This is a genomic window from Streptomyces sp. NPDC056835 (assembly GCF_042789485.1).
GTDB lineage: Bacteria > Actinomycetota > Actinomycetes > Streptomycetales > Streptomycetaceae > Streptomyces.
Genome location: NZ_JBHUBB010000021.1, coordinates 1 through 56,441, shown reverse-complemented (window position 1 = coordinate 56,441; position 56,441 = coordinate 1). Strand labels below are relative to the sequence as shown.

Annotated in this window: 52 protein-coding genes, 1 tRNA gene, 2 pseudogenes and 1 riboswitch (1 of these 56 running past the window's edge); of the genes and pseudogenes, 36 read left to right on the top strand and 19 right to left on the bottom strand. The window is 68.8% G+C overall.

Annotated elements, in window-relative coordinates:
• From glmU to ACFRMN_RS23765, 3 genes are all read right to left on the bottom strand, one after another.
• Positions 1–886: the 5' portion of a bifunctional UDP-N-acetylglucosamine diphosphorylase/glucosamine-1-phosphate N-acetyltransferase GlmU gene (gene glmU / locus ACFRMN_RS23775; RefSeq protein WP_383022617.1), read on the bottom strand. It extends 572 nt beyond the left edge of the window; only the first 886 of its 1,458 coding nucleotides appear in the window; its start codon is at positions 884–886; its stop codon lies off the left edge, out of view.
• A 109-nt stretch (positions 887–995) separates the two neighbouring features.
• A tRNA-Gln gene (locus ACFRMN_RS23770) sits at positions 996–1,067 on the bottom strand.
• A 29-nt stretch (positions 1,068–1,096) separates the two neighbouring features.
• Positions 1,097–1,954: a hypothetical protein gene (locus ACFRMN_RS23765; RefSeq protein WP_383022615.1), complete on the bottom strand. Its 858-nt coding sequence runs from the start codon at positions 1,952–1,954 to the stop codon at positions 1,097–1,099.
• Between the two features lie 155 nt (positions 1,955–2,109).
• On the opposite strand from ACFRMN_RS23765, the gene ACFRMN_RS23760 reads away from it, so the two are divergent.
• Positions 2,110–3,450, top strand: coding sequence for a sensor histidine kinase (locus ACFRMN_RS23760; RefSeq protein WP_383022614.1), 1,341 nt, complete (start codon positions 2,110–2,112; stop codon positions 3,448–3,450).
• A 126-nt stretch (positions 3,451–3,576) separates the two neighbouring features.
• On the opposite strand, the gene ACFRMN_RS23755 is transcribed toward ACFRMN_RS23760, so the two are convergent.
• Together ACFRMN_RS23755 and ACFRMN_RS23750 are read right to left on the bottom strand one after the other, a co-directional pair.
• Positions 3,577–4,065 (bottom strand): SUKH-3 domain-containing protein, encoded by a 489-nt coding sequence (locus tag ACFRMN_RS23755; RefSeq protein ID WP_383022612.1) that lies wholly within the window; start codon positions 4,063–4,065, stop codon positions 3,577–3,579.
• Positions 4,066–4,067: 2 nt separating this feature from the next.
• Positions 4,068–4,568, bottom strand: a complete 501-nt coding sequence (locus ACFRMN_RS23750; RefSeq protein WP_383022611.1) for a YwqJ-related putative deaminase — start codon at positions 4,566–4,568, stop codon at positions 4,068–4,070.
• 452 nt (positions 4,569–5,020) lie between these two features.
• Here ACFRMN_RS23750 and ACFRMN_RS23745 point away from each other — a divergent pair, with 452 nt between their 5' ends.
• From ACFRMN_RS23745 to ACFRMN_RS23735, 3 genes are all read left to right on the top strand, one after another.
• Positions 5,021–5,998, top strand: a complete 978-nt coding sequence (locus ACFRMN_RS23745; protein WP_383022609.1) for an SMI1/KNR4 family protein — start codon at positions 5,021–5,023, stop codon at positions 5,996–5,998.
• Between the two features lie 5 nt (positions 5,999–6,003).
• Positions 6,004–8,688 carry an SUKH-4 family immunity protein gene (locus ACFRMN_RS23740; protein ID WP_383022755.1) on the top strand — a complete coding sequence of 895 codons (2,685 nt, stop codon included), beginning with the start codon at positions 6,004–6,006 and terminating at the stop codon, positions 8,686–8,688.
• A 232-nt stretch (positions 8,689–8,920) separates the two neighbouring features.
• Entirely contained in the window at positions 8,921–9,811 is an 891-nt protein-coding gene (locus ACFRMN_RS23735) for a cellulose-binding protein (protein WP_383022608.1), read from the top strand.
• A gap of 190 nt (positions 9,812–10,001) precedes the next feature.
• On the opposite strand, the gene ACFRMN_RS23730 is transcribed toward ACFRMN_RS23735, so the two are convergent.
• Entirely contained in the window at positions 10,002–11,486 is a 1,485-nt protein-coding gene (locus ACFRMN_RS23730) for an MFS transporter (protein ID WP_383022606.1), read from the bottom strand.
• Positions 11,487–12,161: 675 nt separating this feature from the next.
• On the opposite strand from ACFRMN_RS23730, the gene ACFRMN_RS23725 reads away from it, so the two are divergent.
• From ACFRMN_RS23725 to ACFRMN_RS23710, 4 genes are all read left to right on the top strand, one after another.
• Complete coding sequence (locus ACFRMN_RS23725; protein ID WP_383022605.1) at positions 12,162–12,950, top strand: ABC transporter ATP-binding protein; 789 nt, start codon at positions 12,162–12,164, stop codon at positions 12,948–12,950.
• The gene (locus tag ACFRMN_RS23720; RefSeq protein ID WP_383022603.1) at positions 12,947–15,523 is read left to right on the top strand and encodes an ABC transporter permease; all 2,577 of its coding nucleotides are present in this window, start codon (positions 12,947–12,949) and stop codon (positions 15,521–15,523) included. Before ACFRMN_RS23725 ends, ACFRMN_RS23720 begins: the two co-directional genes overlap by 4 nt.
• 238 nt (positions 15,524–15,761) lie before the next feature.
• Positions 15,762–16,103 carry a hypothetical protein gene (locus ACFRMN_RS23715; RefSeq protein WP_383022601.1) on the top strand — a complete coding sequence of 114 codons (342 nt, stop codon included), beginning with the start codon at positions 15,762–15,764 and terminating at the stop codon, positions 16,101–16,103.
• Between the two features lie 57 nt (positions 16,104–16,160).
• Entirely contained in the window at positions 16,161–19,298 is a 3,138-nt protein-coding gene (locus ACFRMN_RS23710; protein WP_383022599.1) for an ATP-binding protein, read from the top strand.
• Here ACFRMN_RS23710 and ACFRMN_RS23705 read toward each other — a convergent pair.
• The 3 genes from ACFRMN_RS23705 to ACFRMN_RS23695 all read right to left on the bottom strand — a co-directional run bounded on the left by ACFRMN_RS23705 (position 19,279) and on the right by ACFRMN_RS23695 (position 21,831).
• Entirely contained in the window at positions 19,279–20,070 is a 792-nt protein-coding gene (locus ACFRMN_RS23705) for an ABC transporter permease (protein WP_383022598.1), read from the bottom strand. The two genes, ACFRMN_RS23710 and ACFRMN_RS23705, sit on opposite strands and share 20 nt — an antisense overlap.
• Entirely contained in the window at positions 20,067–21,038 is a 972-nt protein-coding gene (locus tag ACFRMN_RS23700) for an ATP-binding cassette domain-containing protein (protein WP_383022596.1), read from the bottom strand. Before ACFRMN_RS23700 ends, ACFRMN_RS23705 begins: the two co-directional genes overlap by 4 nt.
• 115 nt (positions 21,039–21,153) lie before the next feature.
• Positions 21,154–21,831 carry a class I SAM-dependent methyltransferase gene (locus tag ACFRMN_RS23695; protein WP_383022594.1) on the bottom strand — a complete coding sequence of 226 codons (678 nt, stop codon included), beginning with the start codon at positions 21,829–21,831 and terminating at the stop codon, positions 21,154–21,156.
• 242 nt (positions 21,832–22,073) lie between these two features.
• On the opposite strand from ACFRMN_RS23695, the gene ACFRMN_RS23690 reads away from it, so the two are divergent.
• Positions 22,074–22,547, top strand: coding sequence for a GNAT family N-acetyltransferase (locus tag ACFRMN_RS23690; protein WP_383022592.1), 474 nt, complete (start codon positions 22,074–22,076; stop codon positions 22,545–22,547).
• 69 nt (positions 22,548–22,616) lie between these two features.
• Here ACFRMN_RS23690 and ACFRMN_RS23685 read toward each other — a convergent pair whose 3' ends face one another.
• Together ACFRMN_RS23685 and ACFRMN_RS23680 are read right to left on the bottom strand one after the other, a co-directional pair.
• Complete coding sequence (locus tag ACFRMN_RS23685) at positions 22,617–22,838, bottom strand: DUF397 domain-containing protein (protein WP_383022591.1); 222 nt, start codon at positions 22,836–22,838, stop codon at positions 22,617–22,619.
• 4 nt (positions 22,839–22,842) lie between these two features.
• The gene (locus ACFRMN_RS23680) at positions 22,843–23,706 is read right to left on the bottom strand and encodes a helix-turn-helix domain-containing protein (RefSeq protein WP_383022589.1); all 864 of its coding nucleotides are present in this window, start codon (positions 23,704–23,706) and stop codon (positions 22,843–22,845) included.
• 139 nt (positions 23,707–23,845) lie between these two features.
• Between ACFRMN_RS23680 and ACFRMN_RS23675 the strand changes: the two genes are divergently transcribed.
• Positions 23,846–24,190 carry a hypothetical protein gene (locus ACFRMN_RS23675; protein ID WP_383022587.1) on the top strand — a complete coding sequence of 115 codons (345 nt, stop codon included), beginning with the start codon at positions 23,846–23,848 and terminating at the stop codon, positions 24,188–24,190.
• 102 nt (positions 24,191–24,292) lie between these two features.
• On the opposite strand, the pseudogene ACFRMN_RS23670 reads toward ACFRMN_RS23675, so the two are convergent.
• Together ACFRMN_RS23670 and ACFRMN_RS23665 are read right to left on the bottom strand one after the other, a co-directional pair.
• Positions 24,293–24,716, bottom strand: a pseudogene (locus ACFRMN_RS23670) (PIN domain nuclease).
• 255 nt (positions 24,717–24,971) lie between these two features.
• Positions 24,972–25,418 (bottom strand): nitroreductase family deazaflavin-dependent oxidoreductase, encoded by a 447-nt coding sequence (locus ACFRMN_RS23665; RefSeq protein WP_383022585.1) that lies wholly within the window; start codon positions 25,416–25,418, stop codon positions 24,972–24,974.
• Between the two features lie 279 nt (positions 25,419–25,697).
• Between ACFRMN_RS23665 and mfd the strand changes: the two genes are divergently transcribed.
• Together mfd and ACFRMN_RS23655 are read left to right on the top strand one after the other, a co-directional pair.
• Positions 25,698–29,258 (top strand): transcription-repair coupling factor, encoded by a 3,561-nt coding sequence (gene mfd / locus ACFRMN_RS23660; protein WP_383022583.1) that lies wholly within the window; start codon positions 25,698–25,700, stop codon positions 29,256–29,258.
• Between the two features lie 98 nt (positions 29,259–29,356).
• A complete protein-coding gene (locus tag ACFRMN_RS23655) occupies positions 29,357–30,109 on the top strand; it encodes an HNH endonuclease family protein (RefSeq protein ID WP_383022582.1) in 753 nt (250 codons plus the stop codon).
• Positions 30,110–30,247: 138 nt separating this feature from the next.
• On the opposite strand, the gene ACFRMN_RS23650 is transcribed toward ACFRMN_RS23655, so the two are convergent.
• Entirely contained in the window at positions 30,248–31,168 is a 921-nt protein-coding gene (locus ACFRMN_RS23650) for a class I SAM-dependent methyltransferase (RefSeq protein WP_383022581.1), read from the bottom strand.
• Positions 31,169–31,712: 544 nt separating this feature from the next.
• On the opposite strand from ACFRMN_RS23650, the pseudogene ACFRMN_RS23645 reads away from it, so the two are divergent.
• The 14 genes and pseudogenes from ACFRMN_RS23645 to ACFRMN_RS23580 all read left to right on the top strand — a co-directional run.
• Positions 31,713–32,084, top strand: a pseudogene (locus tag ACFRMN_RS23645) (GtrA family protein); the annotation flags it as partial.
• A gap of 338 nt (positions 32,085–32,422) precedes the next feature.
• Positions 32,423–33,082 (top strand): SurA N-terminal domain-containing protein, encoded by a 660-nt coding sequence (locus ACFRMN_RS23640; RefSeq protein WP_383022579.1) that lies wholly within the window; start codon positions 32,423–32,425, stop codon positions 33,080–33,082.
• 74 nt (positions 33,083–33,156) lie between these two features.
• Entirely contained in the window at positions 33,157–34,158 is a 1,002-nt protein-coding gene (locus ACFRMN_RS23635) for a nucleoside triphosphate pyrophosphohydrolase (RefSeq protein WP_383022577.1), read from the top strand.
• A gap of 72 nt (positions 34,159–34,230) precedes the next feature.
• Positions 34,231–35,511 (top strand): cytochrome P450, encoded by a 1,281-nt coding sequence (locus tag ACFRMN_RS23630; protein WP_383022575.1) that lies wholly within the window; start codon positions 34,231–34,233, stop codon positions 35,509–35,511.
• A 147-nt stretch (positions 35,512–35,658) separates the two neighbouring features.
• Positions 35,659–36,669 (top strand): transglycosylase family protein, encoded by a 1,011-nt coding sequence (locus tag ACFRMN_RS23625; protein WP_383022574.1) that lies wholly within the window; start codon positions 35,659–35,661, stop codon positions 36,667–36,669.
• 264 nt (positions 36,670–36,933) lie between these two features.
• Positions 36,934–37,110, top strand: a riboswitch (cyclic di-AMP (ydaO/yuaA leader).
• 7 nt (positions 37,111–37,117) lie between these two features.
• Entirely contained in the window at positions 37,118–37,822 is a 705-nt protein-coding gene (locus ACFRMN_RS23620; protein ID WP_383022754.1) for a transglycosylase family protein, read from the top strand.
• A 319-nt stretch (positions 37,823–38,141) separates the two neighbouring features.
• The gene (gene eno, locus ACFRMN_RS23615) at positions 38,142–39,431 is read left to right on the top strand and encodes a phosphopyruvate hydratase (RefSeq protein WP_365973840.1); all 1,290 of its coding nucleotides are present in this window, start codon (positions 38,142–38,144) and stop codon (positions 39,429–39,431) included.
• Between the two features lie 137 nt (positions 39,432–39,568).
• Entirely contained in the window at positions 39,569–40,042 is a 474-nt protein-coding gene (locus tag ACFRMN_RS23610; protein WP_383022572.1) for a septum formation initiator family protein, read from the top strand.
• 54 nt (positions 40,043–40,096) lie between these two features.
• Positions 40,097–40,648: a DUF501 domain-containing protein gene (locus ACFRMN_RS23605; RefSeq protein ID WP_383022571.1), complete on the top strand. Its 552-nt coding sequence runs from the start codon at positions 40,097–40,099 to the stop codon at positions 40,646–40,648.
• A complete protein-coding gene (locus tag ACFRMN_RS23600) occupies positions 40,645–41,634 on the top strand; it encodes an exopolyphosphatase (protein ID WP_383022569.1) in 990 nt (329 codons plus the stop codon). The genes ACFRMN_RS23605 and ACFRMN_RS23600 overlap by 4 nt, the downstream gene beginning before the upstream one ends.
• Before the next feature lie 471 nt (positions 41,635–42,105).
• Positions 42,106–42,366 carry a hypothetical protein gene (locus tag ACFRMN_RS23595; protein ID WP_383022568.1) on the top strand — a complete coding sequence of 87 codons (261 nt, stop codon included), beginning with the start codon at positions 42,106–42,108 and terminating at the stop codon, positions 42,364–42,366.
• The gene (locus ACFRMN_RS23590) at positions 42,338–42,865 is read left to right on the top strand and encodes a DUF6879 family protein (protein WP_383022567.1); all 528 of its coding nucleotides are present in this window, start codon (positions 42,338–42,340) and stop codon (positions 42,863–42,865) included. Before ACFRMN_RS23595 ends, ACFRMN_RS23590 begins: the two co-directional genes overlap by 29 nt.
• A gap of 23 nt (positions 42,866–42,888) precedes the next feature.
• A complete protein-coding gene (locus tag ACFRMN_RS23585) occupies positions 42,889–43,740 on the top strand; it encodes a helix-turn-helix domain-containing protein (protein WP_383022565.1) in 852 nt (283 codons plus the stop codon).
• Between the two features lie 64 nt (positions 43,741–43,804).
• Positions 43,805–44,155 carry a cupin domain-containing protein gene (locus tag ACFRMN_RS23580; RefSeq protein ID WP_383022564.1) on the top strand — a complete coding sequence of 117 codons (351 nt, stop codon included), beginning with the start codon at positions 43,805–43,807 and terminating at the stop codon, positions 44,153–44,155.
• Here the strand turns inward: ACFRMN_RS23580 and ACFRMN_RS23575 are convergent.
• Both ACFRMN_RS23575 and ACFRMN_RS23570 read right to left on the bottom strand, forming a co-directional pair.
• Complete coding sequence (locus ACFRMN_RS23575) at positions 44,134–44,364, bottom strand: DUF397 domain-containing protein (protein ID WP_383022562.1); 231 nt, start codon at positions 44,362–44,364, stop codon at positions 44,134–44,136. The genes ACFRMN_RS23580 and ACFRMN_RS23575 overlap by 22 nt on opposite strands.
• Positions 44,361–45,194, bottom strand: a complete 834-nt coding sequence (locus ACFRMN_RS23570; protein WP_383022561.1) for a helix-turn-helix domain-containing protein — start codon at positions 45,192–45,194, stop codon at positions 44,361–44,363. Before ACFRMN_RS23570 ends, ACFRMN_RS23575 begins: the two co-directional genes overlap by 4 nt.
• A gap of 181 nt (positions 45,195–45,375) precedes the next feature.
• On the opposite strand from ACFRMN_RS23570, the gene ACFRMN_RS23565 reads away from it, so the two are divergent.
• From ACFRMN_RS23565 to ACFRMN_RS23555, 3 genes are read left to right on the top strand one after another with little or no spacing between them, the layout of a single operon-like run.
• Complete coding sequence (locus ACFRMN_RS23565) at positions 45,376–45,522, top strand: hypothetical protein (protein WP_383022559.1); 147 nt, start codon at positions 45,376–45,378, stop codon at positions 45,520–45,522.
• Positions 45,512–45,718: a hypothetical protein gene (locus ACFRMN_RS23560; RefSeq protein ID WP_383022557.1), complete on the top strand. Its 207-nt coding sequence runs from the start codon at positions 45,512–45,514 to the stop codon at positions 45,716–45,718. Before ACFRMN_RS23565 ends, ACFRMN_RS23560 begins: the two co-directional genes overlap by 11 nt.
• Positions 45,715–45,906, top strand: coding sequence for a hypothetical protein (locus ACFRMN_RS23555; protein ID WP_383022556.1), 192 nt, complete (start codon positions 45,715–45,717; stop codon positions 45,904–45,906). The genes ACFRMN_RS23560 and ACFRMN_RS23555 overlap by 4 nt, the downstream gene beginning before the upstream one ends.
• Before the next feature lie 107 nt (positions 45,907–46,013).
• Here the strand turns inward: ACFRMN_RS23555 and ACFRMN_RS23550 are convergent, their stop codons facing one another.
• Positions 46,014–46,424 (bottom strand): SRPBCC family protein, encoded by a 411-nt coding sequence (locus ACFRMN_RS23550; protein WP_383022554.1) that lies wholly within the window; start codon positions 46,422–46,424, stop codon positions 46,014–46,016.
• Positions 46,425–47,260: 836 nt separating this feature from the next.
• Between ACFRMN_RS23550 and ACFRMN_RS23545 the strand changes: the two genes are divergently transcribed.
• From ACFRMN_RS23545 to ACFRMN_RS23535, 3 genes are all read left to right on the top strand, one after another.
• The gene (locus tag ACFRMN_RS23545; protein ID WP_383022553.1) at positions 47,261–48,901 is read left to right on the top strand and encodes a recombinase family protein; all 1,641 of its coding nucleotides are present in this window, start codon (positions 47,261–47,263) and stop codon (positions 48,899–48,901) included.
• 420 nt (positions 48,902–49,321) lie between these two features.
• The gene (locus ACFRMN_RS23540; protein ID WP_383022551.1) at positions 49,322–49,942 is read left to right on the top strand and encodes an HNH endonuclease; all 621 of its coding nucleotides are present in this window, start codon (positions 49,322–49,324) and stop codon (positions 49,940–49,942) included.
• 44 nt (positions 49,943–49,986) lie between these two features.
• Entirely contained in the window at positions 49,987–50,364 is a 378-nt protein-coding gene (locus ACFRMN_RS23535; RefSeq protein WP_383022550.1) for a hypothetical protein, read from the top strand.
• Positions 50,365–50,585: 221 nt separating this feature from the next.
• Here ACFRMN_RS23535 and ACFRMN_RS23530 read toward each other — a convergent pair whose 3' ends face one another.
• Positions 50,586–51,146, bottom strand: a complete 561-nt coding sequence (locus tag ACFRMN_RS23530) for a hypothetical protein (RefSeq protein ID WP_383022548.1) — start codon at positions 51,144–51,146, stop codon at positions 50,586–50,588.
• A 665-nt stretch (positions 51,147–51,811) separates the two neighbouring features.
• On the opposite strand from ACFRMN_RS23530, the gene ACFRMN_RS23525 reads away from it, so the two are divergent.
• Together ACFRMN_RS23525 and ACFRMN_RS23520 are read left to right on the top strand one after the other, a co-directional pair.
• Positions 51,812–52,309, top strand: coding sequence for a phage terminase small subunit P27 family (locus ACFRMN_RS23525; protein WP_383022546.1), 498 nt, complete (start codon positions 51,812–51,814; stop codon positions 52,307–52,309).
• A 45-nt stretch (positions 52,310–52,354) separates the two neighbouring features.
• A complete protein-coding gene (locus ACFRMN_RS23520; RefSeq protein ID WP_383022545.1) occupies positions 52,355–53,290 on the top strand; it encodes a major capsid protein in 936 nt (311 codons plus the stop codon).
• A 68-nt stretch (positions 53,291–53,358) separates the two neighbouring features.
• On the opposite strand, the gene ACFRMN_RS23515 is transcribed toward ACFRMN_RS23520, so the two are convergent.
• Positions 53,359–54,699 carry a tetratricopeptide repeat protein gene (locus tag ACFRMN_RS23515; RefSeq protein WP_383022543.1) on the bottom strand — a complete coding sequence of 447 codons (1,341 nt, stop codon included), beginning with the start codon at positions 54,697–54,699 and terminating at the stop codon, positions 53,359–53,361.
• Between the two features lie 546 nt (positions 54,700–55,245).
• Between ACFRMN_RS23515 and ACFRMN_RS23510 the strand changes: the two genes are divergently transcribed.
• On the top strand, positions 55,246–55,458 hold the full coding sequence (locus ACFRMN_RS23510; RefSeq protein WP_383022541.1) for a hypothetical protein: 213 nt from the start codon (positions 55,246–55,248) through the stop codon (positions 55,456–55,458).
• Between the two features lie 487 nt (positions 55,459–55,945).
• Complete coding sequence (locus ACFRMN_RS23505) at positions 55,946–56,308, top strand: hypothetical protein (protein ID WP_383022540.1); 363 nt, start codon at positions 55,946–55,948, stop codon at positions 56,306–56,308.
• Positions 56,309–56,441: the final 133 nt, after the last annotated feature.

The following is a 56,441-nucleotide window of genomic DNA, read 5'->3' as shown; positions in this document are numbered from 1 at the left end:
CCAGATGCGTGGCCCCCAGCAACTGCGTACCGGGCTGCACCACCGCGTCCTGCTCGAACGTGACCGTCACATCGACGAAGACCGACGCCGGATCCACCACCGTCACCCCCGCCAGCATCGCCCGCTCCAGCAGCCGCCCGTTCAGCAGCCGGCGCGCCTCGGCCAGCTGCACGCGGTTGTTGATGCCCAGGATCTCGCGGTGATCGACGGCGACCGACGCGCCGACGCGGTGCCCCGCCTCCCGCAGAATGCCGAGCACATCGGTGAGGTACTCCTCGCCCTGGCTGTTGTCCGTACGCACCTTGCCCAGCGCGTCCGCCAGCAACGGTCCGTCGAACGCGAAGACACCCGAGTTGATCTCACGGATCGCGCGCTGCGCGTCGGTGGCGTCCTTGTGCTCCACGATCGCCGTGACCGCGCCGCTCGCCCCGTCCCGGACGATCCGCCCGTACCCCGTCGAATCCGGGACCTCGGCGGTCAGCACCGTCACCGCGTTGCCATCGGCGGCATGCGTCGCGGCCAGCGCGTTCAGAGTCTCGCCGGAGAGCAGCGGAGTGTCGCCGCAAGCGACGATCACGGTCCCGTGCGGCGTGGCCCCCAGCTCCTGGAGGGCGATCCGTACGGCATGCCCGGTGCCGTGCTGCTCGGCCTGGTAGGCGGTGCGGACACCCGCGTACTCGGCGGAGAGATGGCCCTCGACCCGCTCACGGGCGTGTCCGACGACCACCACAAGCTGCTCGGGGCCGAGCTCACGGGCCGCGGACACGACATGCCCGACGAGCGAGCGCCCGCAGACCTCGTGCAGAACCTTGGGGGTCTTCGACTTCATGCGGGTTCCTTCACCCGCTGCGAGAACGACGACGGCTGCCGGGCGGTTGGCGCTCACGGGAATGCCCTTCGGCTTCGGGTGATGGACAACCGCAGGATACCGGTGGGTTTCGTGACGGAAACGAGGACGGGTCCTGACCGGTGAGGTCAGGACCCGAACTGCGCAGCTCCCCCACCAGGATTTGAACCTGGACATACGCAGTCAAAGTGCGCAGTGCTGCCGATTACACCATGGGGGATAGCAAGCCACTGCGAACCGGACATTCGGCTATTCGGTGCGAGCGGCCGCTCCTACTATGCCGTACCACCAGCCCTCGATGCGACGGTAAAGCTCGGCGCCTTGGGCAACCCGGATAACCAGGCAGCCCCGGTACGTCTCGCCGACATTCTTCCGTACCGTCTTGGGGTTGTGCTTCTTCAGGGTCGTCTTCTGGAAAGTGGACACGTCGGCGCGGACCTGATCGGCCCAGTACTTCTCCGCGGCCTCCGCGTCGGCGGACTCATGGATCATCACGCGGTAGCGCAGGCGGTCGCGCTCCACTCTGAGCAGGTCGAGCCAGGCGAGGTACACCTGGATCACGCCGACGTCGCTGTTCACGAAGATGACGGTCTCTCGGCGGTCATATGGCTTGTCCTTGGTTCCTTCGGCCCAGTAGAGGCCGACGCCGAGCAGGAACAGTTCGCGGTCGGACAGCGCCCCGACCTCGGCCGCTGCCACCGCCTTCGTCTGCCGGCGCTTCTCGTCCCGTACCGCCAGCTCGTGGTCCCACCGCTTCCGGGCCGCCAGCTTCGCCTGCTCCGCCGTCTCGCGCCGTTCCGGCTTGGGCAGGTCCCGCACCCACAGTGAGATCGAGCTCTTCGAGCAGCCCAGCTCCAGCTGGATCTGGTCGTACGTGAGCCCCCGCAGGCGCAGCTCGCGTGCCTTCTCGCGGAGGTCGTCCTTCGCGTTCGGGCGTTTCGTCCAGTCCGGGGGTGGCTCGCCTTCCAGGAGGCGGTTGAGGATGTCGTTGTTGTGTACGTGGAGCCGGTCGCGTATCTGGCGACGGCTGAGGCCCTGGCGACGCAGTGCGACGGCCTGTCGCCTCAATCCCTCGAAGTCGGCGTATCTGCCGTGGATTGCTGTCATACGGGGATCGTCGTCCGGAATGCGGACGTCCGGCTCGAATGTGCGGGCGATTCACCAGTTCGAGGTATCGATGCGCCTTCCCCGCGTGTCCCGTCCCGGGCCGTGCTGCGGTGGTCGCCGGAAATCGGGGTACGGGCGCCCGTAGGGTGGACGACATGACCATAACGGGGGCACACCAGGACGCGGCGGGAGCGAACGCCCGCGGCTGGTGGTGGTGGGAACGACGACGCAGTGCCGTACTGGACGTGGGGCTGGCGCTGGTTTCGGCGCTGGAGTGCGGGCTTGAGGGGAGCAGGTTCGCGGACATCGCCGCGCTGCCCGTGCCGGTGGGGGTGGTCTTCGGGCTGCTGGCCGGTGCGGTGCTGCTGGTGCGGCGGCGGTGGCCGTTCGCCGTGGTGCTCGTCTCGATCGCGATCACTCCGGCGGAGATGGGTTACCTGATGGGGCTGGTCGGGCTGTACACGCTCGCCGCCTCGGAGGCCCCGCGCCGGATCCTCGGCGCGCTGACCGGCATGTCGCTCGTCGGCACCCTGATCGTCACGTACGTACGGATGAGACAGAACGTGGCCGACACGGGCTTCGACGCCGCCGGGTGGTACGCGCCCCTGGTCGCGGTCCTGATGTCGCTGGGGCTGACGGCGCCGCCGGTGCTGTTCGGGCTCTATGTCGGGGCGCGGCGGCGGCTGATGGAGAGCCTGCGCGAGCGGGCGGACAGTCTGGAGCAGGAGCTGTCGCTGCTGGCCGACCGGGCCGAGCAGCGCGCGGAGTGGGCGCGTACGGAGGAGCGGACGCGGATCGCCCGTGAGATGCATGACGTCGTGGCGCACCGGGTGAGCCTGATGGTGGTGCACGCGGCGGCGCTCCAGGCGGTGGCGTTGAAGGATCCGCCGAAGGCGGTGAAGAACGCGGCGCTGGTGGGTGACATGGGGCGGCAGGCGCTCACGGAGCTGCGGGAGATGCTTGGGGTGCTGCGGACCGGGGAGCAGGTGGCGGCGCGCCAGGCGTCGGACGCGGTGTCGGCGGACGTTCCGGCGGCGGTGCCGCTGGCGGCCGTGGGCGCTGCCGCCGCTGCCGCCGCGGCTGCCGCGGCCGAGGACGGTCCGGGTATGGGGGACATCGAGGCGCTGGTCGGGGAGTCCAGGGACACGGGGATGGTCGTGGAGCTGATGGTGCAGGGCGAGTCCCGTGCGTACGCGCCGGAGGTGGAGCAGACGGCGTACCGCGTGGTGCAGGAGGCGCTGACGAACGTGCTGAAGCACGCGGCGGGCGCGAAGGTGATGGTCCGGCTGGCGCACCGCGAGGAGGAGGTCGCGATGCAGGTGGAGAACGGGCCTTCGGACGGTGGCGCGCAGGATGTACGGCTGCCGAGCGGCGGTAATGGCCTGGTGGGGATGCGGGAGCGGGTGACGGCGCTGGGCGGGGTGTTCGTCTCGGGGGAGACGGACGCGGGGGGTTTCCGCGTATCGGCGGTGCTGCCGCATCGCCGGGCCGCCTGAGGCCGTCCCCCGGATGTGAGGCCGTCCCGTGGATGTGAGGCGTGTCTCGGATGTGAGGCGTGTCTCGGCCCACGGCGCTCAGCCCTCGGCCGTGGTCAGCCCTCGGCCGTCGTCAGCCCGTCGCCCTCAGCCCGAGGTGAGACGTGCCGGTTCCAGGCCCGTGAGCAGGGTGCCGAGCGCCCGGTCGATGTTCGGGCCCAGGTACCAGTCGCCGGTGTGGTCGATGCTGAAGACGCGGCCCGTGGTGTCGATCGCGAGGATGGCCTGTCCGTCGCCCTCTTCGCCGAGCGGGCTGATCTCCGTGTCCAGGGAGCGGCCGAGGTCGGCGAGCGTACGGGCGAGGTGGATGCCGGCCAGCGGGTCGATCCGTACGACGGCCGGGGCGATCTGCCGGCCGGGACCGGGGGCGACGACGCGCAGTCCGCCGAACTCCGCCCAGACCTCGACGGCGGCGGGGAGGACGGCGTGTCGGTGGCCGGCGGGTGTGGTGTGCGCGCGCAGGGCGTCGGCCCACTCCTCGGCCCGCCGTATGTCCCAGCGTCCCGGCTGCCAGCCGGCCTCGCGCAGCGCGGCGTCGACGGGGACGGGGAAGCGGGTGGTGTGCGGGTCGCGCATGCTCAGCCGTTCTCGGTGGGGTCGACGGGCCGTACGCCGAAGTGGGCGAGGAGCGGCGCGCAGGAGCGGCAGGGCGGGGCGTAGCTGCCGTGGAGCGGATCGCCGTCCTCGCGGATGCGGCGGGCGGTCAGCTTGGCGTGTTTGAGGGAGCGGCGTGCCTCGCTGTGGGACAAGGGTTTTCGTCTGGCCCGTTTGGAGCGCCCGGCCTCGGCGGCGGTCAGCTGGCGGGAGAGCAGGATCGCCTCGGGGCAGCGGCCGGTGAACCGCTCGCGCTGACCGCTGCTGAGCGTGTCGAGGAAGTCCTGTACGAGGGGGTGGAGTACGGGTGGCTGGTCGGCCTTGCCGGCGGTGCAGGTGAGGGTCTGGCCGCGGACGGAGAGCGCGGCGGCGACGGCGGGCAGAATGCCGTCCCTGCGCCGGTGGAGCACCGGTGGACGGTGTGGTTCGGTGCTGCTCCAGCTGAGGCGTGGGTCCCCGGACGCGTCGGTTGGTGCGGTGTGCATGTGCTGTCCCCTCCCGGTGCCGGCGGCCTGGCAGCCGCTCGTTCACGCCCCCGTATTCCTGCTGTCACGCCCCTGTTTGCCTGCACAGCCTGCCAAATGCGGCGGGCTGTCGGGAAGCTGGGGCGTGGATCGTGGCGTGGCGTCGGCACTGGGTCACGCCTGCGTGACGGGCCGTCACGGGGCCGGCCGCTCCCGTCGGAGTACGCCCGATCGGCGTAAGGACAAGGGCGGGGACAGGGCTGGGGCAAGAGTGGAGACAGGGGTGGGGACACGGGCGGGGACGGGGGTGGGGACACGGGCGGGGACACGGGCGGGGACACGGCCGGGACAGGGCCGCGGTACGGGGGAAACGGCCGGGGGAGGAGCGTCGGCCCCCCTCTTGCCCCACCGCATAGGCTGTCCTGCAACCAGGGCTGTGGAACCAGCCGGAAGCGCAGCAGGGGGCAACCGCCATGACGACAGGTCGGCTCGGGCAGCAAGCCGCGCCACCGAACTCGGCCTACGCCGGGCAGGTCGTGCATTTCCCGGATCCGGTCCGGGCCTCCCGTCACCCCAGAGGTGTACGGGTGGATGACGACGGCTATCCGGACTTCTCGCCGTACGCGCGTGCCGCCGCGGAGATAGCCGAGCCCCCGGAGGGGTTCGGCGTGGACGAGCTGCGGCTCACGGACTATGTGTCGGCGAATGCCGCGCTGGCCGCCGCGGGGCATGAACTGTGGGACACGGTCCCGTCGGTGGCCACACCGCACGGCTGGACGTGGCACCATCTGCCGGCCTCGCGCCGGATGGTGCTGGTGCCGGTGGAGGTGAAGGCGCTGCTGCGCCATCACGGTGGTCTGGCGACGGCACGGGTGGATCACGGCAAGCGGGGGACGCGTCCTCTCCAGGAGACCAGACCGGCCCATTTCGGGCTGCCGAAGAGCGCGTTGTCGGTCAGCGAGCAGCAGTTGCTGGGGGTGGAGGAGGATCTCGGTTACCGGCTGCCGGGCGCGTACCGCTCGTTCCTGAAGGCGGCGGGCGGCTGCGCGCCGGTGGGCGCGGCGCTCGACGCGGAGCTGGGGCTGCTGGTGGACCAGCCGTTCCTCACCGTGCGGGACGTGGCCGCGGTCAATGATCTGGTGTACGCGAACAAGTGTCTGCGGGACCATCTGACCAAGGACTATCTGGCCGTCGGTTTCGTCCAGGGCGGCATTCTGGCGGTCAAGGTCAGGGGTGACCGGATCGGTTCTGTCTGGTTCTGCGCGTATGACGACGCCAGGGACCAGGACGGCTGGAGCGTGGGGGAGCGGGTGGAGCGGCTGTTGCTCCCCTGCGGTGATGACTTCGACGCATTCCTGCTGCGTCTGGCGGGCAATCCGCCGGAGCTGGAGACCGTGGCGAACCTGATGGTGGACGGCGGCTTCGCGCGCGCCGTCCCGGTGGAGGGGTGAGCGCGATGGTGACCTTCGCGCAGGCGCAGGAGCGCGCGGAAGAGTGGGTCAACGCCGATCTGCCCGGCTACCAGCACCGTGAGGTGCGGGTGCGGGAGTTCGAGCTGGGCTTCGTGGCGTGGGCGGAGGACCGCGAGGGCGGTCCGACGTCGGACGGGGGCCGGCAGCGGCTGGTGATCGCCAGGGACAGTGGTGAGGCGACGCTGTGGCCGGGGCTGCCGGTGGGGGAGGTGATCCGCCGGTACGAGGAGGAGTACGGGATGCCGGAGACGGCGCCGACCGCTCCGGAGACGCCGCAGCGTATCGATCTGAATCAGACGTCGTTCCTGCTGACACCGCCGGAGTGGCTTCAGGACGCGGCGGACAAGCTCGGGATTCCGGACCGGCGGACGCCGGAGCCTTCGTCCTCCCCTTCCCCTTCCCCTTCCCCTTCCCCTTCCCCTTCGCCTGCTCCTGCTGCCGCTCCTTCCGTTCCGTCCGCTTCGGGCGGTTCGGGTGCGGCCGGTTCGGGTACGGGCGGGTCGCTCGGTGGCGGCAATACCTCGCAGGGCAGCTCCGCCTGGTCCGATGCGTACGAGCCCACCTCCAACGACGGCGTGCCCGCCGCCGCGCCGGGTGCGCCCACGGGGGCCACGCCGTGGGCCGGGACCGACACCAACGGCTCGTCCGCCTGGTCGGAGGACGGTTCCGTACCGATTCCCGCGACGGTCTTCGCGCCGCCGCTCTCGGGGGCGGATGACGAGGACACGCCGCCGCCGGTCGTGGCTGCCGAGGCGCCGACCGCGCTGATGTCGGGCGGCAGCCACTTGGCGCGTACGACGGTCGCTCCCGGACTGGCGGGACAGGAGCCGGGGCCGGTGCCCGGGGAATCCGCCGGACCTGGTTCCGGCGCGGATCCGGCGTCCGGGCCGGGGGCCGCCGATATCGCCGATGCCGCGACCAGCAAGGCGACCGTACCGCCGCGTGGTACGCGCGGTGGTGGTGCGGCGACTCCGCCGCCGCCGGGCGCGCCCGGTGTTCCCGGCGCGCGTCCGCCGGGTGCGACTCCGCCGCCGTCGGGTCCCGGAACGCCCGGTGTCCCAGCGGGTGGCTATCTGCCGACGCAATTGACCCCGAGCCTCGGCGGTCCCGGCTCCAACGGACCGCTGCCTCCTGGGCCGCCGGGTGCGCCTGGTGTGCCTGGTGCGCCTGGTGTGCAGCAGCCTCCTGGTCCTCCTGCTCCTCCTGGTCCGCCTGGTGCTCCGGTGCCTCCCGGTCCGCCTGGGGTTCCTGGTACGCCTCCGGGCGGGGTGCATCACGCGGCGACGATGTTCGCGGACCCGAACCAGACGAGCCGGCCGCCGGGGCCACCGCGACCGCCGGGTGCTCCGGGTGCTCCGGGAACGCCTCCTGGTGCTCCGCAGCCGCCCGGCCCTCCAGTTCCGCCCGGTCCGCCCGGTCCGCCCGGTCCTCCCAGTGCGCCTCCGGGTGATCCACATCATGCGGCCACCATGCTCGCCGGCCCGGGACAGACGGGCCAGCAGCCGCCCAACCCGCCCGGTCCGCCCGGTCCGCCGAGCCCGCCCGGTCCGCCGAGCGCGCCGCCCGGCATGCCGCCAGGGGGCCCCGGCCCCGGTGGTCCCGTACCCGGTGGCCCCGGCCCCGGTGGTCCCGTACCGCCGTCGGCCCCTCACCCTCAGCCCCCGGCGTACGGGTATCCGCAACAGCCGTCCGGTGTGCCGACCGTCGGCCCCGGCTACCAGGCCGTGTTGCGCTACCGCGCGCCCGACGGTTCCGAGGCCCAGCTCATCCGCCGCTCCGCGCCCGGTACCCCGCACCCGGAGTGGCAGTTCCTGCATGAACTGCGCGCCATGAACGTGCCGCCGGAGCAGGTGCTCGAACTGCACACGGAGCTGGAGTCGTGCGAGCTGCCCGGCGGCTACTGCGCGCGGATGATCCGGGAGACCTGGCCGCAGGTACGCATCACCAGCGTCGCCCCGTACGGCCAGGACCACGCCAGCAGGCAGCAGGGTATGCGGCATCTGCTCACCCACCAGGGCGAGTTGCACCAGGTCGCGGACGGTCCCGCCCGGCCCGCGCCGGTGCGCGCTCCGCTGCCGCAGCTGCCGGCCGCGCCGCCGATCCCCCCGGAGGGGATCGCGCAGGAGCTGGGGGGCGTGTTCGGACCGCAGGGCATCTGCCGGTTCGACGAGCGGGCGGTGTCCCGTCAGGGTGTGCCGGAGATCGTGGCGCGCACGCTGGTGTGGGCGGGGCTGCCGTTCGTAGTCGGGCCGTTCTTCTGGGCGCAGCCCCCCCAGCCGGTGGTGCCGACGCTGGCCGAACTGGCCGCGCAGCGGCAGGTACGGCCGGCCCCGGACGCCGGTTCGTATCTGGTGATGGGCACGGACTTCGGCCGCGCGCTGTGTGTCCAGTACGGCACGGCGCACATCATGGCCGTACCGGTCGAGGCGGGTCCGGGCGGGCAGTCGGTGCCTCCGCAGTTCGTGAACACCGGGCTGCCCGAGTTCACGCGCTCGCTGGCGCTGCTGGGCCGGATGTGGCCGCTGAGGTTCGGCCTCACCCCGGAGCAGGCGGGCCGTTGGACCGTCGACTTCCAGGCGCAGCTCTCGACGCTGGACCCGGCGGCGCTGTCGTCGCCGGAGAACTGGTGGTCGGTGCTGCTGGAGCAGATGTGGGACGGACTGCTCTGACGTCCTGAACACAGTGGCCCGGCGAACGGCCGGGGCGCCCACCGCGACATGCGGGGGCGCCCCGGCCGTTCCGCTTTTCCGTTTTTCCGCGTTTCCACCTTTTCGGGGTTGATACCGCATCCTTGACCGGGGTGGCTGGGCGGAGTGTCGTGGTATGGGCACTTCGGTTCGCTCCAGCAGGATTGTGCCGGATGGCGTTCTGTGTGTCGTGTGTCGGAAAGGGGCTTCAAGGATGGTTGCCGCACCGTTGTCGGCTCATGGCTTCGTGCCCGTACGTGGCCGTGGCTACCGCCCCGAGCAGGTCGAGCGGGAGGTCACGGCGCTGTTCCGGGACCGTGATGACGCCTGGGAGCGCGTGGCGCGGCTCACCGTCCTCGCCAAGGAGATGGAGGGCGAGGCGGAGCGGCTACGGGAGCGGGTGGCGGCGCTGCCGCCGCAGACGTACGAGGAGCTCGGCCGCCGCGCCCAGCAGATCCTGGCCCTGGCGAACCAGGAGGACGAGACGGTACGGACCGAGGTGCGTGAGGAGACCCAGGCGGTCGTCGACGCGACGCGTGCGGCGGCCGATCAGCTGCGCGAGACAGCGCGTCAGCGGGCCGACGCCGTACGGGCGGAGGCGGAGGCGTACGCCGGGCAGGTTCTGCGTGCCGCTACGGGCGCGGCCGAGGCGGCGAGGGCCGAGGCACGGCGCGAGGTTACGGCGCAGCGTGCGGAATCGCTCGCCGCACTCAAGGAGGTGCGCCGGCGCACTCGGCGTGTGATCGAGGAGCAGGAGCAGAAGCAGGGCGAGGAACTGGCGGCGGCGGAGCGCGAAGTCGCCGACCGGGAAGCCGCGTCGCGGGTCCAGCACGACGAACTCCTGGCGTACGCCCAGCTCCAGCTGGTGGCGGCGCAGCGGGCCTTCTCCGAGGCGGGCGAACAGGCCCGCCATGGTCAGGAGGACGCGGCGGCGCGGGCCGAGGAACTGCTCGCGAGGGCACGCGCGGACGCGGAGGGCGTCGCGCGCGAGACGGAGCGGCTGCTGCGGGAGCACACGGTCGCGTGCGAGGAGACGCGGGCGCATATGGCGCATGTGCGGAACACGCTGGCGGCGCTCACGGGGCGCGTGCCGGCGGAGGAGTGACGAGGGCAGTTCGGGATCCGCGGGTGCCTGTGCCGGACCTTGGGTGCCTGTGCCGGAACTTCGGTGCTTGTGCCGGGCCTTCGGTGCCTGTTCCGGACCTTGGGTACCTGTTTCGGATCTCGGTTAGCTGCTCCGGACCTTGGGTGCCTGTTCCGAGTCCTTGTAGTACTCCCTGCTCCGGGAGTACTACCTATTCCGGATCCGTGAGTACGGGGAACCGACGGGGGGCCACGAAAATGAGCACCAGCAGGGCGACGGCCGCCGCTCCCGCCGCGCCCAGGTAGACGTATTCCACCGCGCTGTCCATCGCCCGGCGCAGATAGTCCGCGGCCTCGGCGGTGAGCGTGGCCGGGTTCTCCAGTGCCTTGGAGACGGAGTCGAGGTCGTCGGGGAGTCCGGGGGTGGGGGCGTTGGTGAGGCGGGCGGCGAGTACGCCGTTGGCCACCGCCCCGAACAGGGCGGCGCCCACGCTCTGGCCGACCTGGCGGCAGAACAGTATGGACGCCGTGGCCGTTCCCCGTTCCGACCAGCCCACGGTCGACTGGACCCCGATGATCAGGGGCAATTGGAAGATCCCGAGTGCGGCGCCGAGCAGCAGCATGATCAGCGCGGGTTGCCAGGCCTGGCCGGGATAGGGGAGGAGCGGGAAGGCGAGCAGCACCAGCAGGGCGAGGGAGATCCCGATGACGGCGGTCAGCCGGAAGCCGACGCGGTTGTAGAGGCGGTTGGAGAAGGCCGCGCTGACGGGCCAGCTCAGCGTCATGGCGGAGAGGACGAAGCCGGCGGCTATCGGGCCGAGTCCGAGCACGGACTGCGCGTACGTGGGCAGGAAGACGGTCGGAGCGACCATCAGCAGGCCGAGCGCGCCGAGGGCGAGGTTGACGGCCGCGATGGTGCGGCGGCGCCAGACCCAGCCCGGGATGATCGGGTCCGCGGCGCGGCGTTCGATGACGACGGTGGCGGCGGCGAGGACCGCGCTGCCGCCGAGGAAGGCGAATGAGGGTACGGAGATCCAGGGCCAGGCGACGCCGCCCTGGACGAGGGCGGTGAGGAGCAGCGCGCCGGTGGCGAAGACGGCCAGCGCGCCCGCCCAGTCGACGCGGCGGCGCGGTGCCCGGTCCGGGGCCGCGCCGGTGCCCTCGGTGGCTGTGGCCCGGTTCGGTTCGTGCAGATATCTGACCACCAGCCAGAGCGCGACGGCGCCCACCGGCAGATTGATCAGGAAGATCCAGCGCCAGTCCGCGTATCCGGCGAGCAGTCCGCCGAGAGCGGGGCCGGCGACGGACGAGGTGGCCCAGACCGTGGACAGTTTGGCCTGGATCTTGGGGCGTTCCTTGAGGGGGTAGAGGTCGGCGGCGATGACCTGCACCGTGCCCTGGAGCGCGCCGCCGCCGAGCCCTTGGACGACGCGGAAGGCGATCAGCGAGGCCATGTTCCAGGCGGTGGCGCAGAGCAGTGAGCCGACGAGGAAGAGGATGATGCCCGCGATCAGGACGGGCTTGCGGCCGAAGGTGTCGGAGAGCTTTCCGTACACGGGCAGGGTGACCGTCACGGCGAGCAGATAGCCGGAGAACAGCCAGGAGAAGACGGCGAATCCGCCGAGGTCGCCGACGATCTGCGGGACGGCCGTGGAGACGATGGTGCCGTCGAGCGCGGCGAGTGCCATGCCGAGCATCAGGGCGGCGACGACCGGGCCGCGACCGCGTGCCGGGCCGCCCTTGTGGGGCGGTGCGGACGGCGTGGCGGCGGACGGCGGTGTGGCCGCGGATGGTTCGGGTGCGGATGGTTCGGGTGCGGACGGCGGTGTGGCTGACGGACTCGGCGGTGGTCCGGCCGGTGGCCCGGGCGGCGGGGCCGTGGCCCGGGCTTCGGGTATCGCTTCCGTACGTCCGGAGTCCTCGGTACTTCCGCCGGCGCCGCTCACGGGATCCCTTCCCTATGCATGTATCTCCAAGGGAACAGCCTCTCACCCGGGCCTCTCGCGGGGGAGGGCGCGCACTCCGCCCGTCCATCCCCCGTCCATCACCTGCCCACCAGCCCCCCCACCACCCACCCGCCGCCCCCCCATTCGTTCCGCTCCCCCTCGCGGTGGAGTCCCCTAGGGACTCCTCCCTACTTCTGGCAAGGGGTCGTTCGTCCCGCCGGAGGACGAGGGAACGGTGGCTGGTTCCTTACGTTGGTCCTACCGCCGCGAGGGCCCGCGAGAAGGGGGCCCACCGCAGCAGGGGGGTGGGGAAAACCCCAGTTGAAGACTGCGCTGTGCACCAGCGCGCCGGGGGCCCCGATACCAGCAAACTCAGAACACCACCCGACGAACACTCGGTGTATCAAGCGAAATAGGAGACTTACCGTGACAACGGCTGTGACCATTCCCAGGCACGGGGGTACTGGAAAGCGTACGGCCGTCGCGGCGCGAGCGCGGCAGGTCGTCAAGGCGTACGGCGCGGGGGAGACCCGGGTCGTGGCGCTCGACCATGTCGATGTGGACATCGACCGCGGGCAGTTCACCGCGATCATGGGCCCGTCCGGCTCGGGCAAGTCGACGCTGATGCACTGCCTCGCGGGTCTGGACACGGTGACCTCGGGCGAGATCCATCTGGACGAGACCGAGATCACGAAGCTGAAGGACAAGCGGCTCACCCAGCTGCGCCGGGACCGGATCGGCTTTATCTTCCAGGCGTTCAACCTGCTGCCGACGCTCAACGCGTTGGAGAACATCACGCTGCCCATGGACATCGCGGGCCGTAAGCCGGACGGTCCGTGGCTCCGGCGGGTCGTGGAGACGGTGGGTCTCGCCGACAGGCTCTCGCACCGGCCGACCCAGCTGTCGGGTGGTCAGCAGCAGCGGGTCGCGGTGGCCAGGGCGCTCGCCGCCCGCCCCGAGATCATCTTCGGTGACGAGCCGACGGGAAACCTGGACTCGCGCGCGGGCGCCGAGGTGCTGGGCTTCCTGCGCCGGTCGGTCGACGAGCTGGGCCAGACGATCGTGATGGTCACGCACGACCCGGTCGCCGCGTCGTACGCGGACCGGGTGCTGTATCTCGCGGACGGCCGGATCGTGGACGAGATGTTCCGTCCGACGGCCGACGCCGTGCTCGACCGCATGAAGGACTTCGATGCCCGGGGGCGTACGTCGTGACCGTGTTCAGGACCTCCATGCGCAACTTCTTCGCGCACAAGGGACGGATGGCGCTCTCCGCCGTCGCCGTCCTGCTGTCAGTGGCGTTCGTCAGCGGCACCCTGGTGTTCACGGACACGATGAACACGACGTTCGACAAGCTCTTCGCCGCGACGTCCTCGGATGTCACGGTCAGCCCCAAGGCGCCCAAGGGCGTGGACGAGACCTCCCAGACCGGCAGGCCCGAGTCGCTGCCCGCCTCGGTCGTCGAGACGGTGCGGACGGCGGACGGAGTGAAGTCCGCCGAGGGCGCGGTCAGCAGCACGAGCGTGACGGTCGTGAACGCCGACAACGAGAACGTGGGCGCGAGCAGCGGTGCGCCGACGATCGCCGGCAACTGGACGCGTAACGACCTCCGTTCGATGGAGATCACCTCGGGTCACGCGCCGCGCGGGCCCACCGAGGTGATGGTCGACGCCGACACCGCCGAGAAGCACCACCTCGCGATCGGTGACGAGCTGCGCACCATCGCTGTCACGGGTGATTTCCAGGCCAAGATCTCCGGGATCGCCACGTTCACCGTCACCAACCCCGGTGCGGCGGCGATCTTCTTCGACACGGCGACCGCCCAGCGTGAACTGCTCGGGGACACCGGCCGGTTCACCCATGTCAATGTCACCGCGGCCGAGGGCGTCAGTGACAGCGCGTTGAAGCAGGACGTGGCGGCCTCTCTCGGCGGCGGCCCCTACAAACTCCAGACGCAGAAGGAAGCCGCGGACGCGAACCGCGCGGATGTCGGCTCCTTCCTCGATGTGATGAAGTACGCGATGCTCGGCTTCGCCGGGATCGCCTTCCTCGTCGGCATCTTCCTGATCGTCAACACGTTCTCGATGCTGGTCGCGCAGCGGACCCGCGAGATCGGTCTGATGCGGGCCCTCGGCTCCAGCCGTAAGCAGGTCAACCGCTCGGTGCTGCTGGAGGCGGTGCTGCTCGGGATCTTCGGCTCGATCGCAGGTGTCGCCGCCGGGGTGGGGCTGGCCGTCGGTCTGATGGAGCTCATGTCCTCCATGGGCATGGATCTGTCCACCGAGGATCTGACGGTGAAGTGGACGACTCCGGCGATCGGGCTGGTGCTCGGTGTCGTCGTCACCGTCGTCTCGGCGTACGTTCCCGCCCGCCGGGCCGGGAAGATCTCGCCGATGGCGGCCCTGCGCGACGCGGGCACCCCCGCCGACGGCCGGGCCGGATGGATCAGGGCGGCCATCGGTCTGGTGCTCACCGGGGCCGGCGGTGCCGCGCTCCTCATATCGACGCGGGCCGACGAGGCGAGTGAGGGTTCGGTCTTCCTCGGGGCGGGCGTGGTCTGCACGCTGATCGGTTTCGTTGTGATCGGTCCGCTGCTCGCCGGTGCGCTGGTCCGGGCGATCGGCGCGGTCGTGCTGCGGATGTTCGGCCCGGTCGGCCGGATGGCCGAGCGCAACGCGCTGCGCAATCCGCGGCGTACGGGAGCGACGGGCGCCGCGCTGATGATCGGGCTCGCGCTGGTGGCCTGTCTGTCGGTGGTCGGTTCCTCGATGGTCGCCTCCGCGACCGACGAGCTGGACAAGTCGGTCGGCGCGGACTTCATCATCCAGTCCGACAACGGCCAGCCGATCATGCCGGGGGCCCAGGCGGCGCTGGAGAAGGCGCCGGACATCGCGCATGTCACCGAGTACAAGTGGGTCGACGTCAAGCTGACCGCCCCGGACGGAAAGACGGAGTCCGACGGCATCGTCGCCGCCGACCCGACCTACGCCCAGGACCTGCGCCGCGAGACCGTCGCGGGTGAGCTGTCCGCCGCGTACGGCAAGGACGCGATGTCGGTGGGCGATACCTACGCGAAGGAGCACCGCGTGAAGGTCGGTGACCGGATATCGGTCGTCTTCCCGGGCGGGAAGAGCGCCGAGCTGACGGTCGCGGCGATCACCTCGGACGAGGCGACCATCGACAAGGGCGCGATGTACACCAGCGTCACGACAGCCCAGCGGTATGTACCGGCCGACAAGATGCCCAAGAACATGATCATGTTCGCGGCGGCCGAGGAGGGCAAGGAGAAGGAGGCGTACGCCGCCCTCAAGGACTCGCTCGCGGCCTACCCGCAGTACACGGTGCAGAACCAGACCGACTTCAAGCAGGACTTGAGGGACCAGATAGGCCAACTCCTCAATATCGTCTACGGCCTGCTGGCGCTCGCGATCATCGTCGCGGTGCTGGGAGTGGTGAACACCCTGGCGCTGTCGGTGGTGGAGCGGACCCGCGAGATCGGTCTGCTGCGGGCGATCGGGCTCTCCCGCCGCCAACTGCGCCGCATGATCCGGTTGGAGTCGGTGGTCATCGCCCTCTTCGGCGCCCTGCTCGGACTCGGGCTCGGCATGGGCTGGGGCACCTCGGCCCAGAAGCTGCTGGCTCTGGAGGGTCTCGGCGTCCTGGAGATACCGTGGCCGACGATCCTGACGGTCTTCGTGGCCTCGGCGTTCGTCGGACTCTTCGCCGCCCTGGTCCCGGCCTTCCGGGCCGGTCGGATGAACGTACTGAACGCGATCGCCACCGAGTAGAACGGTACGGTGGAGGCTCCGGCCTCGGTGGGCGTTCCTCCAACGTCCATCGGGGCCGAAGTTCGCTATCACCGCGTCGCGGTTGTTGTCCGTCAGAGTGGTTGAGAGTCGGGCGAGTTCACCCTTACGAGGGGTTGTAGCGGCATGTAGTCGACCGGACACTGAGAGCGACGGGCTCTCTCGATCGGACGATCCGGTCGACTTCCGGGGCCCGCTCACCCTGAGAGAAGGGACCGCTGTGTCCACACTCAACGCACCGGAAACCAATGCGGAGGTAGCCGCCCAGGCCGATGGACTCGCGGTCACCGGCGGCAATGTCGCCGATCTGTGGCGAGGCTGGGTCGTCTGGGGCGCGTACAACGGCTGGGTCAACTTCCCCATCACCTGGAACGTCATCAACCCGAACTCGACGGTCATCGTCACGGCCTCCGAGGTCGACGCCAACGGGGTCCGGTTCATCGGCGCCGCGCCCGTCACGGTGACGGGGATCGCCCCCGGCTCCGGAATCGTGACCGTCAAGATCAATATCGCCTGGAACAGCCCGATCCGTATCCGCACGGATGTGGTCGTTCTCAACTGAACCGGGGTTCGCCCACGGCGCGGGTTCCGGCGTCCGGGCCTTGGCTAATGTGCACGGATGACCATCGAGCTGACCCTGCTGCCGCGTGTCGCCTATCGAGGACACGAGGTCACCGCGCCCCGGCTCCGCGGTCTCCTCGCGCTCCTCGCGGGCGACTTGCGCACGGGCTGCAGCACCGAGCGGCTGGTGGCGGGGCTGTGGCCGGACGAGTTGCCGGAGCGGCCGGGAAAGGCGGTGCAGGTCCTCGTGTCCAGGGCGCGGGCGCGGCTGGACGCCGACGTCCTCGTCAGCACGGCGACCGGATACCGGCTCGCGCTCGCCGAGGACCAGGTCGACAGCGCCGCCCTGCTGCTGCACGCCGCCGCCGGCGCGGACCGGGCCAGGGCCGGGGACCACGCGGGTGCGCTGGCCGAGGCCGAGGCCGGGCTCGCGCTGTGGGAGGGCGCTCCGGTCGGGGACGGCGACACCGACGACCCCGTGGCCGCGCTGCGCACCGAGCGCGCCCCCGTCCGCGACGCGCTCGTACGCACGCGGGCGCTCGCGCTCGCCCGTCTCGGACGACACGCGGAGGCGGCGGGGCCGCTGGCCATGGCCGCCTCGGCGCATCCGCGCGACGAGGAAGTACTCGCCGAGTTGCTGCGCGGCGAGGCGGCGACGGCGGGTCCGTCCGCCGCGCTGACGCGGTACGAGACGTACCGCCGTGAGCTGCGCGACCAGCTCGGCACGGATCCGGGCGCCGGTCTCAGGGCCGTACAGCAGGAGCTGCTGCGCGGCGAGCCGCCCGTCGCGAGGCACGGCGTGCCGCACGAGCCCAACCCGCTCCTCGGCCGGGACGAGGACATCGCGGCGGTGGAGCGGCTGTTGCGCTTCTCCCGCGCCGTCACCGTCGTCGGCCCCGGCGGCCTCGGCAAGACCCGGCTCGCGCACGCCGTCAGCCGCCGGGCCGAGGAGCGCGTGGTGTATTTCGTGCCGCTCGCCGGCGTCATGGCGGACGAGGACGTGGCCGCGGAGGTGGCCTCCGCGCTCGGCGCCGGCGAGGGGCGGTCCGGTGCCATGAGCGGCCATGTCCCGGCCGACCCGGTCTCCGGCATCCTGGGCGTGCTCGGTACCGGGCCCGCGCTGCTGGTCCTGGACAACTGCGAACAGGTTGTCCGGGGCGCCGCCGACCTCGTGCGGGCCCTCGTCTCGTCCTCGAAGGACCTGCGGGTGCTCACCACCAGCCGGGCCCCCCTCGGCCTGACCTCGGAGGCGGCGTACGCGCTGCCGGAACTCGGTCTCGACACCTCCATCGAGTTGTTCACCCAGCGGGCCCGAGCCGCCAGGCCCGGTGTGCGACTGCCGCCGGACGCGGTGGCCGAGCTGTGTCGCCATCTCGACGGGCTGCCGCTCGCCGTGGAGCTGGCCGCGGCGCGGGTGCGGGTGCTCTCCGTGCCGGAGATCGCCCGCCGTCTCGGCGACCGGTTCGCGCTGCTGAGCGGCGGGGTACGGGGCGTACCGGAGCGCCACCGCACGCTGTACGCGGTCGTGGAGTGGAGCTGGAACCTGCTCGTGGACGGTGCCCGGGCGGCGCTGCGCACCCTGTCCGTCTTCCCCGGCGGTTTCTCGGGCGAAGCGGCGGAGCGGGTCCTCGGCGAGGACGCGCTGTTCCTCCTTGAACAGCTGGCCGGTCAGTCGCTGATCACCGTCGCCGACACCCCGGTCGGCGTCAGGTTCCGGATGCTGGAGACCGTACGGGAGTTCAGCGCGGCCCGGCGTGCGGAGGCGGGCGAGGACGAGGAGGCCGTCGGCCGGTTCCTCGTCTGGGCGCGGGACTTCGGGGTCGCGCACCACGGCGGGCTCCTCGGACCGGAACCGCGGGCCGCCCGGGAGCCGATCAAGGCCGAGCAGGACAATCTCGTGGCGGCCCTGCGGCAGGCCCTGGCCCGTACGGACGGCCCCACCACCGCCGCCGTCACCGCCGTCCTCGCCGCCCTGTGGTCCACCGACTCCAACCACCCCCGCCTGGCCGCCCTCGCCGCGGAGACCGGCCCGCCGCTCTCGCACTTCCACCCCGAGCCCGAATACGTCGAAGTGGCCCGCGCCGCGGCCGTGTTGTGCACGGCGAGCCTGTTCATGGACTACGGACCGCACGTCGCACGGCAGCTCGTCACCCTGCGGCGGCTGCCCCCGGCCCCGCCGGACACGCTGCTGCGCGCCACCGCGGTGGTGCTGAGCGCGGTCCCCGACATGCTCCCTCCCGACTACGAAGTGCTGCACAGGCTCTGCGGCAGCGAGCGGCCACTGGTCGCCGGCATCGCCGAGTGCGCGGCCACCTATGTGTGGGAGTACGAACACGACATCGACCGCGCGCTCTCCTCGGCCCGCCGGATGATCGCCGCACTGGGCCCGATCGACGACCCGTCCATGCAGGTCATGGGCTACTCCCGGGTGAGCGAGCTGTGCTTGAAGACGGGGCGGGGCGACGCCGCGTACGGATACCTCAAGGCGGCGCTCAAGGCGCTCCCGCGGCTCGGCGACGAGCATGACTACATCGGCGTCCGCAGCGGCCTCGCCCTTGCCTGCCTGCAGCGCGGCGACCCCGACGAGGCCGGGTACTGGCTGCGGCAGGCGGAGGGCGACGGCACGTCGCAGCAGGACGTTTTCTACAGCCCCGACCTCGGTGTGCGCGCCGAGATCGCGCTCGCCCGCGGGCTGACGGAGGTCGGGCTCGGCCTGTGGCGCGGCGCCGTGGAGCGGCTGCCCGAGGCCGGTGCGATGCACGGCGGCGACCCCTGGACCGACCCGTGGGCGCTGCAGATCCAGTCGGCGGCGGTGACAGCCCACGCACACGCCGGCCGCCTTGACCTCGTCGTGGAGCCGGTGGACCGGCTGCGGCGGCTCCTGCCGAGGCTGATCTCCGGCCCGGACCGTACGTCCATGGAACTCCCCGTGATCGGGACGGTGCTGCACGCGCTCGGCAGGGCGGGGCTCGCGTCCGGCGACGCCTCGGCGGTACGGATGATCGCGCTGGCCGAACGGCTGCGGGTGCTGCGTGAGTTCCAGCCGACGATGTCGGGAGCCCTTGCCCGGGAGGCGGCCGAGGACGCCGACAGGGTGGCGTACGCCGAGGCGGTGTCGGAGTACGCAGGGCTGGAGCGGGACGAGTTGCGGACGGCGGTCAGGGCGCTCATGCCGGTCACTTCGGATCGCGGCTGAACAACGACGTCGACCACCAGTGGCCGAGCACGGCCACGCCGACGCACCAGCCGATCGCGAGCCACCCGTTGTGGCCGATCTCGCTGCCGAGCAGCAGCCCGCGCAGGGTCTCGATGGCCGGGGTGAACGGCTGGTACTCGGCGATCGGCCGGAACCACCCCGGCATCGCCTCGACCGGGACGAACGCGCTGGAAATGAGCGGGAGGATGACCAGCGGCAGCGCGTTGTTGCTTGCCGCCTCGGGGTTCGGGCTGGCCAGTCCCATTCCGACGGCGATCCAGGTGAACGCCAGGGCGACCAGCGCCAGCAGCCCGAACGCCGCCAGCCACTCCAGGGCCGTGGCGTCCGTGGACCGGAAGCCGATGGCCACGGCGACGGCGCCGACGACGACCACGCCGGCAAGCGACTGCAGGACGCTGCCGACGACGTGCCCGATGATGACGGAGCCGCGGTGGATCGCCATCGTACGGAAGCGGGCGATGATCCCCTCGGTCATGTCCATGGAGACAGACACCGCGGTGCCGGCCGGGGTGGCGCCGATGGTCATCAGCAGGATGCCCGGGACGAGATAGGCGATGTAGTCGGAGCGATCGGCGCCGCCGCCACCGATGCCCGCGCTCATCACGTCGCCGAAGACATAGACGAAGAGCAGCAGCAGGACGATGGGCGTCAGCAAGAGGTTCAGAGTGAGTGACGGGTAGCGCCGCGCGTGCAGCAGATTGCGGCGCAGCATCGTGGAGGAGTCGCGGACGGCGAGGGGGAGGGTGCTCATCGGACGGTCTCCTTGGGCTGGTTGGGGACGTGGGCCGGGCCGGTCAGGGCGAAGAACACGTCGTCGAGGTCCGGGGTGTGGGTGGTCAGTTCGTCGGCCTCGATACCGGCGGAGTCCAGCCGGTCGAGGAGGGAGCGCAGCTCGCGCTGGCCGCCGTCGCTGGGGGTCGTCAGTGTCAGTGCCTCGTCGTCCCGGGTGACCTCGCGCAGCGCGAGGGCGGCGGACCGGTAGGCGGCCGGGTCGGAGAAGCGCAGCCGCACATGCCCGCCGGGGACGAGCCGCTTGAGTTCATCGGCGCTCCCCTCGGCGGCGATCTTGCCGTCACTGAGCACCGCGATGCGGTCGGCGAGTTCGTCGGCCTCCTCCAGGTACTGGGTGGTGAGGAAGACGGTGACGCCGTCGGAGACGAGTCGCCGGATGATGCCCCACATGGTGTGGCGGCTGCGCGGGTCGAGGCCGGTGGTTGGCTCGTCGAGGAAGATGATCCGCGGATCGCCGACCAGCGTCATGGCGAGGTCGAGGCGGCGCCTCATGCCGCCGGAGTAGGTGGAGGCGGGCTTCTTCGCGGCGTCGGTGAGATCGAAGCGCTCCAGCAGCTCGGCGGCGACCCGCCGGCCCTCGCGCTTGGACAGATGGTGCAGGTCCGCCATGAGGAGCATGTTCTCCTCGCCGGTGATCAGGCCGTCGACGGCGGAGAACTGCCCGGTGACCCCGATCGCGCCGCGCACGGCCTGCGGGTCGACGGCCAGATCGTGGCCGCCGACGTGCAGTTCGCCGGCGTCGGCGCTGATGAGGGTGGAGAGGATCTTGACGGCGGTGGTCTTGCCGGCGCCGTTCGGACCGAGCAGGGAGAAGACCGTGCCCGCCGGCACCGTCAGGTCGATGCCGTCGAGGACCGTCTTGTCCCCGTAGGCCTTGCGCAGCCCCCTGGCCGTGATGGCGAGAGAGCGAGAAGTCGGTGTCGTCATGGACCGGAGATTGCGGCAGGGCGCATTCAGCGCGGTTTCACGACGGTTTCAGCGCCCTGGAACCGGGCGGCTGTCCCGTTCGTGTGGGGGCTGAACGAGGACTTCCGCTCTCCGTTCACGGGAGCCGGGCGACGGCGGCACGGACGATCAGAGTTCCGATGTGGCTGGGCGTCGGCGCGTCGAGTACCTGTGCGTCCACTTCGGCGAACCCGGCACTGAGCAATCGCGCCTTCCACGCGGCGGGCGTGTAGCTGTAGCGGTAGGTGTACATCGCCTTGCCCGCGAAGCCTCCCTTGTACATGCCTTGAGCGCCGGATGTGCCGGGGATGGCCGGCGGGTGGGAGAAAACCAGGACCCCACCAGGGTTGAGCCGCTGGGCGATCAGCGGAAGCAGTTCCTCCGGGTCGGTGAACCAGACGGCCCCGAAGATGGAGTAGACGGCGTCGTATGTCTCCGTATCGCTCCGCAGGTGTTCCGTCACCTCAGCACAGACGAACCGGGGACCTCCCGGACCCCAGCGCTCGGTGATCTGCTCGACCATGACCGGGGAGAGGTCGACGCCCGTCGTCTTGACGCCTCGCCGAGCGAGGTAGGCCAAGGCCCTCCCTGTGCCGCACCCGATCTCCAGAGCTGTCCCGGGGGAGCCCAGCAGTTCGGGCCCCGGCCCGTGGCCGGCGTACTGCGTCCAGCGGAAAACGGGGTCGGAGTCGAGCACTTTGTCCTTGACGCTCTGGGACTGGGCGTACGTGTCCCAGAGTTCACGCTCGTGCTCGATGTTGTGGTGTGCGGGCAACGCGCCTCCTCAGTTCCTCGCCGACCTCGAACCCGCCCTTGCGCGACACTTCGGCGGTCCGTATCACGGTGCCGGCGCCGCGCCGTTCGAGGGGGACCGTGGTTCTTGTATCGCCCCTCGTTGTACTCCTCGCACAATGCGAATGGGCTGATTGCGCACTATTGCGCGACAGTGCTCTGTCGGCGCCCAGTTCTGGATGAGGAAGACTGACGGATCTGGGCCAAGGTCATGGAGGTTGACGTATGGAGATCGTTTCCCGCGCGTACGAACACCCGCACGTCTCCTCGTTGGTCGCACGTCTTCAGGCCGAGTACGTGCGGATCTACGGGGCTCCGGACGACAGTCCCGCCGAGCCGGGGCAATTCTCGCCGCCTAGCGGGGCGTTCGCCGTGGGGTACGAGGACGCCATACCCGTCGCGATGGGCGGCTGGCGGTTCCGTGAGGACGGGCGCGCGGAACTCAAGCGGATGTATGTCGTCGACGAGCGGCGTGGGAGAGGACACTCGCGGTCGGTCCTGGCGCTGCTGGAGGACTCGGCCGCGGCTGCGGGCGCGTTCGCGATCGTCCTGGAGACGAATCAGCGCCACCCCGCGGCGATCGGCCTGTACCGCGCCTGCGGCTACACGGAGGTCCCCGCCTTCGGCTACTACGCCGACGACCCGCTCACCGTCTATCTCGGCCGGCCGCTGCCACGTCGGATTGCTACGAACTCCTGAACAGGGCCCTGGGCGCGCTGTCTGGCCCCGGCCCGATGGTCCGGGCACCCGTGTTCGCGTTGTGCTTGTTCAGGCGTCGGTGCCGAGGTCGGGGTCGGCGGCGAAGTGGTCGAACTCGCCTGCTTTGACGCCGAGGATGAAGGCGCGGAGCTTTTCGGGGGTGGTGGTGACGATGACGTCCGGCTCGTCGCTCTCGTGGAGCTTGATGGAACCGTCGTCGGCTACGGCGATGTGGACGCAGCCGTTCGCTTCGCCGCTGAAGGAGGACTTCTGCCAGTTGAGGGCGGACACGCGCTTACCTTTCTCGGATGTCTTCTGCGACCTGGCGGATCAGATCCTGTGACTCCGCTGCTGTGAGGCTACAACTCTCCATGCGGTCCAGAACGGTCCGGTATTTCACCAACTGCGGCTGATTATCAAGGAACCCGGCGCCGTGGTCCGTGTCGAGCTGAACCGTGTCCAGGGCCGGGATCGGTCCGGCCATGTAGTAGACGCTCTGCCCGGAGCTGGGGAAAGTACCCGCACCGAACGGGATCACCAGGAGGGTGATGTGTTTTTGTTCGCTCACGTCGATGAGATGTTCCAGTTGCGCGCGGGCCACCTCCGGCCCACCGAAGCCCATACGCAGGGCGGCCTCATGGATGATCGCCGTCAGCGGCGTCGGGTCGTCCCCGTACAGCAGCGCCTGCCGCTTGATCCGATACGAGACGCGGTGTTCCACGTCGGGCGGCGCGAGCGCCGGCACGACATCGCTGATGACGGCGTGCGCGTGGGCCCGGGTCTGGAGCAGTCCCGGCAGATGGATCACCGACGCGGTGCGCATCGCCGTCGCGTGGTGTTCCAGCTCCGCCAGATCGAGGGTGTCGGACGGAAGGATGTCGCGGTACTCGTCCCACCAGCCGCGCGTCCGTCCCCCTGTCATCTCCGCGAGCGCTTCGATCAGGGCCTCGTCCGAGCAGGTGTAGCTACGGGCCATGGCACGGACCCGGTCCGCGCTCACCGCGTAGCTTCCCGACTCGATGCTGCTGACGCGCGGTTGAGAGGTGCCGTGGAGCGCACCGGCCTGGGTCGCGGACAGCTCCGCTGACTCACGGAGTCTGCGCAGTTCGGCGCCGAGACGCCGTTGCCGCACCGTCGGAGGGAGGCTCTTCCTTGGCATGGGTCTCTTTCTCTCGTTCGGGTGTATCTCCACGAACTGATGGAATGCATCCTATCGTCGAGGGTACGGTGTGAAGCACGCCACATCAGATGGCCGTGCTGCCCAGAGGCGCACCCTCCGTACAGACAAGGGGAGTTCTATGCCGACCGTATCGCCGCAGGACCCTGCCCTGGAGCCGTTCGATCACGAGCAGTTCGAGCAGGAGGTGTACGAACTCGTACGCGACACCGCGCCCCGCCTCTTCGCCGTCGTTGTCGAGTACCGCGCCGGTACGAAGGACGCGGACGCGGCGGTAGCCGCCTGGGGGCTCGCCGACGCGAGCGGAGGAGCCGAGGTGATCCAGATCGAGACCGGTTGCCGGTGGAGGCTCGCGGCGCCGGAGCACATCACGCGGTACTTCGGGCGTGCGGAAGGGTGTTCGCCTCGGCTGGTGTGGCTCACGCCGCCCGGCGTTGACGGGGACGTCCGTGACCGGGTCGCTTGACTGCTCATGAGGGATGGGCATCGGCTGGGGCCCCGGCGCGGACCTTCGCCGGGCCGAGCGGGGCCGTCCACCGTGCGGCGGCTACGTATACGACAGGGACGCCTACCGGTCCGCCGTCCCGGGATCGACCACCCAGCGCATGGTCTGCCCGGTGATCTCACGGATCATGTCGAAGTCGCCGTCATAGTGCAGCACTGTCAGGCCGCGCCGTTCCGCCACAGCGGCGATCAGCACGTCGGAGAGCGAGAGCGCCCGATGGAAGCCCCGGCGCAGGGCCTCGCGCTGGAGCCACAGGGCACGCTCGTGCTCCTCGTCGGTGCAGGGCGAGTAGTCGAATCTCGAATCCGCAGAGGCTGAGGCGGATGCGGGACGCGTCCTGTGTGGTGCGCGCGCTGTGGACCATCTCGTACTCGACGACCGCGCAGGTCGTCAGGAGGCCACGCTCGTTCAGGTCGTCCAGCACCTCACCCGCTCCGGGCTGTCCCCAGCGGGCCAGGGCCGACTTGTCCACGAGGAAGACGCTCACACAGCGCTCTTCCGGTCCCAGGAGCGAGAGCCGGCCGGGCCGGTGGTCTCGATGATCTCGCTGAAGTCGAGTTCCCCCGACTTCACGGCATCGGCCCTCGCGCGCATGAGACTCCACGCATGAGACTGAAATGATGTCGCTGACGCGCGTGCGGCGATACCGTTTCCCCTCGAAACACTCATCCGTGGGACAGCCCGGACAGCCCGGACACCTCCTGTGCCCCGGGACGGCCCGGGGCACAGGTAAGGCTGCCGGTCAGTGGGGAGTGGGTGACGGCTCCAGGAGGAAGACGGGGATCTCGCGGTCCGTCTTCGTCTGGTACTCCGCGTACGGCGGGAACGCCTCGACCGCGCGGTTCCACCACACGGTCTTCTCCTCGCCGGTGACCTCGCGGGCGATCATGTCCTGGCGTACCGGGCCGTCCTGGAGTTCCACCCGGGGGTCGGCCGTGATGTTCTGGTACCAGACCGGGTTCCTGGGGGCGCCGCCCAGTGAGGCGACCGCCGCGTACACGCCGTCGTGCTCCACCCGCATCAGCGGGCTCTTGCGGATCTTGCCGCTCTTCGCGCCCCGGGTGGTGAGGACGATGACGGGCAAGCCGTTCAGCGTCGTCCCCTCCGTGCCGCCCGAGCTCTCGTACAACTCGACCTGCTCGCGTGCCATCTGCATCGAGCTGGGCTCGTACTCACCCTCAAGAGGCATGCTGATCCATCCCGTCATCGGAATCCGGCATCGGACGTCGCGCCGGTCACGGCCCGCGTCCCGTGCTTCCTTCAATGACCGATCGGGTTCGATCATTCCTGATTGCCGTCACTTCCTGTCACTTCCCGTCACCGGGGCCCGCACAGGTCGGCTTCCGGTCCCAGGTGTCACACCGGCGTCGTACGCTGGAGAACCCCCGGCCCGTGAGACGTGTCGGGTCCCTTGCGTTGCCCACGCTGTCAGCCCGCTCGATCCCGGACCTGGATGGAACCCCCCTTCATGAGCCTGCACGGTCTGCTGGACGCCGTCGTACGTGACCCGGCGCTCGCCGAAGCGGTGAAGGCCGCCACCGATGGTCACCGCCCGCACCTCGACCTCGTCGGACCGCCCGCGGCGCGGCCCTTCGCGGTGGCCGCGCTGGCGCGCGAGGCCGGGCGGCCGGTGCTGGCCGTGACCGCCACCGGGCGGGAGGCCGAGGATCTGGCGGCGGCCCTGCGCTCGCTGCTCGACCCGGACACCGTCGTGGAGTACCCGTCGTGGGAGACCCTGCCGCACGAGCGGCTCTCGCCCCGCTCCGACACCGTGGGCCGCAGGCTCGCCGTGCTGCGCCGGCTCGCGCACCCGGCGAAGGACGACCCCACGGCAGGGCCGGTCAGCGTCGTGGTCTCACCCGTACGCTCCGTGCTTCAGCCGCAGGTCAAGGGGCTCGGCGAGCTGGAGCCGGTCGCGCTGCGCAGCGGCCAGAGCGCCGATCTGAACGAGATCACGGAGGCGCTGGCCGCCGCCGCGTACGCCCGGGTCGAGCTGGTCGAGAAGCGCGGTGAGTTCGCCGTGCGCGGCGGCATCCTGGATGTCTTCCCGCCCACCGAGGAGCACCCCCTGCGGGTGGAGTTCTGGGGCGACGACGTCGAGGAGATCCGTTACTTCAAGGTGGCCGACCAGCGCTCCCTGGAGGTGGCCGAGCACGGACTGTGGGCGCCGCCCTGCCGGGAGCTGCTGCTCACCCCCCAGGTACGGGAGCGGGCCGCCGCGCTCGCCGAGCTCCATCCTGAGCTGGGCGAGCTGCTGGGCAAGATCGCGGAGGGGATCGCGGTCGAGGGCATGGAGTCGCTGGCCCCGGTCCTCGTGGACGACATGGAACTGCTGCTGGACGTCCTGCCGGCCGGTTCGATGGCGCTGGTCTGCGACCCCGAGCGGGTACGGACCCGGGCGGCTGACCTGGTGGCGACGAGCCAGGAGTTCCTTCAGGCATCGTGGGCGGCGAGCGCCGACGGCGGCGAGGCCCCGATCGATGTCGGCGCGGCCTCGCTGTGGGGCATCGCGGACATCCGGGAGCACGCCCGTGAGCTGGGCATGATGTGGTGGTCGGTCTCCCCGTTCGCCGTGGACGAGGAGCTGGAGGACGCCTCGGGCGAGGCCATCACGCTGGGGATGCGCGCCCCGGAGTCGTACCGCGGCGACACCGCACGCGCGCTCGCCGACACCAAGGGCTGGCTGGCGGACGGCTGGCGGACGGTCTTCGTCACGGAGGGGCACGGCACGGCGGCCCGTACGGTCGAGGTCCTTGGCGGCGAGGGCATCCCGGCCAGACTCGACGCCCCCGGGGCCCGTACCGCCCGCGGTCTGGAGGAGATCACCCCGTCCCTCGTCCATGTCGCCTGCGGCTCGATCGACTACGGCTTCGTGGACCCGGACCTCAAGCTCGCCGTGCTCACCGAGACCGACCTCTCCGGCCAGAAGGCGGCGGGCAAGGACGGCGCCCGGATGCCGGCCAAGCGCCGCAAGACCATCGACCCGCTCACGCTGGAGACGGGCGACTACATCGTCCACGAACAGCACGGCGTCGGCCGCTATGTCGAGATGGTCCAGCGCACGGTGCAGGGCGCGACCCGGGAGTATCTGCTCGTCGAGTACGCCCCGGCCAAGCGCGGCCAGCCGGGCGACCGCCTCTACATCCCCACCGACCAGCTGGAACAGGTCACCAAGTACGTCGGCGGCGAGGCCCCGACGCTGCACCGGCTCGGCGGCGCGGACTGGACGAAGACCAAGGCGCGCGCCAAGAAGGCGGTCAAGGAGATCGCCGCCGACCTGATCAAGCTCTACTCGGCGCGGATGGCGGCCCCCGGCCATGCCTTCGGCCCCGACACCCCCTGGCAGCGGGAGCTGGAGGACGCCTTCCCGTACGTGGAGACGCCCGACCAGCTCTCCACCATCGCCGAGGTCAAGGAGGACATGGAGAAGACGGTCCCGATGGACCGGCTGATCTGCGGCGACGTCGGCTACGGCAAGACGGAGATCGCCGTACGGGCGGCCTTCAAGGCGGTCCAGGACGGCAAGCAGGTCGCGGTCCTCGTCCCGACGACGCTGCTGGTGCAGCAGCACTTCGGCACGTTCTCCGAGCGGTATTCGCAGTTCCCTGTCGCCGTGAAGGCGCTCTCCCGTTTCCAGTCGGACGCGGAGGCGAAGGCGACGCTCCAGGGTCTGCGGGAGGGCGCGGTCGACATCGTCATCGGTACGCACCGGCTGTTCTCGTCCGAGACCAGGTTCAAGGACCTGGGGCTGGTCATCGTGGACGAGGAGCAGCGGTTCGGTGTGGAGCACAAGGAGCAGCTGAAGAAGCTGCGCGCCAATGTCGATGTCCTCACCATGTCGGCGACGCCCATCCCCCGTACGCTCGAAATGGCCGTCACGGGCATCCGCGAGATGTCGACGATCACCACGCCGCCGGAGGAGCGCCATCCGGTGCTGACCTTCGTCGGCCCGTACGAGCAGAAGCAGATCGGCGCGGCCGTCCGGCGTGAACTGCTGCGCGAGGGACAGGTCTTCTACATCCACAACCGCGTGGAGTCGATCGACCGGGCGGCGGCGCGGCTGCGCGAGATCGTGCCCGAGGCGCGGATCGCGACGGCGCACGGCCAGATGGGCGAGAGCGCGCTGGAACAGGTCGTGGTCGACTTCTGGGAGAAGAGATTCGACGTCCTGGTCTCCACGACGATCGTCGAGTCCGGGATCGACATCTCCAACGCCAACACCCTGATCGTGGAGCGCGGCGACAACTTCGGCCTCTCGCAGCTGCACCAGCTGCGTGGCCGGGTGGGGCGTGGCCGGGACCGCGGCTACGCGTACTTCCTCTACCCGCCGGAGAAGCCGCTGACGGAGACCGCCCATGAGCGGCTGGCGACGATCGCCCAGCACACGGAGATGGGCGCGGGCATGTATGTCGCGATGAAGGACCTGGAGATCCGCGGCGCGGGCAATCTGCTCGGCGGCGAGCAGTCCGGGCATATCGCGGGTGTCGGCTTCGATCTGTACGTACGGATGGTGGGCGAGGCGGTCGCCGACTACCGCGCCTCCATCGAGGGCGGGGTGGAGGAGGCGCCGCCGCTGGAGGTCAAGATCGAGCTGCCGGTCGACGCGCATGTCCCGCACGAGTACGCGCCGGGCGAGCGGCTGCGGCTCCAGGCGTACCGCGCGATCGCCTCCGCCAATACGGAGGAGGACATCGCGGCGGTCCGCGAGGAGCTGACCGACCGCTACGGCAAGCTCCCGGAGCCGGTGGAGAATCTGCTGCTGGTGGCGGGGCTGCGGATGCTCGCGCGGGCGTGCGGGGTCGGCGAGATCGTGCTCCAGGGCGCGAACATCCGGTTCGCGCCGGTGGAGTTGCGGGAGTCGCAGGAGCTGCGGCTGAAGCGGCTCTATCCCCGTACGGTCATCAAGGCTCCGGCGCACCAGATCCTGGTACCGCGTCCGACGAGCGGGAAGATCGGCGGCAAGCCGGTGGTGGGACGCGAACTGCTGGCGTGGACGGGCGAGTTCCTGGCGACGATCCTGGGCTCGTAGCCGGCCGTCGCGCCACCTCGCACTAGAGTGCGGCGGTGAGCAGTCTTGGTGAACGAATAGCGCGAACGTGTCGTGGGGGAAGGGCTCTTGTCCTTCCCGTGGTCTCCGCGGTCTCCGTGGTGTCCGCGGTGGTGCTGACGGGGTGTACGGGGGAGTTGGGCGCCGATCCCGAGGCGTCGGCGTCGCCGCCGCCGCCGTCGGCGTCGAGCGGTGGCGGGTACGGTGCCGGGCCGCTCGCGAACCCCGACGGGACGAAGCCGGGACTCGCGGCGATCGGTTCCGAGGCCGGCCGGAAGAGCGCGCGGCAGCTCATCGAGCGGGTACGCACCGCCGGGCGGGGACCCAAGACCGGTTATGACCGGGACGAGTTCGGCTACGCCTGGATGGACACGGCGGACGGGGTGCCGCTGGCGCGGAACGGCTGCGACACCCGCAACGACCTCCTGCGACGCGACGGCCAGGAGCTGCGCTTCCGCTCGGGCTCCGACTGCGTGGTCGCCTCCATGACGCTGCACGACCCCTATACCGGCAAGACCATCGAGTGGAGCAAGCAGCGGGCGAGCGAGGTGCAGATAGACCATGTGGTCCCGCTGTCCTACAGCTGGCAGCTCGGCTCCTCCCGCTGGTCCGAGAAGAAGCGCCGGCAGCTGGCGAACGACGTACTGAATCTGCTGCCGGTGGAGGGCCGTGCCAACTCGGCCAAGCGCGACTCAGGTCCGGCGACCTGGCTCCCGCCGGACAAGGCGATCCGGTGCTCGTACGCGGTCCGCTTCGGTCAGGTCGCGCTCAAGTACGAGATGCCGGTGACCGCGGCGGACAAGCGGGCGATGCTCCAGCAGTGCGGCGGCTGACCGGGCCCCTGCCGCCCCGCTCCTCGGCCCCGCGCGCGGCGGGCCGAGGACTTCGCGCGCGGCGGGTGCGACCTCGCGCGCGGCGGGTGCGGCGGGACCGCCGACCCGCCCGCGGCGGCATGGCTTGGGCGACAGGCCCTACGCGGGCTTCGCCCGCAGGAACGCCGACGTCGAGACGCGTCCCAGCATCTCCAGCCGCGACGTGCCGTTCGCCAGGTACTTGTCCGTGGCCTCCTGGACGCCCGGCCAGTGGCCGTCGCCGTAGTCGTCGAGAACGACGATCCCGCCGGGTGCCACGATCTCCTCGACCCACTCCAGGTCGGCCAGCACGCCTTCCGCGGAGTGGTCACCGTCCACCACGATCACGCCGTACTCACGGTCGGAGACCGCGGCCCGCACCTCGGGGTCCCCGGAGAAGCCCTGCTGTATGCGGGCCTCCTCGCCGGACCGGCCGCCCAGCGCGAGGTTGGCGCGTACGACGTCCATCCGCACCGGGGTGCCCGTGGGCTCGGCGGACTGCTTCGCGCCGGGCTGGAGCTGACTGCCGACCAGCGGGTCGACGATCGTGAGCCGCGCCTCCGTACCGGCACGGTGCAGCATGCGCATCATCGTGGCCGAGAACAGGCCGTACAGCGTGCCGATCTCCAGGACGTCGCGGTTCGGCGGGGAGAGCAGCGGCACGGTGGCGAGCTTGCCGCACACGTTCGAGGTGGAGCCGGCCAGCCGGCCCACGGCCAGCGCCTCCAGGGCGATCACATTGCGGTACGCGATGGTGACGTTGCGCCGGGCGTGCGCGCCGTCCTCCCCCGTGACCTCGGCGATCTGCTTCACAAGGGTGTTGATCTGAGCGGGCGTGGGCACCCGGTGACCGCTGCGCCCCGTCCGGTCGAACAGCAGGCCGAACGCATACTGCTGAGCGCGCAGGTCGGCGACTTCGCGCTTGAGGGCATCGAGATCAGTACGCAGGGGCGAGTTCGAGTGCTTGATGCGCCGGTCCACCAGACCGGCGGCCGGCCGCAGAATCCGCTTAGCCAGCCGGTTGCTCAAAAGAGAAGCCATGCGCGGAAACTACGCTCCGACACGGGCATGGCGGGCCACACTCCAGTGCTCAATAGGTGAAGGGTTGATGTCGCGGGGGCGACGCGAGCATGGCGCGACGACGCGCCGTGGCAAGGAAAGCGACGCTGACCAGCACGATCACGGCCACGGCCCCCACCGCGGAGCCTGCCCGCGGACCGGGGGGCCGAAATGAACGGTCCACGGTGGTTTGAGATCCGTTCAGTGGTGCGGCGACCAGCCCGAGGTAGGAGGGGCGGGCTCGCCGTCGCACCTCCAGCCCGCGAGACGGGGCGGACGCGACGGATGCGGCGGGCACCGCGGACGCGGCCGGCGGAACAGGCGCGGCAGGTAAGGGCTTCAGGACGGGCATGAAGCTCGAATATGCCAGTACAAAGCGGGAAAACCGACCTCAATTCGCCGCGTTCATCGAACGGTTGCGTGTAGGTCGTACGGGATGTCCTTCCGCGACATTCTCGCTGGTTTCTGTTCTCCTGGAGTGAAGCGGCCCCCGCCGGAGCCGTAACCAGGGGGAGCGCGCACGCACATGACAGTCCGGATCCAGATGGTCAGATTCGCGCTGGTGGGAGCGGCGAACACGGGTACGTACTACGCCTTCTACCTGCTGCTGCTGACCCGGCTGCCGTATGTCGCCGCGCATGTCGTCGCGTCCCTGCTGAGCATGATCGGCTCGTTCTTCCTGAACAGCTGGTTCACCTACCGGACGCGCCCCACCTGGCGGAAGTTCCTGCTGTTCCCACTCACCAACGCGGCGAACTTCGTCATCACCACCGTCGGGGTCTATCTGCTGGTGGACGTCCTGCACTTCGGCAGCCGGTACGCACCGCTGATCGCGGCGTTCGGGGCCATCCCGATCACCTTCGTCGTCTCCCGCGCGATCATGCTCCGCCCGGACCCCGCTGCTCCCGCCGCCGTCCCTGCTCCCGCCGCCGTCGCGGACCCCGGCCCGCGCAAGGGTGCCCACTCACCGCCGAGCCCCCGGGAGGGCGCCGGCCACAGGACCGTGGCCGACGCCCCCGCTGTCACTTCGCCGACGGCGGGGCCGGCGGGGTCCGGGCGGTAAAGACCGGCGCGTCGGCCGAGCGGCCGGCCGGCGGCCACCCGCCGTTCGGCGTCCGTGCCCCGATCTCCCGGTGAATCGTTGGTCGAACCAGTGGCCCAGGCCACGTCCACTGCCTACCATCGATCACTGCAAGGCCTTGTGCATCGCCGCACAATCACGCCGGGAGGCCCCCTTTGCACCGCCGTCGTCGCACCGCGCTCTCCGTCTCCGTCGCGCTTCTCGCCGCGGCCCCACTCCTCACCGCCTGCGGCAACGAAGCCCACCCCGGAGCGGCGGCCGTCGTCGGCGGGCAGCGGATCGAGGTGTCCGCGCTCCAGGCCCAGGTACGGGACGTACGGGACGCGCAGCGGAGCGCGCCGGAGTCCGAGCAGCTGATCAAGAACACCGGGCAGCTCAACCAGGCCAAGCTGAACAGCATGATCTTCGACCGGGTGCTGGAGAAGGCCGCCGACAACGCCGGGGTCACGATCAGCCGCAAGGAGATCCAGACCACCCGGCAGCAGGCCGCCGCCCAGTCCGGCGGTGAGAAGCAGTTCGCCGCGATGCTGCTCCAGCAGGGCGCGCTCGCCGAGGACCAGATCGAGTCGGCGATCCGCCGCGAGGTGCTGCTGACCAAGCTGGCCGTGGCACTCGGCGCCAACACCACGACGCCGCAGGGCCAGCAGACGGTCCTCGCCGAGCTGACGAAGACGTCCGAGCAGCTCGGTATCGACGTCAATCCGCGCTATGGCAGCTGGGACAACAAGCAGGTCAGGCTGGGCGAGGCCAAGACGCCGTGGATCACCCAGCTCACCAGCCAGGCACCGGAGCAGGAGCAGCCGGCGGACACCTGATCCGACGGCAGGGGCGGGTCGCCGGGCCTCGGCCCGCGGGCGGGGCGGCCGGCGGCCGGAGGTAGGTTCGAGAGGTGACAGACGAAGCTCCCGCCACCACCGGCCGTATCGTCCTGCTGACCGCCAGCCACCGGGTCGCCCCCGGCCTGCTGTCCTGGCCCGCCTGGCAGCTGCTGCACGGCGCCGACGCGGTGCTGTGCGCCGACGCGGGCCATCCGCAGCTGCCCTATCTGCGCGAGGCGGGCATCACCGTCGAGCACGCGGCGCCCACCGCGCGGGAACTGGTCGACGCCTGCGCGGGCGGCCGTACGGTCGTGGTCGTCCCCTCCAGCGAGGGTGACGGGACCGACGCCCGGCTGACCGACGGCCTGGCGCGACTGGCGGGCTCAGGCCGGGTCGCGATGCCGGACCTGGAGCTGCTTCCCGGCTCGTACGACCTGCCGGGCGCCCGCCTGCTGGATCTCGTCCAGGTCATGGACCGGATCCGCGTCGAGTGCCCGTGGTCATCGACCCGGACGCACCAGGGGCTCGCCAAATACGCCATCGAGGAGGCGTACGAACTCGTCGAGGCGATCGAGGAGGGCGACGCCGGCGAACTGCGCGAGGAGCTGGGGGACGTACTGCTCCAGGTCGTCTTCCACGCCCGTATCGCGCAGGAGCGTTCCGCGGCGGGGGAGGAGGACGACGAGTCGTTCTCCATCGACGATGTCGCCGGCACGATCGTGGACAAGCTCATCCACCGCCACCCCCATGTCTTCGGCGACGAGACCGCCGAGACCCCCGAGGACGTCAAGACGCACTGGCTCCGGATGAAAGCGGTCGAGAAGCAGCGCGACTCGGTCACCGACGGAGTCCCCCTGGGCCAGCCCGGCCTCGCCCTCGCCGCCAAACTCGCGGGCCGCACCCGCACGGCCGGTCTCGACGTCCCGCTCCCGAAGGCCGAGGGCGTCGGCTACGAACTGCTGGCCCTGGCGGTGCGCGCGGAAGAGGCCGGCGTCGACCCGGAGGCGGCACTGCGCGCGGCGGCCCGCGTATACAGGGACGCGATCCGCACGGCCGAGGGCCACGCCGTATAGCCGTACCGCGGCCGCGGGCGGTACGTCGGCGGCCGCCCGTACCCCCTCGCCGACGACGGTTAATGTCGGGGCATGCACCACCAGCCCGCCCCCATACCCCCGGTCGCGCCCGCTCCCGAGCTGTTCACCTGGGAGTTCGCCACCGATCCGTATCCCGCCTACGCCTGGCTGCGCGAGCACTCGCCCGTGCACAGGACCGCGCTGCCCAGTGGCGTCGAGGCGTGGCTCGTGACGCGGTACGTGGACGCCAGGCAGGCCCTCGCCGACGCGCGGCTCTCCAAGAACCCCACGCATCACGCCGAGCCCGCGCACGCCAAGGGGAAGACGGGCATCCCCGGCGAGCGCAAGGCGGAGCTGATGACACATCTGCTCAATATCGATCCGCCCGACCACACCCGGCTGCGCCGGCTCGTGTCCAAGGCGTTCACGCCCCGCCGCGTGGCCGAATTCGCACCGCGCGTGCAGGAGTTGACCGACCGGCTCATCGACGACTTCGCCGCGAAGGGAGAGGCGGACCTGATCCATGACTTCGCGTTCCCGCTCCCCATCTACGCGATCTGCGATCTGCTCGGGGTGCCGCGCGAGGACCAGGACGACTTCCGCGACTGGGCGGGCATGATGCTGCGGCATTCGAAACCGGGACACGCGGGCGGGCCACGGGGCGGAGTCGGGCGTGCCGTCAAGAAGATACGGGGCTATCTCGCCGACCTCATCCACCGTAAGAGGGCCGCCCCCGGCGACGATCTGATCTCCGGACTCATCCGGGCCGGCGACCACGGGGAACATCTCACCGAGAACGAGGCCGCGGCGATGGCCTTCATCATCCTTTTCGCCGGTTTTGAGACGACCGTGAACCTGATCGGCAACGGCATGTTCGCCCTGCTGCGCCACCCCGAGCAGCGCGCGCTGCTCCAGCGCTCGCTCGAAGCGGGGGATACGGGACTGCTCGCGACGGGGGTCGAGGAACTGCTGCGGTACGACGGTCCCGTGGAGCTGGCCACCTGGCGGTTCGCGACCGAGCCGCTGACGCTCGGGGGGCAGCGGATCGCGACGGGCGATCCGGTCCTGGTCGTCCTCGCCGCCGCCGACCGTGACCCCGAGCGCTTCACGGATCCGGACACGCTCGACCTCTCCCGGCGTGACAATCAGCACCTCGGATACGGACACGGCATCCACTACTGCCTCGGCGCACCGCTCGCCCGGGTGGAGGGGCAGACCGCGCTCGCAACCCTGCTGACCCGGCTGCCCGACGTGCGACTTGCGGGAGATCCTGCCGATTTGCGCTGGCGCGGAGGGCTCATCATGCGTGGATTGCGCACGCTTCCGGTGCAGTTCACGCCATTGTCCGGCTGAAGGATTACTGACGGTCCGTCAAGACTGTGACTTTCACGTGATCTCCGCTGCATCGACTTGTGACAGTAGTTCGAGTACCGCTACGTTCTCGAAAACTCAGCCGCCACACGCAGCAGTCGAAACATCAGTCACACGGAAGGCAATCGCATGCGCTCCGGGAACGGCCGACACCGTCGACCTCGCCAGGCCCCCGCTCTGATCGTCGCGGCAGGGGTGACCGGCTCGGCGATCGCCATTCCGCTGCTCGGCGCCGCCGGTGCCAGTGCGGCGGACGCTTCCACCTGGGACCGCGTCGCCGAGTGCGAGAGCGGCGGCATGTGGAGCGCGGACCTCAAGAACGGCTACTACGGCGGACTCCAGATCTCCCAGGAGACCTGGGACGACTTCGGCGGCGCGGAGTACGCGGCCAGCGCCGACCTCGCGAGCCGCTCGCAGCAGATCGCGATAGCCGAGAAGATCCTTGACGCGCAGGGGCCGCGGGCGTGGGCCAGTTGCGCCGCGGTCTCCGGGCTGACGGCGGGCAGCGCGGCGCCGGGCGTGGATCCCGGTACGACGCCCGAGGCGGCGCCGGAGACGGCACCCGAGTCGTCCGAGTCGTCCGAGACGTCCGGAACGCCCAAGCCCTCCGAGACGTCCGGGAAGACAGGGGGCGCCTCCTCGCCCGACTCGTCTCCGTCGGACGCCCCCTCGGGCGCCTCCTCGGCCACCCCGGACGCCCCGGCCTCCGACGGTACGAAGGAGCCCGCTCCCGCCGATCCCTCCGGCTCCGCCGGGTCCGGTGACGGCGCCGCCAAGGGCAAGCACCGCGGCGACGCCGCCCCGGACGACTCCGTACCAGGCAATTCGGGCGAAGAGCGGGAATCCGGCCGTCATGCCTCGCGAGGTGACGGATCGACACGTAACGCGGATGGCGCGGTGGACGGCACGGCAGGCGGCGTGACGGACGGCACGGCGGACGGCGTGACGGGCGAAACGGAAGGCGCGGGCGCGGTGGACGGTGAGTACACCGTCCGTGCGGGCGACTGCCTTTGGCTCATCGCCGATGAACGCGAGGTGCCCGGCGGGTGGTCCGCGATCTACGAGGCGAACAAGGAAACCGTCGGCGCCGACCCCGACCTGATCCTCCCTGGCCAGACCCTTGATCTTGGCGTGAAGTAGGGGCAGTTAGAGACCCTATGTCCACTTCTGGGAAAGTGAGACAAGGGTCTCTTCGCCGCAACTGGGGTCTTTTGGTCCGGCGGTTGGGTCGTTTCCTCTCTCACCTGCGCAAATGGGTTCGCTCAAGGGGGAGGTAAGGGCGATTTTTCCTTGATGTGCTTCTTTGAACAACGGGCAGACCTGTGATTACGGTCTGAACCGCTCGCACCGCGGGCCCCGTCGACCGTCACGCCGAATCCTGCCGTCGGTCGGGGGGAGTAACCGACGCGTCATGCGCCGTAGGCAGGAGCGGGGGACCCAAAGGTTCGCGCCGGGCTCCGGCCGTCGAGAGACGGCCGAGGACCGGCTTGGGGTGAAGCCATGTGCGACTGAGCACAAGGCCGGGCAACTCACTTGGCCCGAACCCGACAGCTGACCTCGTAGGCGTCGGTGAGGGAGATGTTCCATGCTGCTGCGTTCCAGCAAGGGCAAGCACCGCCGCCCGTCGAAGGCCGCCCGCTACGCCACGCTCGCCGGGGTCACCGGTGCCGCCGTCGCCGCCCCGTTGATCGGCGCGACCTCGGCCTCCGCCGCGACCGCCGCCGAGTGGGACAAGGTCGCGCAGTGCGAGTCCGGAGGCAACTGGTCCATCAACACGGACAACGGCTTCTACGGCGGCCTCCAGTTCACGCCGTCCACCTGGGCCGCCTACGGCGGTACCGCGTACGCCGCCCGCGCCGACCAGGCCAGCAAGTCCCAGCAGATAGCCGTCGCCGAGAAGGTCCTCGCCGGCCAGGGCAAGGGCGCGTGGCCGAACTGCGGCGTGGGCCTGTCCAGCGCCGCGTACGACGGCGGCTCCGCCACCCAGCCCACCCAGAAGCAGTCGCAGCCGAAGCAGCGGCAGGCTCCCAAGCCGCAGCAGTCGCAGCAGGCGCAGCCGAAGCAGCAGGAGACCACGCGCGGCGCGGCCCAGCCGGCCTCGCGCGGCGAGAGCCGTCCCACCACGATCAAGAAGGGTGACGGCGAGTACAAGGTCAAGTCGGGCGACTCCCTCTCCAAGATCGCCAAGGCCGAGGACGTCAAGGGCGGCTGGCAGAAGCTGTTCGACCTGAACAAGGACATCGTCAGCGACGCCGACGTGATCTACCCGGGCCAGCAGCTCCACCTGAGCTGACCCACCCGGCCCAAGCCGGGCACACCCGGCCCGTCCGGCCCTGTCCGGGGCCCACCCGGGACCGGCCCCACCCGAGACCGCCCCGGTCCGGCGCGTAACCCCCGTACGCGCCGGGCCGGGGTTCCGGCTGTGGCCCGCCCGCGGGTGGCGGTGGCTCCGGCCGTGGCTCTGGCGGTGGCTCCGGCCGTGGGGGAATCGCACCTCATTTCGTCTTAGGTGGCGGGCACCGGCCGACCGATCACCCCGCGCCGGATAGTCTCGTGTCGCAAGGCCAATGAGACCCTGCACTCCAAGCGTCACATCCCAGAAGGAGATGCTCGTGCCGTCCATCGACGTCGTCGTAGCCCGGGAAATCCTCGACTCCCGAGGCAACCCCACGGTCGAGGTCGAGGTCGGCCTCGACGACGGCAGCACGGGTCGTGCTGCTGTCCCCTCCGGTGCCTCCACCGGTGCGTTCGAGGCCCTTGAGCTCCGCGACGGTGACCAGAACCGCTACCAGGGCAAGGGTGTCGAGAAGGCCGTCCTCGCCGTCATCGAGCAGATCGGCCCGGAGCTGGTCGGGTACGACGCCACCGAGCAGCGCCTGATCGACCAGGCGATGTTCGACCTGGACGCCACCCCGGACAAGTCGTCGCTCGGCGCCAACGCCATCCTCGGCGTCTCCCTCGCCGTCGCGCACGCCGCCTCCGAGGCCTCGGACCTCCCGCTCTTCCGCTACCTCGGCGGCCCGAACGCGCACCTGCTGCCCGTTCCGATGATGAACATCCTGAACGGCGGCTCGCACGCCGACTCCAACGTGGACATCCAGGAATTCATGATCGCCCCGATCGGCGCGGAGTCCTTCTCCGAGGCCCTGCGCTGGGGCGCCGAGGTCTACCACACCCTCAAGAAGGTCCTGAAGCAGAAGGGCCTCTCCACCGGCCTCGGCGACGAGGGCGGCTTCGCGCCGAACCTGGAGTCCAACCGCGCCGCGCTCGACCTCATCCTCGAAGCGATCAAGGAAGCCGGTTACGTCCCCGGCCGCGACATCGCGCTCGCTCTCGACGTCGCCGCGTCCGAGTTCTACAAGGACGGCTCGTACGAGTTCGAGGGCAAGTCCCGCTCGGCCGCCGAGATGACCGAGTACTACGAGGAGCTTGTCGCCTCGTACCCGCTCGTCTCCATCGAGGACCCGCTCTTCGAGGACGACTGGGCCGGCTGGAAGGTCCTCACGGACAAGCTCGGCTCCAAGGTCCAGATCGTCGGCGACGACCTGTTCGTCACCAACCCGGAGCGCCTTGCGCGCGGTATCGAGGAGGGCTCGGCCAACGCCCTGCTCGTCAAGGTCAACCAGATCGGTTCGCTGACCGAGACCCTGGACGCCGTCGAGCTGGCCCAGCGCAACGGCTTCAAGTGCATGATGTCCCACCGCTCCGGTGAGACCGAGGACGTCACCATCGCCGACCTCGCCGTCGCCACCAACTGCGGCCAGATCAAGACCGGCGCCCCGGCCCGCTCCGAGCGCGTCGCCAAGTACAACCAGCTGCTGCGCATCGAGGAGATCCTTGACGACGCGGCGGTGTACGCGGGCCGCAGCGCGTTCCCGCGCTTCCGCTCCGCGAACGGTTAAGAGGACGCGCTCCTCCTGATCCTGTGGATACGAGGGCGAGGGGCGGCCCCGCCCGTCGTCCGTACGTCCCCGGTCGCGGTCCCGTACCGTGTCCGGGGACGTACGTACAACAGGGGACGTAACAGGGGAGGCGAGCCATGGCCGGGAATCGGGACCGGTTCTCCACCGCGACCAGGCTGCGACTGCTCGGCGAGCAGACGGCCGCCCGGGTCTACCGCTCGCAGAACCGCAGGCAGGACCGCCGCTCCCGGCTCACCGGCCGGGCCGCCTTCCTCGCCCTGGTCGTGTGCACACTGGTGGTGGCGCTCGCGTATCCGATGCGGCAGTACGTGTCGCAGCGGAACGAGATCGCCGACCAGCAGCGGCTGACCCGCGAGGCGAAGAAGCGGGTCGAGGAGCTGCGCGACGAGAAGGCGAGGCTCCAGGACGACGCGTACATCCAGCGGCTGGCCCGGGAACACCTGCATTACGTGATGCCGGGGGAGACCGGTTACATCGTGATCGACCCGGATGTGAGCGAGCAGCGCCGCGAGGAGCGGGGGGCGACGGACCGCCCCTGGTACTCGAACGTGCTGGACGGCGTGGACAACGCGGACCGCCAGGACAGATAGCCAGACAGAACACCCTAAGTGCACCCGAGAACCGCAGAACATACCTAGGCAGGCATGGACACGCCCCCTCCGCAGACCGAACGCACGGAACCCACCGAGGCGGACGTCGCGGCATTCAAAGAACAGCTCGGACGGCCGCCACGCGGACTGCGCGCCATCGCGCACCGCTGCCCCTGCGGCCTGCCGGACGTGGTCGAGACCGCTCCACGGCTCCCCGACGGCACCCCCTTCCCGACGACGTACTACCTCACCTGCCCGCGCGCGGCCTCGGCCATCGGCACGCTGGAGGCGAACGGCGTCATGAAGGAGATGACCGAGCGCCTGGCGACCGACCCCGAGCTGGCCGCCGCGTACCGCGCGGCCCACGAGGACTACATCGCCCGCCGTGACGCCATCGAGGTCCTGGAGGGCTTCCCGAGCGCCGGCGGTATGCCGGACCGGGTGAAGTGCCTGCATGTCCTGGTCGGCCACTCGCTGGCGGCGGGGCCCGGGGTGAACCCGCTGGGCGACGAGGCGATCGCGATGCTGCCGCAGTGGTGGGCGAAGGGCCCCTGCGTGACGCCGTGCGTGTCCGGCCCGTCCGACGTCGAGGGGGATACGGAATGACCAGGGTCGCCGCCATCGACTGCGGTACGAACTCGATCCGCCTGCTCGTCGCCGACGCAACTGTGTCCGACAGCGCCTCCGGCGCGGGTGAGACGGGTGAACTGGCCGACCTCGACCGCCGGATGAAGATCGTCCGCCTCGGTCAGGGCGTGGACAGGACGGGCCGGCTCGCCCCCGAGGCGCTGGAACGTACCTTCGCCGCCTGCCGGGAGTACGCGGCCGTCATCAAGGAACACGGCGCCGAGCGCGTCCGCTTCGTCGCCACCTCCGCCTCACGCGACGCCGAGAACCGCGACGAGTTCGTCAGCGGGGTCCTGGACATCCTGGGCGTGGAGCCCGAGGTGATCACCGGCGACCAGGAGGCGGCCTTCTCCTTCACCGGCGCGACGAAGGAGCTGGGCCCGATCGACGGGGACAGCTACCTGGTCGTGGACATCGGCGGCGGCTCGACCGAGTTCGTCGTCGGCGACGATCACGTACGTGCCGCGCGCTCCGTGGACATCGGCTGCGTACGGCTGACCGAGCGTCACCTCGTACGGGACGGCGTCGTCAGCGACCCACCCACCGCTACCGAAATCGCCGCGATCCGCGCCGACATCGAGGCGGCCCTGGACCTGGCCGAACAGACGGTCCCGCTGCGCGAGGCCCGCACCCTGGTCGGACTGGCCGGTTCCGTGACCACGGTCGCCGCGATCGCGCTCGGCCTGACCGAGTACGACTCCGCCGCGATCCACCACTCCGTGATCCCGTACGACCAGGTCGAGGAGATCACCACCCGCCTCCTCCACGCCACCCACGAGGAACGCGCCGCGATCCCCGTCATGCACCCGGGCCGGGTGGACGTCATCGGCGCGGGCGCCCTCGTACTCCTCACGATCATGGAACGGACCGGCGCCCAGGAGGTCGTGGTCAGCGAACACGACATCCTGGACGGGATCGCCTGGGCGGCGGCGGAAGAGATCCATGACGCCGCAAAGCGCGACTGAACCTGCGGTGATGTCTGACATACAGCGGCCCCGGTACCTCCGCGGTACCGGGGCCGAGCTGTCTCCGGCGGCCGAGCTACCTTGTGGCGATCACGATGCGGGAGCGCAGAGGCTCGGCCCTCAGCGCGTCGGCGAACTGCCACGAGTACGCCGTGACCTCCACGCTCGGGCAGTAGGTGAGTGATCAGGAAGGACGACGGGCGTTCGGTCGGGGCGAAGTCGTCGACGACGCGCGCGAAGTAGGCGTCCAGCCGGGCGCGCTCGAACTGTTCCATGGACTCACTTCCCTTGATGGTCAGACCCTGACGGTAGAGAGGTGATGCTCACTGCTTCCAGCGATGTGCATCGATGTTCACGCCAACGTGTTTCCACTGTCCTTCTGTCCTTCGGCTGATTGATGTCCTTGACGCGGAACCTTCGGAGGAGGACTGTTGTGCACATCCGTGCACAACAAGAGCGCCGGAGGCGGCGATGAAACTACGGTTCATCGGCATCGACCCCAACACCGGTACGGGGGAGAGCCCGACCGTGTGGGTCGACGAAAGTACGAGTGAACTGATCATTCAGGGATGGAAGCCAGGGCCGGAACTCGAAGCGGAGTGCTCTGTGTTCGAGCTGCCAGGACACGCGATGGGCATCCCCGATCACGAGGCAGTCATCCGGATTCCGGCCCGCATGGTGCCGTTCTTGAGGAAGGCGTGTGATGTCGCAGAAGGTACCGAGCTTCGCTGAACTCCTCGACGGCGCACAGCAGACGGCCTGTCATCTGGAAATGCGCGACGCATACGGGGTGGACAGCGAGGCCGGCGATTTCGCGCGCTGGAAAGCGACGGGGCAACGCGACATCGACCCAGGCTCTCCCTATTGGGGGCCGTGGGTCGAGTTGATCCGACGCGCGGTGACGCGCGGTGTCGTGGTTCGCCGGGTCCGCATCGTCTCCGAACCGGTCAGCGACTACATCCGCTACGAGCACGCGGGAACGCCCGTCAACCTGGAGGCGGGCGAGCAGGTTCGATGGCTGGCGCGCCGTCGAGCCTCTGATGTGGCCTTGCCCGGCAACGACTTCTGGCTCATCGACGGGCGGCTGATCCGCTGGAACCACTTCACCGGAGACGGGGCATCGGCGGGCGGGGAGATGAGCGACGATCCTGCGACGGCGAGGCTGTGTGCCGATGCCTTCGAAGTGGTGTGGGAGCGCGCCGTGCCCCATGAGAACTACACGATCAACTAGCCCAAAGGTCATCAGGCCGGCTCATGCCCGAATCCCCTTCGTCCTCAGCACAGGCTGCCCGCGAGCGCGTCGCCGGCCGGCTGCGAGTTCTCCGCGCCGAGGCGGGGCTCACAGGCAGTGAGCTGGCCGCGCGCTGTGGCTGGACCCATCCGAAGACGTCACGCATCGAGAACGCGCGGACTCCGCCCTCCCCGGACGACATCCGACGGTGGTGCAAGGCCTGCGACGCGGTGAATCAGGCCCCGGACATCATCGCGCAGTCCCTCAACGCGGAGTCTCAGTTCGTCGAGTGGCAACGCCGGGTACGCGCCGGGCTTCGGCACCTGCAAGACAGCTATGTGCGACTGTACGAGTCGACCGAGCTGTTTCGGGTCTACTCGCCGAACCTCATTCCGGGGCTGTTGCAGACGGAGGGTTACGCGCGTGCTCTCCTCAGCGGCAGTGCGCGTCTGCTCGATGTCCCGGATGATGCGAAGCAGGCCGCCGCGGCGCGAGTCGCGCGCTCGGAGATCATCAACAAGGCCGGACACCGCTTTGTCCTCGTCATCGAAGAGTCCTCGCTCTACCACCAGTTGGGGGACCACGACGCCATGGCGGCCCAACTCGGCTACCTGCTCACGGCGGGGGCCCTTCCAGCGGTGTCACTGGGCATCATTCCGAGCGCTACGCCGGCCAGGAGTCTCTTCCCGCAGGAGCTGTTCCACATGTACGACGACACCCTCGTCTCAGTCGAGCTGATCTCGGCCCGAGTGACGCACACGCAGCCGAGCGAGATCGCTCTGTACACGAAGGCGTTCGAGACGCTGCGGAGTATGGCGGTGTACGGGGCAGGCGCCCGTGCGCTGATCGTGCGGGCAATCGACGCGCTGCGTTGACGCGCTCCGCTACTTCGAGGCGAGCCGTTGAGTTGACAGACGAGTGAGGGAGCGGAGGGCACGGATGAAGGACATGCATGAGTTCCTCGACGCGGCTGACCTGCCGTGGAGGGACGTCGACGGGCAGCCCGGCGTCACGGAACGGGTGCTCAGCTCGGCCCCGGGCGACGCGGGGGAGCTGACTCGTCTTGCCCGCTGGGCCCCGGGCCTGGACACCTCTGAGGCGGGGATCATCCGGCACGAGTACTACGAAGAGGTCTACCTCCTCGAAGGCGAACTGCACGACCTGACGTTGGACGCCACGTTCACGGCGGGTTACTACGCGTCGCGGCCACCGGGGATGCCGCACGGGCCGTACCGGACGGAGACGGGCTGCACGATGCTGGAGATCCGCTACTGGCCGGCGTCTGCGTAGGCGGTGGCGTGAGTGGTGGCGAAGGCTACGAAGTCGGTCCAGGCGTGGGGGGTGACGGTGAGGTGGGGGAGGTGGGGGGCTTTGCTGTCACGGATGGGGACGAGGTCGTGGGCGTGGGCGTGGGAGGGGGACCACTCGACGCAGTTGCCGCCTTCGCCGCTGGTGTAGCTCGACTTGACCCACACAGTGGGCGTGGGGTTGAGATTCACAGTGACTCCATGTGCTTTCTGATGACGGCAGCGCTCTCCCGTGCCGAGAGCGCCTCGCTGGTCAGATCATCGCAGGCACTCATCGCTGGCCGGACATGTTCTTGATCTTCGTGGATGCTCGACGTACGGAATGCCTCAACGCAGACCGCAGTCATATGGTTTGGCGCTGTCAGGAGTGTGATCGGCCCATCCATGAGGAGATGCGCCTCCGCGTCGAGCGGCAGTACTTGAAGGCGTGTGGTGTGCCGTTCGCCGTGCCCAAGGAGTACTGCCAGTTGCTCACGCATCATGTCGCGACTCCCGAAGCGACGGCGGATTACAGATTCACAGAGCACAACGCGAACGGTCGGCGGCGCGTCACCCCGTAGAAGTTCCTGCCGAGCGAGTCGCGCTCTTGCCATGCCTGCGAGCTCTTCGTCGGTCGCCCGTGGATTGCTGGAGCGGAACAGTCGACGGGCATACTCGGCAGTCTGAAAGAGGCCGGGGATGAGGGTGGGTGACCACTCGAAGATGGCTGTGGCTTGACGTTCCATGGCCATACGGCGACGGAACAGAGCCGGGAAGGACTGGTTGACCACCTCTTCGTACAGCCGCTTGAAGTGTCCGTCCGTCCCAAAGATCTGATCGAACAGCGCGGGCAAGTGGCTGGCGATCGGCGGAACTCCGGCTTCGATGCGGCTGATGGTGGATTTTGACGTATGTGACAACCTCCCCAGGTCAGATTGCGAGAGCCTGCCTGCTTTCCGCTGCTTGCGGGCGTTACGCAACGCCTCACCGAATGCCCGGCGCGGGTTGCTGGCCGTGCTGTAAACGCCGTGTTGCCCTGTCACAAGGATCCCCCTTGACCACTGGCTTGGGAATGACAGCCACCCGCCGTTTTCATGCAGGTCAGGCGCTCGAAGGCAGACCAGAGCGCCCAACGCGCAGGTCGGACGGTGAGGCACTTCCCAAGCTAGCGCGACTCGTCGCACTCTGAACACGGTTCGTAACTAATCGTAAGAAGGGTGCGACGTGGTGGATCCGACCGAAGAGACCGACGAGGACTTCTGGCGACTCGTCCCCGAGTGGGTGCCGCGCGACGGATACGCGACAGCAACCCCCGCGCTGATGCGCGAAGTTGAGGCCGGACTGATGCGGCGGTTGTCCGATGACGACTAGCGACGCACGGCGTCTTCTGTCCCTGCTGATCGCCACGTTCGGCGCGGACGGCGCGCTCCTTGTGTGGAAGGAACCGCTCGGCGGGGAGGGCGTGGGGCAGGCCCCTCGTGGCGACGAGCCCGCCGGTGGGTCGCCCGAAGAACTCAGCGCGCGGCTGGCGGAACGCAACAAGTGGAGCAGCAGGGGTGGCGTATGAAGCGCGCGTGGCGCTGGTTCATGGGCGGGCTCTCCGTCCCTGTACGGCTCGTCAGCCCACGCCGACGGCGTGCTCACCGGGAGTACAAGCGCTGGGAAGCGCTGTTCGCCTACCAGGAGCCGGACGAAGCGGCTCTGTACGAGCGGATCTTCGGCTATCCGCCGCCGGGGACGAGGGAGCGCGAGTGACGCGCGTCGCCGCGATCGCGGTCACCATTGGCGCGAGCCTCTGGGTGATTGTCGTGGCCCTCATGCTGGGCCGGCTGTGAGGGCCACACGCTCACCCTGGGCGGTTGCTATGCGCGCTCCAGCACGCGCTTGAGTGTGGTGAGGTCGGCGAGTACCGCGTCCGCGTCGCGTTGGAAGTCCTCGTCACTCATCCCCGCCCGTCGGCGAAGAGTGAACACCACCTCGGACCCGATGCCGTCGGCGATCACTCGCACCGGGTTATAGACGATCTCTCCCGAGGGCAAGGTGACATCGTGATCGAGTACACCAAGCTCGTTCTCCGGCACGAAGGCGACCGAGACCCGCCCCATGGGTGACGACTCCGCGATCCATTGCCCGTTGATCTTGGTGATGGAGCCCCCCAGCCCGCGAGCCCACTCGGGCAGGTTGGAGGGGTTCGACGCGTAGTCGTAGACCGCCCTGACAGGGCGATCGATGTGGGTGCTGATGTGGCGCGAGGCCGAGGCGGTGGTCTCCATGGCCGTGATGGTACGAAGCCACTGTCCACGTCGTATTGAACGAATCGGTCGCGGTCGCGCCGCGCGGCGGGGTAGTCGGGGTGGGCCGGGGGGTTGGGTGGCGGGTGGGGGCCGCCCCTGAGCTCTGAGTTTCGCGGTTCCGGGCCGGGCGTCAAGGGCGCTCCTTCGTCGCGTCGGCAAGCCGATGGCCTGCGGCCACCCTTGACCCCCGCCCCTCCACCGCAAGTGCAGCTTTGAGGGGGGCGGCCCCGGGGGGAGGGGGCCCCGGAGGGGATCCGTAGGTGGAGCCGGTCCGTTGCCGACCTCGGGTGGTGGGCCCTGCGGGGCTGCGCGGCAGTGGAGTGGGGCGGCCCGGCCTCGGCTCAGCGGGCAGGCGTGGGTGGGTGGTTGGGACTCATGCCCCGCCGCCGGGGTCCGTTGTCGGCTGCACCTGTTGGCTGGGGCTGACGAGCCCGCCGCCCGTCCCCTATGTCCCAGTCTGGAAGGGGCTTTGGGGAGTCCTCCGGCCGGTGATGCGTCCTGAGGTCGGTTAAGTCGTCCCCAGGACACATCACCGCCTCTGACCGGCCCACTCGGCGCCTCACCAGTCACACCTGTCCCCTCACCCGCACACCCTCACCAGCGGGGCATGAGTCCCGGCCGCTTCCCGACCGTCAGTCGCTTTGCCGGGGCCGGGCCGCCCCACTCCACTGCCGCGCAGACCAACCACCGGACCAGCGGTCGGCAACCGGCCCCCGGAACAACCGAGCTTCCCCGGGGACCCCTCCCCCAGTAGGTCCAACACTCTGGGACTTGCTCGGATAGCGGACCGTTTCCGCAGGTCACAGGGGTTTTACATGGCTACAGCGGTGCGCACCGGGAAACCTTCGGCCTCCCGCAAGGGTATGGACAACGTACCGAGCACACTCGACAATCGCCCCGAAGTCGACCTGTTGCTGAGAAAGTCCAAGGTCGTCCGCGAGGGGGAACGCGCCCTCTCCATCCGCGCACAGGAAGAGCGGGGCCGTGCGTGGGCCGAGGAGAACGGATACCGCGTCCGCCAGATCTGGAAGGAAAACCTCTCCGCCTGGTCGGATGTGAAGCGTCCGAAGTACGACGCGGCCATGGACGCCGTACTCAACGGTGAAGTGACCTGTCTGTGGGTGTACGCGCTCGACAGGTTCAGCCGCAAGGGCGCCGAAGCGGTCGTACCGATCCTCGGCAAAGCCCGCGTCATCTTCGACTACGAACGTCTTGACTCCATGGACGAGCGGGACCGCCGTTGGATCATCGACCGTGCGGAGAACGCGCGTGAGTACTCGCAGCGTCTGTCACACAACGTCCGCAGCACCAAGGCCAAGCAGCGCAACGAGGGACGCTGGCTCGCACGCGCCCCGTTCGGCCTGGTCGCCGACCCCGCCACGCGCAAGCTCTCCCCGGACCACACCCCCTACATCTGCCTGGTCGAGGGGAAGCGGGAAGTCACGCCGTGGCAGGTAGTCGTGCGCATCTACAACGGGATCGCCGAGGGCATGTCGGCGCGAGCCGTATCCCGTGCGTTCAACGCCGAAGGGATCGTGTCCGCCACGGGTAAGGCATGGACCGGTGCCACCATCCGGGCCATCCTCGTGCACCCCGTCTACGAAGGGTGGCTCACCCTCACGAACGCGGGGAAGATCCCGGCGCACTACCTCAACAGCATGGGCGAGCGGGTCCGCTGTGTCACAGACGATGTGCTGCCCCAGATGATCCCCGCCGATCTCGCCGCACGCGCCCGCCGGCTCGTGAGCGGACACCAGATGTTCAACACCGCCGAGCCCCAGACAGGACGCCGGGTCCACCCGCTCACCGGGCTGCTGCGGTGCGCCGACTGCGGGCACGCGATGTCGATTAGCGGCGGGTCTTACGAGTGCCAGTACTACTCAGGCGGCGGAGCCTGCAACAAACCTGCATCTGCTTCCCGCCCCCCGCTGGAGCGGTACATCGTCGAGGCATGGGCCGCACGGCTCCACGGCGCCGACGATGACGACGAACTGATGATCGCCGTGGCCGAACGCTGGCAGGCACTCACCCGCCCCGACGAGACGCAGGAGATCAAGGACGCACGGGCGGAACTCAAGGCAGCGCAAGCCAAGCTGGACAAGTTCCACGCAGACGACGCCGCAGACTTCTACACGGGCCGCTCTGCGCGGTACCGCATCCCTCACAAGGTCGCTGCGGAGAAGCGCCTCGATGCTGCCGAGGAACGCATCCGGGAACTCACCGGGGGCACCCGGGTTGACGTGTCGTTCGTCGTCAACGGCGAAGCACTGAAGGTGTGGGAGGCAGCAGACCCCGGAATGCGACAAGACCTCTTGGCCCTCGCCATCGACAGCGTGACCGTGACCAAGTCCCCCAAGCAGGGAGGCAAGTTCAACGGCGACGAACGCGTGACCATCGTGTGGGCAACCCCGGAAGGCGCGGAGCCCGACGCAGACGAGTTCGAGCAAGCCGCGTAACAGCCCCTGTCGGCCCGAGACAGCCCCGGTTGGCCCGCGTGACCACCGGGGCTGTCTGCTGCCTGCCCTTGGGCCCCGCCGGTCGTCCTCAGCCGACTGGCCAACAGCGGGGCGAGGGGTGATGGAGTGACGGTTTACACCACTTTTTTAGAACACGTAGAAAAAATATAAGAGAAGAGAGACCGGACCAGCGTTCGGCACAACGCCACGGCTTAGCACTCCGGGAAACCCTCGCTCTCCCGTACAGAGTGGAAGGGGAACGGAGACGGCCCCGCAAAGCCCCTCGGGGCTCGGGAAACCTCCGCCCTCCCTTAATACCGAGAGCGGGATTACCGCGCACCCACCCGAGGGAGACACCGGCGGACTGAGTACCCGCGCTCTCTCAGCGTTGCCCGTGCACCACGCACCCCCGTTGCTCGGGTGGCCGCTGGGGTCGTGAGGCAACGCGCGGGGACCGCACCGCCCATCAGTAACCACCCCTTGACCGGGGGTGCCGAACGGGGTTGCAAGCTCGTGTGGTCTCCCCAACGTGTCCGGACCGGCACCAACCGGCGAGGACAACGCACGCCGACTGACCCAACGGCCAGAGGTGCGCGGTACCGGCCCCCTCGGGGAGATCCGTACGCACTCCGCAGAGTTCCCGAGTTCGAGTCTCGGGGCGGGCACACCACAACGACCCACCAGGGGGACGCACATGCGCTGTATCGACTGCACCGAGCCCGCGCCCATCGGGGCCGCTGCAAGACGCACCACGGGGCGTACGAGGGTCGTTCGAACGTCCGTTCCCGACGAGTACGGGGTAGGCGACGGGCGACCCGTCGGGACGCTGCTGCGAGGCTCCGCCGGCGAGTGCAGGAACGGGGCTCGGCCTGGTGCGACTGGTGCTTGGGCGACTTCCCCGCAGACGGGGTGGACGTCGACCATGTGCGCCCGCTCGCCCTCGGCGGGGAAGACACCGACAGCAATGTGCAAGTGCTGTGTCACGGGTGCCACGTGGTGAAGACGCGCACAGAGTTCGGGGATATACATCACTCGAAATGATGGTTCTGCGTGTTGGCGAGAACGTGCGCCCGTAGGCTTTTCTCATGCAGACACATGTAATGAATCTTGCTGCATCCTACAGTGCACTCGATGCCTTATTGATCGTCGTGGCTGTTGTGGTGGGGTTGGTCTACTGCGTGATCTTCATCATCTCCCCGTCTCATGGTCTCGCTATCGGATTCCTCGCTGTCTCCTGCTTCACAGTTGGATACTTCGGCGCTGTGACACTAGGCGGAAGCCGAACAGTGGGGTACGTGAGCGGTGGCTCCGTATTTGTAGTCGCCTATCTGGTGTGTGCTCACTTCTACTTTAAGGAGGTGGATCGGATCAGGGAGAATCGACAACTGGAGTGGGAATACCGGGTGAAAGAAGCGAAGAAGGGCTCCGCGGGCTCGGATCGATATTGGAACACCTATGATTAAGGGTCGCGCTAAGTGCAACATGGGAACTCTCTATTTGAGATTAGACCCCGGACAGCGCTCCGCCTCCGAAAACCCCGCCCCCCTTGCTCGGTCCCCGGGTGCCCCGAGCTGACCACGGGTGGCCGTTGTGCGGTCCGGACATGGCTCCGCCCCGGTGCGGGCGCGAATGGCTCGTACCGGGGCGGACGGGGCGCGGGCGCCGCAGCCACACCACGCAGTGGCTACACGCAAGGAACCTTGATGTTCAGGGTCTCCTTTCCGCTGTTAATCCTCAGTGAGGAAACATCGTCAGCTCCATACAGAGGGCCGACCTGCGTGTAGGTGCGCGTTACTGTGCGGTTGCCGCACCTGATGCCCTGCTTGATGGTCGTTGTGTCTCCGCCGCCGTGCGTGACTTGCTTTTTCTTGTGCGAGTAGGAGATCGATTCTTTGCTGTTGATCTGAACTGTCCCGACAGCAGTCCAATTAGCCGGAAAGCGCTCGCTGGGCTCGCCCCACACATTGGACAGCATCAAATATGCAGCTTGTTCCTTGGTGTGCGTCATAATGTGCCAAGCGTCCGTCCGCCAGCCCAGGCAGGTTCGCACTTTACCCCTCACGAGTCCGGAAGGGCTTTGGTACTCCGCCCACGATGAGCAGTAATCTCCCTTTTTTGCGGTTCCTTCAGCAGCTGCGGCGGTAGACGCACCAGCGCTCTGTACGAGCAGCGTCGAGCCCAGCGCCAATCCCATTCCGATCATCTGCCCCTTACGGGAAAATGAGCGAATGCCTGCGAAGTTCATGATTCCTGCCTTCCGATAAGCGAGAACCGTTCGTTGGGTCCTCGCCCGGAGCATGTCTCAAAGCGGATTCTGTCTGGTAGTAGTTCACGCCCCCTGTCACCCGCATGGGTGTCGAAGAATCGTTCCTCTGTCCCGGTTCGAAAGGTGAGCCCCCCCATGCCCCGACGACCCCGCCCCCCGTGCTCTGTCCCCGGGTGCCCCGAACTGACCTCTGGTGGCCGCTGTGCGGCGCATGAGCGGGAAGCGACCGCGCAGCGCGTGACGCCAGGAACGAGTGCATACGGGCCCGTGTGGCCGCGCGTCCGCCGCGCGTACCTGTACGCGAATCCGTGGTGTGTGCTGTGTGGTCGTGGCGCGTCGGTTGCCGACCATTTTCCGCTGTCGCGAAAGCAGTTGATCGCGCAGGGAGCCGTGAATCCGGATGCTGCGAAGCATCTGCGTCCGCTGTGCACGTCGTGCCATAACCGCGAGACCGCACGCAAACAACCTGGTGGATTTGCTGCGGAAGCGCGTTCCCGTCGCGAAGCCGGCGAGCGTCCGCCTTTCTGACCAGGGCGGGTGCCCCCTTCCCCTCCTGAGATTGCACGGCAGGGAGGCAAAAAACTCTCGCCGGAGCTGTAGGCGTTTTTGGGCGCCCTTTTGAACCAGCAGAAAAGTGAGAATTCATGGCCGACCGATACAGACCCGCATCCGCCATGCAGCGGACACGCGAGGGAAACCCGTCAAAGACACCGATCAAAGAGGGAGTGGTAATCCCTCGCGCGATCCTTGCCGAACCGGACTGGTCCGGAGTGTTCGCGCCCTCGCCGTTTGTCGAAGTGGAAACGGCCAACGCACGATGCCGGGAAGTCGCATCGCAAGAATGGCGACGCGTCGTGCCCGTGCTGGAAGTCGCCGCCGGTATCGGCGAAGTGGACCACGCCACCGTCAAAGATCTGTGCGTGTGCGTCGCCCGTATCGACCAGGCCGAACGGGACCTTTCAGAGCGCGGGCTCATGGTGACCGCAGAGCGCGGAACGGTGAAGAACGGCGCGGCCACCATCGCAGCGCAGTACCGGACGCAGCTTGCCCGGTACATCCGCGAATTGGGTCTCTCGCCGAGTGCGCGAACCGCAATTACAGCGCCGGAATCCGATGATGATGATTCGGATATCTGGGATTGATCGCCGACTCGTCAACCACACTGAAGACAACTAGGAGAAACAACTATGGCTCTTACGCTCGCTGAATCAGCCAAGCTCACTCAGGACATGCTCAAGCTCGGCGTAATCGAAATGTTCGTTCAGGAATCGCCGATCCTCGATCGGCTGCCGCTTATCGACGTCCAGGGGAGCGCGTACAAGTACAACGAAGAATCCAAGCTGCCGGGTGTTGCCTTCCGGGCTGTGAACGAGGCATACCCGGAGAGTGTTGGTGCGGTTAATCAGCGGATTGAAACCCTTGCCATCCTCGGCGGTGACGCGGATGTCGACAAGTTCATTGTCCAGACGCGAAGCAACCTCAATGAGCAGCGCGCCATTCACACGCACATGAAGATCAAGGCAGCGTCAATTCATTTCTCCGATCAGTTCTTCAACGGTGACATCATGGTCAACCCGAAGGGTTTTGACGGTCTCCGAAAGAGACTGATCGGATCACAGGTGGTAGACGCCGAGAGGACGTCCCCTGTGGCGGATGGATACGCCTTCTTTGATACGCTGGATTCCCTGATCGGTCGGGTTCGCGGACTCAGCGGAGCAAACGGAGCCATCTATACCAACAGCGAGATAATCGCCAAGATCAAGTCTGGATTCCGGCGACTGGGCGGCAGCGAACTCCTCATGAGCGAGATCAGGGGAAAGCTTGCTCCCACATGGAACGGGATTCCCCTCCTGGACGCCGGCCAGAATCTCGACGGTACGGACGTGATCCCGCTTACGACTGGTGAGGACGGTAAGGAGACCAGCGACATGTACGCCGTCCGTTTCGGCGCTTCCGAAGCGGACACCGGGGTAACCGGTCTCACCAACGGCGGGATTCAGGCAACCAATTTGGGTGAGGCTCACGAAAAGCCGGTCTATCGAACCCGGATTGATTTCTATTGTGGACTCGCCATGTTCGGCGGTAAGGCTGCCGCGCGCCTTACCGGAGTCCTGAACGGCTGACCGCCTCACAGGGCCCCCGTGCTCGTCTCCCTTGACCGGGGCGGCGGGCGCGGGGGCTTTTCTTCAGTTCAGGCCCTGTACGTTTGGGGCACAATTAGTCGCGCCCGCTCGTAAGTGTCGCGAGCTACATGATTCTTAAGGTGTGGCTTTGCCAGTTGCAACAGATTACGCATTCGCTGATCCGCTCTTCCTGATTGGACGAGCGGATAGTCATCCAATGCATTGTTCCACGTGGCGCATGCGGCTTCCAAATGCCCAACTGTGAATTGACGTTCGGCGAGGATGGCGCGCTCTTTAACGCGTGTTCGCCGATAGATGTCGTAGCGGAGGTTGTCAGACTGCTGCATTGCCTCTACCGCCCCCACCATATCGCCAAGCTCGTACCGAACTTGACTGGTGTGGTAGTTCAATGCCGCCGGGTCGTAGGAGCCGAAAATCTTTTGCTGAGATTCAGCTTTATCCATTGCCACTTCGGCCTCTCGCAGGTACATAAAGGAATTCGACCGATCTCCGATCTGCGCTGCGGCATGGGCTTGTTGCCCAGCCAGGAAAGCGCGCATCCTAGGGCCTGCTTGCGGGGAAGCTGCTGCGGCAGCATCTGCCAGGCGCATTGCGGTCTTTCCGTGGCCTAGATCAACAGCCTGAACACTCATGCCTCGCAGTGTGGTGCAGTAGGTCAGATGATCCTCTGATGCTCCTGCTAGTTCCAGGGCTTTCAAGTAATACTGCTGCGCCAATCCGTGAAGTCCCTCATCTACAGCCATGTATCCGGTGAGATAGCACAAGTCCGAGGCTGCCGACATCATTGCTTTGCGGACTCCCTCCGGAGCGTCCGCCTTAAGGTATGGGGTAACCGTATTCACGAGGAATGCCGCCGCCATTGGTCGGGCATGGCGGCCTCCAAATTGGTCATCGAGTTCCGACACCTTCTCCGTCATAGCGATGACCATTTCGACTTCATGCATTCCTATGCGCTGCACTTTTCCGGTCTGGACGGCTTCCATTCGCCCCACGACGTCCGGCCAGTTCGGGATAGTGAGAGCGACAGAGAATAGGCTTGCTCCGACAACACTTCGGCGGGACGGGTCCACGTCATGCCTCCCCAGGTCGATCAGCCCTTCCACCGTACTCGGATGGGCGTTCGACTCATTGGAGGGCGAGGGAAACCCCGCCTCGGCGTGCGTGATCGGGCGGAGCAGCCTCCGGGCGAACGCCTCCAGGATGAGCGGTCGTACACCCTCTTTGGGCATGTGCCCCTTCAACCACTGGTGGATCGAGGGTTCCTGGTACTTGAGCGGTGTTCCGTGTTCGGTTCCGATGCGGTTGATCGCTTGGGCGAGTTGGCGCATCGTCCACCCGCTCTCGCGGTACAGCCGTTCGAGTGCCGTGTTCGGCTCCGGTGTCTTCACTGGTCCCAACTCCCCGCGCAGATGGCTCTTAAGGGTCTTAAGTCCTGCCGCTGTAACCAGCGTAGCGCTGTGAGTAGTCGTCAAGTTGCCTAGAGCGTGCCGAGCTCACTTCAGGAGGCGGGGCGGTCATGAACCACCAGGGGACACCAGTAAGGGCACCCACGAGCGTTGCCGACGAGTTGTGCGCGCTGATAGCGGTCGGCGGCTTCTGGAGGCTCGCTCCGGCATGGTCCCCCGGGTGGTTTCACGACGCCAGCGAGATTTCCACTGCGGCTTGCAACGACGTTGTTGATCGCCTTGTGCCGGAGATCGGTGAGGAATGCTGAGTCCTCATGATGTACCTGAGGGCGGCAACCCGCCGATCGTGTCGGCGCTCAAGTGGCCTCCGTGTGAGTGTCCGTGGGACGCGTGCGCCGAGCGACCGCAGGTGAGAACGAGCGACCACGAGCCGGAACGTGTCGACGACAGGTCGAACAGTCCCACCATGGAACGCCTTCGTCCCCTTCTGGAGAGGCGGAATCACCAGGCCAACGGGGGACGTTGGTCGTGACCGGAAAACCTCCATTCGATCCTGTCAGAGAGTTTGCAGTAGTTGAGCGGCGCTGCGGTGCCCTGCAAGCAGCTATTGAGAAGGCACTCGCAGAGCAACAGCCGTTGCATACCCGACTGCTTCTTACTGATCTTCAGAAGCTGAACGATGCGGCGTTCTACGAGAGCGTCTTCGGCTGTCCACCACCGAAAAAGGGCCGGGAAGAGTGAGCGACGGAGAGTGCGCGAAGTGCGCGGAACTAACAGCCAGGAAGAAGGCCGCCGAAGAATCTCGGGACCAGACCACAGTCACCGACTGCGTGGGATTGCTCCGCCGCCACCCGCAACACGACAAGCTCCCCGTCGCAGGGCCCCTTGCCGAGCATTGGGCGTGGTGGTGAATGCCCCCGGCTACACCCCGTGAACTCCGTTCCCGCTGAAAACCGAACCTGGGCCCCAGCCCTCGCGCTTCCCGGCGGGAACGGTACAACCCCGTGCTGATCGCCCCCTTCCAACGGGGACGGACGGCGGCCAGCACGGGCGGGGGATGGAGGCGGGCTCTGCCTGAGCATCCCCGGCAGCGGCCCCGTCCGTGCGTCACCCCCGGCGCATGGGCGGGGCTTCTCATCACCATCGAACGTGAAACGCCCCGACAGACCGCTTAGGACCGGTCCGCCGGGGCTCCGACCGAACAGCTTTCTGAGGAGCTGAACGACGTATGCGCGATGTTATCGCCCGTGCCCTGGTGTGGGTGCTGCGGCTGCTGCTGCCCGCCCGTGGAAGACACACCGCCGAGCACCCCGCCCCGGTGGAGACGCCGACACCCCAGCCCGCCGTCAATCCGTGGTCTAAGCCCTGGACGAGCCCGACGCGTGAGCAAGCACAAGAACTGTTCCGGCTACAGGCGGAAACCACCATGGAACTCGGCATCGTTCAACGAGAACGGCGCGCGGCTGTACTCCTCGCAGACATCGGCATCGACTACCCGTACACCTACGACGGAGCCCCCTTCCCCGCCGCCGCGTTCGTCCAGCCGCAAACCCGGACAGCCATGAACACCACCGGGCGCCGCATCGCGTAGCCCCACCTCAGACTGCAAACCAGCCCCGTCCGGCCACAGGCGAATTCGAGGGGTCGTTGCAACACCGTGGTCGGTTGATCAGGCCGCGAGCAGTTTAGACAGGCGCTCGGCTGGGGTTTCCCAGCCGAGCGTT

Coding starts and splice junctions, on each gene's coding strand:
- ACFRMN_RS23760 (WP_383022614.1), top strand. CDS start 2,110: ATGACCATAACGGGGGCACACCAGGACGCGGCGGGAGCGAACGCCCGC.
- ACFRMN_RS23730 (WP_383022606.1), bottom strand. CDS start 11,486: ATGCTCGGCATGGCACTCGCCGCGCTCGACGGCACCATCGTCTCCACG.
- ACFRMN_RS23530 (WP_383022548.1), bottom strand. CDS start 51,146: ATGAACTTCGCAGGCATTCGCTCATTTTCCCGTAAGGGGCAGATGATC.
- ACFRMN_RS23525 (WP_383022546.1), top strand. CDS start 51,812: ATGGCCGACCGATACAGACCCGCATCCGCCATGCAGCGGACACGCGAG.
- ACFRMN_RS23750 (WP_383022611.1), bottom strand. CDS start 4,568: ATGCACACCGCACCAACCGACGCGTCCGGGGACCCACGCCTCAGCTGG.
- ACFRMN_RS23625 (WP_383022574.1), top strand. CDS start 35,659: ATGCGCTCCGGGAACGGCCGACACCGTCGACCTCGCCAGGCCCCCGCT.
- ACFRMN_RS23600 (WP_383022569.1), top strand. CDS start 40,645: ATGACCAGGGTCGCCGCCATCGACTGCGGTACGAACTCGATCCGCCTG.
- ACFRMN_RS23605 (WP_383022571.1), top strand. CDS start 40,097: ATGGACACGCCCCCTCCGCAGACCGAACGCACGGAACCCACCGAGGCG.
- ACFRMN_RS23545 (WP_383022553.1), top strand. CDS start 47,261: ATGGCTACAGCGGTGCGCACCGGGAAACCTTCGGCCTCCCGCAAGGGT.
- ACFRMN_RS23765 (WP_383022615.1), bottom strand. CDS start 1,954: ATGACAGCAATCCACGGCAGATACGCCGACTTCGAGGGATTGAGGCGA.
- ACFRMN_RS23710 (WP_383022599.1), top strand. CDS start 16,161: ATGACCATCGAGCTGACCCTGCTGCCGCGTGTCGCCTATCGAGGACAC.
- ACFRMN_RS23580 (WP_383022564.1), top strand. CDS start 43,805: ATGAAGGACATGCATGAGTTCCTCGACGCGGCTGACCTGCCGTGGAGG.
- ACFRMN_RS23550 (WP_383022554.1), bottom strand. CDS start 46,424: ATGGAGACCACCGCCTCGGCCTCGCGCCACATCAGCACCCACATCGAT.
- ACFRMN_RS23535 (WP_383022550.1), top strand. CDS start 49,987: ATGCAGACACATGTAATGAATCTTGCTGCATCCTACAGTGCACTCGAT.
- ACFRMN_RS23555 (WP_383022556.1), top strand. CDS start 45,715: ATGAAGCGCGCGTGGCGCTGGTTCATGGGCGGGCTCTCCGTCCCTGTA.
- ACFRMN_RS23735 (WP_383022608.1), top strand. CDS start 8,921: ATGGTTGCCGCACCGTTGTCGGCTCATGGCTTCGTGCCCGTACGTGGC.
- ACFRMN_RS23590 (WP_383022567.1), top strand. CDS start 42,338: ATGTCGCAGAAGGTACCGAGCTTCGCTGAACTCCTCGACGGCGCACAG.
- ACFRMN_RS23610 (WP_383022572.1), top strand. CDS start 39,569: ATGGCCGGGAATCGGGACCGGTTCTCCACCGCGACCAGGCTGCGACTG.
- ACFRMN_RS23630 (WP_383022575.1), top strand. CDS start 34,231: ATGCACCACCAGCCCGCCCCCATACCCCCGGTCGCGCCCGCTCCCGAG.
- ACFRMN_RS23560 (WP_383022557.1), top strand. CDS start 45,512: ATGACGACTAGCGACGCACGGCGTCTTCTGTCCCTGCTGATCGCCACG.
- ACFRMN_RS23705 (WP_383022598.1), bottom strand. CDS start 20,070: ATGAGCACCCTCCCCCTCGCCGTCCGCGACTCCTCCACGATGCTGCGC.
- ACFRMN_RS23650 (WP_383022581.1), bottom strand. CDS start 31,168: ATGGCTTCTCTTTTGAGCAACCGGCTGGCTAAGCGGATTCTGCGGCCG.
- ACFRMN_RS23690 (WP_383022592.1), top strand. CDS start 22,074: ATGGAGATCGTTTCCCGCGCGTACGAACACCCGCACGTCTCCTCGTTG.
- ACFRMN_RS23700 (WP_383022596.1), bottom strand. CDS start 21,038: ATGACGACACCGACTTCTCGCTCTCTCGCCATCACGGCCAGGGGGCTG.
- ACFRMN_RS23680 (WP_383022589.1), bottom strand. CDS start 23,706: ATGCCAAGGAAGAGCCTCCCTCCGACGGTGCGGCAACGGCGTCTCGGC.
- ACFRMN_RS23520 (WP_383022545.1), top strand. CDS start 52,355: ATGGCTCTTACGCTCGCTGAATCAGCCAAGCTCACTCAGGACATGCTC.
- ACFRMN_RS23745 (WP_383022609.1), top strand. CDS start 5,021: ATGACGACAGGTCGGCTCGGGCAGCAAGCCGCGCCACCGAACTCGGCC.
- ACFRMN_RS23755 (WP_383022612.1), bottom strand. CDS start 4,065: ATGCGCGACCCGCACACCACCCGCTTCCCCGTCCCCGTCGACGCCGCG.
- mfd (WP_383022583.1), top strand. CDS start 25,698: ATGAGCCTGCACGGTCTGCTGGACGCCGTCGTACGTGACCCGGCGCTC.
- ACFRMN_RS23505 (WP_383022540.1), top strand. CDS start 55,946: ATGCGCGATGTTATCGCCCGTGCCCTGGTGTGGGTGCTGCGGCTGCTG.
- ACFRMN_RS23595 (WP_383022568.1), top strand. CDS start 42,106: ATGAAACTACGGTTCATCGGCATCGACCCCAACACCGGTACGGGGGAG.
- ACFRMN_RS23585 (WP_383022565.1), top strand. CDS start 42,889: ATGCCCGAATCCCCTTCGTCCTCAGCACAGGCTGCCCGCGAGCGCGTC.
- ACFRMN_RS23665 (WP_383022585.1), bottom strand. CDS start 25,418: ATGCCTCTTGAGGGTGAGTACGAGCCCAGCTCGATGCAGATGGCACGC.
- ACFRMN_RS23740 (WP_383022755.1), top strand. CDS start 6,004: ATGGTGACCTTCGCGCAGGCGCAGGAGCGCGCGGAAGAGTGGGTCAAC.
- ACFRMN_RS23675 (WP_383022587.1), top strand. CDS start 23,846: ATGCCGACCGTATCGCCGCAGGACCCTGCCCTGGAGCCGTTCGATCAC.